The organism is Acidovorax sp. K2F, from assembly GCF_025246485.1.
Lineage (GTDB): Bacteria > Pseudomonadota > Gammaproteobacteria > Burkholderiales > Burkholderiaceae_C > Acidovorax > Acidovorax delafieldii.
In genome coordinates, this window is record NZ_JAOBSQ010000032.1 from 1 (window position 1) to 57,671 (window position 57,671).

The 57,671-nt window shown below is 64.0% G+C and carries 42 protein-coding genes, 1 tRNA gene and 1 pseudogene (1 of these 44 running past the window's edge); 20 read left to right on the forward strand and 24 right to left on the reverse strand.

Going from position 1 to position 57,671, the window contains the following annotated elements; translation table 11 throughout:
• Nucleotides 1-165 precede the first annotated feature (165 nt).
• From N4G42_RS10685 to N4G42_RS10705, 5 genes are all read left to right on the forward strand, one after another.
• A complete protein-coding gene (locus tag N4G42_RS10685) occupies nt 166-3,045 on the forward strand; it encodes a 2-oxoglutarate dehydrogenase E1 component (protein WP_056063390.1) in 2,880 nt (959 codons plus the stop codon).
• Between the two features lie 51 nt (nt 3,046-3,096).
• Nucleotides 3,097-4,362: a 2-oxoglutarate dehydrogenase complex dihydrolipoyllysine-residue succinyltransferase gene (gene odhB, locus N4G42_RS10690; protein WP_056063386.1), complete on the forward strand. Its 1,266-nt coding sequence runs from the start codon at nt 3,097-3,099 to the stop codon at nt 4,360-4,362.
• Between the two features lie 90 nt (nt 4,363-4,452).
• Nucleotides 4,453-5,880 (forward strand): dihydrolipoyl dehydrogenase, encoded by a 1,428-nt coding sequence (gene lpdA / locus N4G42_RS10695; protein ID WP_146870766.1) that lies wholly within the window; start codon nt 4,453-4,455, stop codon nt 5,878-5,880.
• Between the two features lie 81 nt (nt 5,881-5,961).
• The gene (zapE, locus tag N4G42_RS10700; protein ID WP_260667127.1) at nt 5,962-7,059 is read left to right on the forward strand and encodes a cell division protein ZapE; all 1,098 of its coding nucleotides are present in this window, start codon (nt 5,962-5,964) and stop codon (nt 7,057-7,059) included.
• Complete coding sequence (locus tag N4G42_RS10705; RefSeq protein ID WP_260667128.1) at nt 7,056-7,751, forward strand: hypothetical protein; 696 nt, start codon at nt 7,056-7,058, stop codon at nt 7,749-7,751. Before zapE ends, N4G42_RS10705 begins: the two co-directional genes overlap by 4 nt.
• A 133-nt stretch (nt 7,752-7,884) precedes the next feature.
• Here the strand turns inward: N4G42_RS10705 and N4G42_RS10710 are convergent, their stop codons facing one another.
• Nucleotides 7,885-8,691, reverse strand: coding sequence for a PP2C family protein-serine/threonine phosphatase (locus tag N4G42_RS10710; RefSeq protein WP_056063373.1), 807 nt, complete (start codon nt 8,689-8,691; stop codon nt 7,885-7,887).
• Nucleotides 8,692-8,798: 107 nt separating this feature from the next.
• Between N4G42_RS10710 and N4G42_RS10715 the strand changes: the two genes are divergently transcribed.
• Complete coding sequence (locus N4G42_RS10715; protein ID WP_108499247.1) at nt 8,799-9,002, forward strand: YdcH family protein; 204 nt, start codon at nt 8,799-8,801, stop codon at nt 9,000-9,002.
• On the forward strand, nt 9,002-11,074 hold the full coding sequence (locus tag N4G42_RS10720; protein WP_260667129.1) for an ATP-dependent DNA helicase: 2,073 nt from the start codon (nt 9,002-9,004) through the stop codon (nt 11,072-11,074). Before N4G42_RS10715 ends, N4G42_RS10720 begins: the two co-directional genes overlap by 1 nt.
• On the opposite strand, the gene N4G42_RS10725 is transcribed toward N4G42_RS10720, so the two are convergent.
• Complete coding sequence (locus N4G42_RS10725; protein ID WP_056744462.1) at nt 11,037-11,834, reverse strand: outer membrane protein assembly factor BamD; 798 nt, start codon at nt 11,832-11,834, stop codon at nt 11,037-11,039. The two genes, N4G42_RS10720 and N4G42_RS10725, sit on opposite strands and share 38 nt — an antisense overlap.
• A 208-nt stretch (nt 11,835-12,042) precedes the next feature.
• Between N4G42_RS10725 and dnaE the strand changes: the two genes are divergently transcribed.
• The 3 genes from dnaE (at nt 12,043) to clpA (ending at nt 18,448) form a co-directional block, all read left to right on the forward strand.
• Nucleotides 12,043-15,576 carry a DNA polymerase III subunit alpha gene (gene dnaE, locus N4G42_RS10730; RefSeq protein ID WP_260667130.1) on the forward strand — a complete coding sequence of 1,178 codons (3,534 nt, stop codon included), beginning with the start codon at nt 12,043-12,045 and terminating at the stop codon, nt 15,574-15,576.
• A gap of 97 nt (nt 15,577-15,673) precedes the next feature.
• Nucleotides 15,674-16,042, forward strand: coding sequence for an ATP-dependent Clp protease adapter ClpS (gene clpS, locus N4G42_RS10735; protein WP_015013909.1), 369 nt, complete (start codon nt 15,674-15,676; stop codon nt 16,040-16,042).
• A gap of 57 nt (nt 16,043-16,099) precedes the next feature.
• Entirely contained in the window at nt 16,100-18,448 is a 2,349-nt protein-coding gene (gene clpA, locus N4G42_RS10740) for an ATP-dependent Clp protease ATP-binding subunit ClpA (RefSeq protein WP_108499250.1), read from the forward strand.
• Nucleotides 18,449-18,559: 111 nt separating this feature from the next.
• On the opposite strand, the gene N4G42_RS10745 is transcribed toward clpA, so the two are convergent.
• Entirely contained in the window at nt 18,560-20,758 is a 2,199-nt protein-coding gene (locus tag N4G42_RS10745; protein WP_409557818.1) for an AsmA family protein, read from the reverse strand.
• Nucleotides 20,759-20,949: 191 nt separating this feature from the next.
• On the opposite strand from N4G42_RS10745, the gene N4G42_RS10750 reads away from it, so the two are divergent.
• A complete protein-coding gene (locus N4G42_RS10750; protein WP_260667132.1) occupies nt 20,950-21,858 on the forward strand; it encodes a pseudouridine synthase in 909 nt (302 codons plus the stop codon).
• 286 nt (nt 21,859-22,144) lie between these two features.
• Complete coding sequence (locus N4G42_RS10755; protein WP_313771906.1) at nt 22,145-24,085, forward strand: Cache 3/Cache 2 fusion domain-containing protein; 1,941 nt, start codon at nt 22,145-22,147, stop codon at nt 24,083-24,085.
• Between the two features lie 73 nt (nt 24,086-24,158).
• Here the strand turns inward: N4G42_RS10755 and N4G42_RS10760 are convergent.
• Nucleotides 24,159-24,232, reverse strand: a tRNA-Gly gene (locus N4G42_RS10760).
• 244 nt (nt 24,233-24,476) lie between these two features.
• Here N4G42_RS10760 and N4G42_RS10765 point away from each other — a divergent pair.
• Nucleotides 24,477-25,370 carry a sulfurtransferase gene (locus tag N4G42_RS10765; protein WP_260667277.1) on the forward strand — a complete coding sequence of 298 codons (894 nt, stop codon included), beginning with the start codon at nt 24,477-24,479 and terminating at the stop codon, nt 25,368-25,370.
• 125 nt (nt 25,371-25,495) lie between these two features.
• Nucleotides 25,496-26,702 (forward strand): annotated as a pseudogene (locus tag N4G42_RS10770) (YeeE/YedE family protein).
• 100 nt (nt 26,703-26,802) lie between these two features.
• On the opposite strand, the gene N4G42_RS10775 reads toward N4G42_RS10770, so the two are convergent.
• From N4G42_RS10775 to gabT, 6 genes are all read right to left on the reverse strand, one after another.
• Nucleotides 26,803-28,293: an NAD-dependent succinate-semialdehyde dehydrogenase gene (locus N4G42_RS10775; protein WP_313771907.1), complete on the reverse strand. Its 1,491-nt coding sequence runs from the start codon at nt 28,291-28,293 to the stop codon at nt 26,803-26,805.
• 194 nt (nt 28,294-28,487) lie between these two features.
• Entirely contained in the window at nt 28,488-29,306 is an 819-nt protein-coding gene (locus N4G42_RS10780) for an ABC transporter permease (protein WP_260667135.1), read from the reverse strand.
• A gap of 31 nt (nt 29,307-29,337) precedes the next feature.
• Nucleotides 29,338-30,582 (reverse strand): ABC transporter permease, encoded by a 1,245-nt coding sequence (locus N4G42_RS10785; protein WP_116750417.1) that lies wholly within the window; start codon nt 30,580-30,582, stop codon nt 29,338-29,340.
• A gap of 101 nt (nt 30,583-30,683) precedes the next feature.
• Nucleotides 30,684-31,718 (reverse strand): ABC transporter substrate-binding protein, encoded by a 1,035-nt coding sequence (locus N4G42_RS10790; protein ID WP_260667136.1) that lies wholly within the window; start codon nt 31,716-31,718, stop codon nt 30,684-30,686.
• Nucleotides 31,719-31,770: 52 nt separating this feature from the next.
• Complete coding sequence (locus N4G42_RS10795; RefSeq protein WP_260667137.1) at nt 31,771-32,880, reverse strand: ABC transporter ATP-binding protein; 1,110 nt, start codon at nt 32,878-32,880, stop codon at nt 31,771-31,773.
• 30 nt (nt 32,881-32,910) lie between these two features.
• Nucleotides 32,911-34,203, reverse strand: a complete 1,293-nt coding sequence (gene gabT, locus N4G42_RS10800) for a 4-aminobutyrate--2-oxoglutarate transaminase (RefSeq protein WP_056063208.1) — start codon at nt 34,201-34,203, stop codon at nt 32,911-32,913.
• A gap of 202 nt (nt 34,204-34,405) precedes the next feature.
• Between gabT and N4G42_RS10805 the strand changes: the two genes are divergently transcribed.
• Complete coding sequence (locus tag N4G42_RS10805; RefSeq protein ID WP_260667138.1) at nt 34,406-35,842, forward strand: PLP-dependent aminotransferase family protein; 1,437 nt, start codon at nt 34,406-34,408, stop codon at nt 35,840-35,842.
• Between the two features lie 275 nt (nt 35,843-36,117).
• On the opposite strand, the gene N4G42_RS10810 is transcribed toward N4G42_RS10805, so the two are convergent.
• From N4G42_RS10810 to N4G42_RS10850, 9 genes are all read right to left on the reverse strand, one after another.
• The gene (locus tag N4G42_RS10810) at nt 36,118-36,792 is read right to left on the reverse strand and encodes a GntR family transcriptional regulator (RefSeq protein WP_056744569.1); all 675 of its coding nucleotides are present in this window, start codon (nt 36,790-36,792) and stop codon (nt 36,118-36,120) included.
• A gap of 67 nt (nt 36,793-36,859) precedes the next feature.
• Nucleotides 36,860-37,885 carry a TRAP transporter substrate-binding protein gene (locus tag N4G42_RS10815; protein ID WP_260667139.1) on the reverse strand — a complete coding sequence of 342 codons (1,026 nt, stop codon included), beginning with the start codon at nt 37,883-37,885 and terminating at the stop codon, nt 36,860-36,862.
• Between the two features lie 57 nt (nt 37,886-37,942).
• On the reverse strand, nt 37,943-39,208 hold the full coding sequence (locus tag N4G42_RS10820) for a TRAP transporter large permease (RefSeq protein ID WP_260667140.1): 1,266 nt from the start codon (nt 39,206-39,208) through the stop codon (nt 37,943-37,945).
• Nucleotides 39,209-39,245: 37 nt separating this feature from the next.
• Nucleotides 39,246-39,881: a TRAP transporter small permease gene (locus tag N4G42_RS10825; RefSeq protein ID WP_260667141.1), complete on the reverse strand. Its 636-nt coding sequence runs from the start codon at nt 39,879-39,881 to the stop codon at nt 39,246-39,248.
• Nucleotides 39,882-40,030: 149 nt separating this feature from the next.
• The gene (locus N4G42_RS10830; RefSeq protein WP_260667142.1) at nt 40,031-41,398 is read right to left on the reverse strand and encodes an FAD/NAD(P)-binding oxidoreductase; all 1,368 of its coding nucleotides are present in this window, start codon (nt 41,396-41,398) and stop codon (nt 40,031-40,033) included.
• Entirely contained in the window at nt 41,395-41,655 is a 261-nt protein-coding gene (locus tag N4G42_RS10835; protein ID WP_260667278.1) for a (2Fe-2S)-binding protein, read from the reverse strand. Before N4G42_RS10835 ends, N4G42_RS10830 begins: the two co-directional genes overlap by 4 nt.
• A gap of 23 nt (nt 41,656-41,678) precedes the next feature.
• The gene (locus N4G42_RS10840; RefSeq protein WP_260667143.1) at nt 41,679-42,794 is read right to left on the reverse strand and encodes an NAD(P)/FAD-dependent oxidoreductase; all 1,116 of its coding nucleotides are present in this window, start codon (nt 42,792-42,794) and stop codon (nt 41,679-41,681) included.
• A gap of 25 nt (nt 42,795-42,819) precedes the next feature.
• Nucleotides 42,820-43,755: a 4-hydroxyproline epimerase gene (locus N4G42_RS10845; protein ID WP_260667144.1), complete on the reverse strand. Its 936-nt coding sequence runs from the start codon at nt 43,753-43,755 to the stop codon at nt 42,820-42,822.
• A 37-nt stretch (nt 43,756-43,792) separates the two neighbouring features.
• A complete protein-coding gene (locus tag N4G42_RS10850; RefSeq protein ID WP_260667145.1) occupies nt 43,793-44,710 on the reverse strand; it encodes a dihydrodipicolinate synthase family protein in 918 nt (305 codons plus the stop codon).
• A 255-nt stretch (nt 44,711-44,965) separates the two neighbouring features.
• Between N4G42_RS10850 and alaS the strand changes: the two genes are divergently transcribed.
• Together alaS and N4G42_RS10860 are read left to right on the forward strand one after the other, a co-directional pair.
• Nucleotides 44,966-47,593 carry an alanine--tRNA ligase gene (gene alaS, locus N4G42_RS10855; RefSeq protein ID WP_260667146.1) on the forward strand — a complete coding sequence of 876 codons (2,628 nt, stop codon included), beginning with the start codon at nt 44,966-44,968 and terminating at the stop codon, nt 47,591-47,593.
• Between the two features lie 100 nt (nt 47,594-47,693).
• Nucleotides 47,694-50,675: an HD domain-containing phosphohydrolase gene (locus N4G42_RS10860; protein ID WP_260667147.1), complete on the forward strand. Its 2,982-nt coding sequence runs from the start codon at nt 47,694-47,696 to the stop codon at nt 50,673-50,675.
• A 99-nt stretch (nt 50,676-50,774) separates the two neighbouring features.
• Here the strand turns inward: N4G42_RS10860 and N4G42_RS10865 are convergent, their stop codons facing one another.
• From N4G42_RS10865 to N4G42_RS10885, 5 genes are all read right to left on the reverse strand, one after another.
• The gene (locus tag N4G42_RS10865; protein WP_056063179.1) at nt 50,775-51,830 is read right to left on the reverse strand and encodes a GGDEF domain-containing protein; all 1,056 of its coding nucleotides are present in this window, start codon (nt 51,828-51,830) and stop codon (nt 50,775-50,777) included.
• Nucleotides 51,831-51,869: 39 nt separating this feature from the next.
• Complete coding sequence (gene trmB, locus N4G42_RS10870; RefSeq protein ID WP_260667148.1) at nt 51,870-52,643, reverse strand: tRNA (guanosine(46)-N7)-methyltransferase TrmB; 774 nt, start codon at nt 52,641-52,643, stop codon at nt 51,870-51,872.
• Complete coding sequence (gene gluQRS / locus N4G42_RS10875; RefSeq protein WP_260667149.1) at nt 52,640-53,653, reverse strand: tRNA glutamyl-Q(34) synthetase GluQRS; 1,014 nt, start codon at nt 53,651-53,653, stop codon at nt 52,640-52,642. The genes trmB and gluQRS overlap by 4 nt, the downstream gene beginning before the upstream one ends.
• Nucleotides 53,650-54,792, reverse strand: a complete 1,143-nt coding sequence (locus N4G42_RS10880) for an NAD(P)/FAD-dependent oxidoreductase (protein WP_260667150.1) — start codon at nt 54,790-54,792, stop codon at nt 53,650-53,652. Before N4G42_RS10880 ends, gluQRS begins: the two co-directional genes overlap by 4 nt.
• Nucleotides 54,793-54,889: 97 nt before the next feature.
• Entirely contained in the window at nt 54,890-55,828 is a 939-nt protein-coding gene (locus N4G42_RS10885) for a LysR family transcriptional regulator (protein WP_056744595.1), read from the reverse strand.
• Between the two features lie 104 nt (nt 55,829-55,932).
• Here N4G42_RS10885 and N4G42_RS10890 point away from each other — a divergent pair, with 104 nt between their 5' ends.
• From N4G42_RS10890 to N4G42_RS10900, 3 genes are all read left to right on the forward strand, one after another.
• Entirely contained in the window at nt 55,933-56,634 is a 702-nt protein-coding gene (locus N4G42_RS10890; protein WP_260667151.1) for a pirin family protein, read from the forward strand.
• A gap of 40 nt (nt 56,635-56,674) precedes the next feature.
• Complete coding sequence (locus N4G42_RS10895) at nt 56,675-57,088, forward strand: DoxX family protein (RefSeq protein ID WP_056744599.1); 414 nt, start codon at nt 56,675-56,677, stop codon at nt 57,086-57,088.
• A 143-nt stretch (nt 57,089-57,231) separates the two neighbouring features.
• Nucleotides 57,232-57,671 carry the 5' portion of a flavodoxin family protein gene (locus N4G42_RS10900; protein WP_099730381.1) on the forward strand. Its footprint extends 115 nt past the window's final position, so only the first 440 of its 555 coding nucleotides appear in the window; it begins with the start codon at nt 57,232-57,234; its stop codon lies off the right edge, out of view.

Below are 57,671 nucleotides of genomic sequence, written 5' to 3' on the forward strand. Positions count from 1 at the left end.
GTTTGGATCCACTTTTTGGGGGTGGACTTCGGTTCGGTGGCACAATGGCGCCCGTACCAAGGCCCTTCCCCAGCCACAGTCGCATCCGCCAACCGGTTCAGCCGTGTCGCGGAAGGTTTCTCAACCAGCTAATGCTTTCCCAAGGAAAGCGGAGGTCAGCGGAATATGAGCGATACGACATCCGTCTATCAAGCCTACCAAGGCAACACTTACCTCTTCGGCGGCAATGCGCCCTATGTCGAAGAGATGTACGAGAACTATCTCGCCAATCCCGGTAGCGTGCCAGATACGTGGCGCGAGTACTTTGACGCGCTGCAGCATGTCCCCGCCGTGGATGGCAGCAACGCCAAAGACGTTCCCCATCTGCCTGTCATCAATGCCTTTGCCGAGCGTGCCAAGCAAGGCGGCACCAAGGTTGTGGTTGCGACGGGCGCCGACTCTGAACTGGGCCGCAAGCGTACCGCCGTTCAGCAGCTGATCGCCGCTTACCGCAATGTGGGTCAGCGCTGGGCCGATCTGGATCCGCTCAAGCGCACAGAGCGTCCCGCAATTCCTGAACTGGAGCCTTCGTTCTACGGTTTCAGCGACGCTGATCAGGAAACGGTGTTCAACACCAGCAACACGTTCTTCGGCAAAGAGTCGATGACGTTGCGTGAACTCATCAACGCGCTGCGTGAGACCTACTGTGGCTCCATCGGCGCTGAATACATGTACGCCACCGACCAGAACCAGAAGCGCTGGTGGCAGGAGAAGCTGGAAAAGATCCGCAGCAAGCCCAGCTTTGGTGCTGACAAGAAAAAACAAATCCTTGACCGCCTGACGGCTGCTGAAGGGCTGGAGCGCTTCCTGCACACCAAGTACGTGGGGCAGAAGCGCTTTTCGTTGGAAGGCGGCGAAAGCTTTATTGCTGCGATGGATGAACTCATCCAATCTGCAGGCGCCAAGGGCGTACAAGAAATCGTGATCGGCATGGCCCACCGCGGCCGCCTGAACGTGCTGGTCAACTCGCTGGGCAAGATGCCCAAGGACCTGTTCGCTGAGTTCGATCACACCGCTCCCGAAGACCTGCCTGCGGGTGACGTGAAGTACCACCAGGGCTTCAGCTCGGATGTGACGACCCCCGGCGGTCCGGTTCACCTGTCGCTGGCATTCAACCCCTCGCACCTGGAAATCGTGAACCCCGTGGTCGAAGGCTCTGTGCGTGCTCGCATGGACCGCCGTGCCGATCCACACGGCAAGCAGGTTTTGCCAGTGCTGGTGCACGGTGACGCAGCCTTTGCAGGCCAAGGTGTCAATCAGGAAACTCTGGCGCTGGCCCAGACCCGTGGCTACTACACGGGTGGTACGGTGCACATCATCATCAACAACCAGATCGGCTTCACCACGTCTGATCCACGTGACACCCGCTCCACGCTGTACTGCACCGACATCGTCAAGATGATCGAGTCGCCCGTACTGCACGTGAACGGTGATGATCCGGAAGCCGTGGTCTTGGCCACTCAGCTCGCGCTTGAGTTCCGCATGGAGTTCAAGAAAGACGTGGTGGTGGACATCATCTGCTTCCGCAAGCTGGGTCACAATGAGCAGGACACCCCGGCTCTGACGCAGCCGCTGATGTACAAGAAGATCGGCGCACACCCCGGCACACGCAAGCTGTACGCCGATAAGCTGGCGGCGCAGGGTCTGGGCGAGTCACTGGGCGACGACATGGTCAAGGCCTACCGCGCTGCTATGGATGCGGGCAAGCACACGGTCGATCCCGTGCTGACCAACTTCAAGAGCAAGTACGCGGTGGACTGGAGCCCGTTCCTGGGCAAAAAGTGGACCGATGCTGGAGACACGGCGATTCCTCTGGCAGAGTGGAAGCGCCTGGCTGAGAAGATCACCACCATCCCCGAGAGCGTGACGCCGCATCAGCTGGTGAAGAAGGTGTATGACGACCGCGCGGCCATGGGCCGTGGTGACATCCCTGTGGACTGGGGCATGGGTGAGCACATGGCATTTGCCTCGCTGGTGGCCAGCGGCTATCCCGTGCGCCTGTCCGGTGAAGACTGCGGCCGCGGCACGTTCACGCACCGCCACGCCGTGATCCATGACCAAAAGCGCGAGAAGTGGGACATTGGTACCTACGTGCCGCTGCAGAACGTGGCCGACAACCAGGCCCCGTTTGTTGTGATCGACTCCATCCTGTCCGAAGAGGCCGTCCTGGGCTTCGAGTACGGCTATGCGTCGAACGACCCCAACACACTGGTGATCTGGGAAGCGCAGTTCGGCGACTTCGCCAATGGCGCCCAAGTGGTGATCGACCAGTTCATCGCCTCCGGCGAAGTGAAGTGGGGCCGGGTAAACGGCATCACCCTGATGCTGCCCCACGGCTACGAAGGCCAGGGCCCGGAGCACAGCTCTGCCCGCCTGGAGCGCTTCATGCAATTGGCTGCCGACGCCAACATGCAGATCGTGCAACCCACTACGGCCAGCCAGATCTTCCACGTGCTGCGTCGCCAGATGGTGCGTGATCTGCGCAAGCCGCTGATCATCATGACGCCCAAGTCGCTGCTGCGTAACAAGGATGCGACCTCGCCGCTGTCCGAGTTCACCAAGGGCAGCTTCCAGACGGTGATTCCCGAGCAGGATGAAGCCATCGTCAAGAAGGCGGCCAAGGTCAAGCGCGTGATCGCATGCTCTGGCAAGGTTTACTACGACCTCGTGAAGAAGCGCGCAGAGAAGGAAGCCGACGATGTGGTGATCCTGCGCGTGGAGCAGTTGTACCCCTTCCCGCACAAGGCGTTTGCCGCTGAACTGAAGAAGTACCCCAACGCCACCGACGTGGTGTGGTGCCAGGACGAGCCGCAAAACCAGGGTGCCTGGTTCTTCGTGCAGCACTACATCCACGAGAACATGCTCGAAGGCCAGAAGCTGGGCTACTCCGGCCGCGCTGCTTCGGCATCTCCAGCCGTGGGTTACTCGCACCTGCACCAGGAACAACAAAAGGCGCTGGTGGACGGCGCGTTTGCCAAGCTCAAGGGTTTTGTCCTGACCAAGTAAGGCCAGCTGCGACCCGACAACAGAACAAAACCCCATTCCGAAAGAATTGATATGGCTATCGTAGAAGTCAAAGTCCCCCAGCTGTCCGAATCCGTGGCTGAAGCCACCATGCTGACCTGGAAGAAAAAGGCCGGTGAGGCCGTGGCGGTGGACGAGATCCTGATCGAGATCGAAACCGACAAGGTCGTGCTCGAAGTGCCCGCACCGTCCGCTGGCGTGTTGGCTGAAATCATCCAGGGCGACGGCGCCACGGTGGTGGCCGACCAGCTCATCGCCAAGATCGACACCGAAGGCAAGGCTGGTGCCGCGGCTCCTGCTCCGGCAGCAGCAGCTCCTGTTGCCGCCGCAGCGCCTGTTGCCGCACCCGCTGCTGCCGGTGGCTCCAAGGGCGATGTGGCCATGCCTGCCGCCGCCAAGCTGCTCGCCGACAACAACCTGTCTGTGTCGGCCGTGGCCGGTTCGGGCAAGGATGGCCGTGTGACCAAGGGTGATGTGCTGGCCGCTGTGGCCGGTGGCGCCAAGGCTGCCGTGGCAGCCCCCAGCGTGATCCCCACCGGTGTGCCCTCCAAGACACTGCCCCAGGTGGCAGCGCCCGCTGGCAAGGAAGACCTGAGCGGCCGCCCCGAGCAGCGCGTGCCCATGAGCCGCCTGCGTGCTCGCGTGGCCGAGCGTCTGCTGCAGTCGCAATCGACCAACGCCATCCTGACCACGTTCAACGAAGTGAACATGGCTCCGGTGATGGACCTGCGCAAGAAGTTCCAGGACAGCTTCACCAAAGAGCACGGCACCAAGCTGGGCTTCATGTCCTTCTTCGTCAAGGCTGCTGTGCATGCCCTCAAGAAGTACCCTGTGCTGAATGCATCGGTGGACGGCAACGACATCGTCTACCACGGCTACTTCGACATCGGTATCGCCGTGGGCTCGCCCCGTGGTCTTGTGGTGCCCATCCTGCGCAATGCAGACCAGATGAGCTTCGCCGACATCGAGAAGAAGATTGCCGAGTTCGGCAAGAAGGCTGCGGAAGGCAAGCTGGGCATTGAAGAAATGACCGGTGGCACGTTCTCCATCTCCAATGGCGGCACGTTCGGTTCCATGCTGTCCACCCCCATCATCAACCCGCCCCAGTCGGCCATTCTGGGTGTGCACGCCACCAAGGACCGCGCCGTGGTCGAAAACGGCCAGATCGTGATCCGCCCGATGAACTACCTGGCCATGTCCTATGACCACCGCATCATCGACGGCCGCGAAGCCGTGCTGGGCTTGGTGGCGATGAAGGACGCGCTGGAAGACCCATCGCGCCTGCTGTTCGACATCTGATCCCCTGACTGTATCGACCCACCCGCGTGGCCCGGCCTCTGGTCCTGCCCGCCGGTGGGTCTTTCTCCAACTGACTGAACGAGATTTCCCATGAGCAAACAATTTGATGTGATCGTCATCGGTGGTGGCCCCGGCGGCTACATCGCCGCCATCCGCGCCGCCCAGCTGGGCTTCAATGTCGCCTGTATCGACGAGTGGAAGAACGAGAAGGGCGGCCCCGCACCTGGCGGCACTTGCACCAACGTGGGCTGCATTCCCTCCAAGGCCCTGCTTCAGTCGTCCGAGCATTTCGAGCATGCCAACAAGCACTTTGCCGAGCATGGCATCACCGCCACCGGCGTCAAGATGGACGTGGCCAAGATGATTGCCCGCAAGGACACCGTCGTGAAGCAGAACAACGACGGCATCCTGTACCTGTTCAAGAAGAACAAGGTCAGCTTCTTCCACGGCCGTGGCTCGTTCGTGAAGGCTGCCGAGGGCGGTTACGAGATCAAGGTGGCAGGTGCCGCTGAAGAGACGCTGACCGGTAAGCAGATCATCATCGCCACCGGCTCCAACGCCCGTGCGCTGCCCGGCACGCCGTTCGACGAAGAACTGGTGCTGTCCAACGACGGTGCGCTGCGCGTTGGCGCCGTGCCTAAGAAGCTCGGCCTCATCGGCTCGGGCGTGATCGGCCTGGAAATGGGCTCGGTCTGGCGCCGCCTGGGCGCTGAAGTCACCATCCTCGAAGGTCTGCCCACTTTCCTGGGCGCGGTGGATGAGCAGATCGCCAAGGAAGCCAAGAAGGCCTTCGACAAGCAGGGCCTGAAGATCGAGCTGGGCGTGAAGGTCGGCGAAATCAAGACCGGCAAAAAGGGTGTGAGCATTGCCTACACCAATGCCAAGGGCGAAGCACAGTCGTTGGACGTGGACAAGCTCATCGTCTCCATCGGCCGCGTGCCCAACACCATCGGCCTGAACACCGAAGCGGTGGGCCTGCAGCTCGACGAGCGCGGCGCCATCGTGGTGGATGCTGACTGCAAGACCAATCTGCCCGGCGTCTGGGCGGTGGGCGACGTGGTGCGCGGCCCCATGCTTGCCCACAAGGCCGAGGAAGAGGGCGTTGCCGTGGCCGAGCGCATTGCCGGCCAGCATGGTCATGTCAACTTCAACACCATCCCCTGGGTCATCTACACCAGCCCCGAGATCGCCTGGGTGGGCCGCACTGAGCAGCAGCTCAAGGCCGATGGGGTCAAGTACAAGGCGGGCAGCTTCCCGTTCCTGGCCAATGGCCGCGCACGTGCGCTGGGCGACACCACCGGCATGGTCAAGATGCTGGCGGATGCCGAGACCGACGAGATCCTGGGTGTGCACATCGTGGGCCCACAGGCCAGCGAGCTGATCTCCGAGGCCGTTGTGGCCATGGAGTTCAAGGCCAGCAGCGAAGACATCGCACGCATTTGCCATGCCCACCCCAGCTTGAGCGAGGCCACCAAGGAAGCAGCGCTGGCGGTGGACAAGCGCACGCTGAACTTCTGATATTGGGTCTCAATCGGCTGCAAGCGCATGATTAACATGCGCTTGCAGCTATCAATTTTGTAGTATCAGAGCAACCGCAAAGTGACCGTCAAACAGGCTTACCTGGCCGAGCTGGCCGCCAAAGGCTATCAAAGCGACCCCGCCCAGCTGCGAGCAGTGGAAGCCCTGCAGCGCTGTGCTGACGAGTGGGCCCAGTACAAGGCTCGGCGCTCCAACGCGATCAAGAAGCTGATCAACCGCCCGGAGATTCCCCGCGGTGTCTACATGTATGGCGGGGTGGGGCGCGGCAAGAGCTTTTTGATGGAGTGCTTTTTTGACGCTGTTCCCCTGAAGCGAAAGGTGCGCTTGCACTTTCACGAATTCATGCGTGAGGTGCATCGCGAACTGGCGGCCCTTCAGGGCACGGTCAATCCGCTGGATGTGTTGGGCGAGCGCATTGCCAAACGCTACAAGCTCATCTGTTTTGATGAGTTCCATGTGGCGGACATCACGGACGCGATGATCCTGCACCGATTGCTGGTGGCGTTGTTCAACAACGGCGTCGGCTTCGTGACCACTTCCAATTTCAAGCCTGACGACCTTTACCCCGGTGGCTTGCATCGGGACCGCATCTTGCCTGCCATTGCACTGCTCAACGAGCGGCTGGAGGTGGTCAATGTGGACAATGGAACCGATTACCGCCGGCGTACGCTGGAGCACGTAAAGCTGTATCACACGCCACTGGGCGCAGAGGCGGATGCCGAGATGAACCAGGCGTTCGATCAACTCGCTGAAGTGCACGATGAAGATCCCGTGCTGCATATCGAGGCGCGCGAAATTCGCGCCCGTCGCAAGGCTGGCGGGGTGGTGTGGTTTGACTTCAAGACACTGTGTGGTGGTCCTCGATCGCAAAACGACTACCTGGAAATTGCAACGCAGTTCCACACGGTGTTGCTGTCCGATGTTCCTTACATGCCTGTGAGCATGGCGTCGCCTGCGCGGCGCTTTACCTGGCTGGTGGATGTGCTGTACGACCGCCGGGTCAAACTCATCCTGTCGGCGGCTGTGCCGCCCGAGCAGTTGTATACCGAAGGGCCTTTGGCTCACGAGTTTCCGCGCACAGTGTCCCGGCTCAACGAGATGCAGTCCAAGGAGTTTCTGGCGCTGGAGCGCCGCATGGTGGATACGGGGTTGACATGAACAAGACCGGTGGTCGCTTTTTGGCGGTAGTGCTGGCGCTGGCTTGCTCAACACTGCCTGTGCTGGTCGCCCCGGCCTGGGCCGCGACGGGGGTAGAAGTAGATGCCGCATCCGCGTCGACCGCTGCACATCGCAAAGTGGAGCGTGACCGAATCAAAATGGAGCGCGAGGCACTGACGGCCCGGCGGCAGCAGGATGAGGCGGTGTGCTACCAACGCTTTGCTGTGGAGGATTGCTTGCGCGGTGTACGCGCCAAGGCTCGGGAGTCCCACGACCGATTGCGTGCGCAGGAAATTGAACTCAACGATGCCGAGCGCAGGGAGAAAGCGGCGGAGCGCCTGCGGGCCATTGAAGATAAGCAAATGGCCGTACCGCCAGCGAGCAAACGCGCTGACGCGCAGGTTCGCAAGCCATCCGCCGATCCGGATGTTGCCAAGGCACAGCGGGACCAGGACGCACACCAACGCGCGCAGCAACAAAATAGCCGTGCCCAGGTTCAGGCCAGTGAACAGGCGGCCCGCGCTGCGGGGACTGCTGAGCGCGCTGCCCAATCGCGTGCCAAACATGCCGAGGCGCTCCAAGCGGCGGAGGAGCGCCGCGCGCGGGTCGAAAAATCCCAAGCCGATGCCCTGGCTCAGGGCCGCAAGCCTGCAGCGCCCTTGCCAGCGCCTGCTGCTTCTGCGCCTCGCTGAGTTTGGAAGGGCGGCCGAGCCAAGCAATCAGTGGCCGAGTGGCTGAAGATAGGGTAGCGGCGACTACCTGCTGGTTGCTCGATGGGTTTGCGCTCACCCGTCGACGCTCCGATGGGTGGTGCGGACAATGCCCTCAGGGCCGACCCGTATCCAGCGGCGTCAGGCGAGCAATCTTTTTCTCTTCGGCCAGGGCTTCGATCTTGACGACCACCAGCGACAGGTTGTCGCCGCCTCCGCGTGCCCGGGAGCGGGCTTTTTCAATCAGGAACTCCGTCGCTTCGCGGGGCGACAGCGAATCGACCACCGATGCCAGTTCGGTGGGAGAAAAGTAGTGCCAAACCCCATCGCTGCAGGCCAGCAAGACATCGCCCGGCTGAAGTTGCGGAATGACGTGGGTAGTGATGGGCGGGTCACTCTCTGTGCCCAGGCAACCCACCAGAATGTTGGAATGAGGATGGTTGTTGGCCTCGGCTTCCGTCAGCTCACCCCGGTCCACCAGGGCTTGCACATAAGAGTGGTCGCTGGTGCGGAATGCCAGCCGTGAGCCTTGAAAGTGGTAGATGCGCGAGTCGCCCGCATGCACCCAATGGCAGTCGCCCCGGGGATTGATGAGAAACGCAGCGATGGTGCTGTGAGGTTCCTGCTCTGCCGATATGGCCGTCAACCGGATAACGATGTGGGCCTCTTCAACCATGTTCTTGAGCATTGCCACCGGGTCATCGGTGTCTGGCGAGTACCGCTCGAACAGTTGCCGTGCTGTCATCATGACCTGGTCTGATGCTTTGCGCCCCCCGCTGCGGCCGCCCATCCCGTCGGCAACCACACCCAGAACGCAGCCGTTGTGCCGCTCGTGGGAGATCAGGGCCACCTGGTCTTGCTGGTATTCGCGGTCACCCTTGTGGATGCCGGTGGAGGCGATGAGGCGAAACGCTTTGGTCATGCTGCAGATTGTGGGGGCGCCTACGCGAACGCCTGTCGTGGAAAGCGGGCCAAGCGCGTATTATCCGCCCGCCTGTGGCATTTTTGCCATGCCCATGGCCTCCTGCCTTGAAACCCAGCCTGCACTCTCCCCACCGTCAGTTGATCGAGCTGCGCATGGAACATGCCGATCTCGACGCACTCATCGACCGGTGTAAGCCCGAAGCGGCACCCGACGAACTCACCCTGCGCCGTCTCAAAAAGCGCCGACTCGTGTTGCGTGACGCGATGGAGCGGCTGGAGCGGCAACTTCAACCGCAAGAGCCCGCGTGATGTCACTGGAGGCCATGGTGCCCGAGGTGTTTGCCCCCGATGGTGTGCTAGCGAGGGCGGATGGGCATTTTCAACCGCGTGACGGTCAGACCCAGATGGCCATTGCGGTGGCCCAGACCATTACAGAGGGAGGGGCGCTGGTGGTGGAGGCAGGCACTGGAGTGGGCAAGACCTTTGCCTACCTGGTGCCGGCCTTGCTGAGTGGCGAGCGGGTGCTGTTGTCTACGGCCACCAAGGCCTTGCAAGACCAGTTGTTCGCCCGCGATCTGCCCCGCTTGGCGCACATCCTGGGGCTGCCCGTTCGCATGGCCCTGCTCAAGGGGCGCGCCAGTTACTTGTGCCTGCACCGCATGGAGCAGGCACGGCAGGATGCTCAGGCCTTGGACCGAGGCGTCGCCCGTGTGCTGGCCAAGGTGGAGGATTGGTCGCGCCAGACCGTATCCGGCGATCTGGCCGAGCTGACAGGGTTGGACGAGCGATCGCCCGTGATCCCCCTGGTCACCTCGACGCGTGAGAACTGCCTGGGGTCTTCCTGCCCGCGCTTTAGGGAATGCCATGTTCATCGGGCGCGGCGCGAGGCGTTGGCGGCTGACATCGTGGTCATCAATCACCATCTGTTCTTTGCGGATGTGGCGGTACGCGAGTCAGGCATGGCCGAGTTGCTGCCGACGGTGCGTGTGGTCGTTTTTGATGAGGCCCACCAGATCAATGAGACTGGCGTGCAGTTTTTGGGTACGCAGATTTCCACGGGGCAATGGTTGGACTTTGCCCGTGACCTCTTGATAGCCGGGCTGCAGCATGCGCGCGGTCTGGCTGACTGGACAGGCCTGGCGCAGCTTCTGGAGTTGTCTGCGCGGGACCTCCGTCTGGTCGTGGGCACCGCTGCTTTCCAGGGACTGAATGGCATTTCGGGAGGGGGCAGATTGCGCTGGACGGAGGAGGCTCCCGAAGGTGTCTCGGGCGCCGTATGGCAGTCCGCGCTGCGCGCACTGGCCTTGGCGTGTGCACAGGCGCTGGAGGCCCTGGACACCGTGAGCGAAATGTCCCCCGATCTGGAGCGCCTGTACGAACGGGGCAGTGCACTATTGGCCCGGCTGGCCAGGTTTTCAGGCCCGTGCCAGGCCGATGCGGTGCGTTGGCTCGATGTGGGCAACCAGTTGCGCCTGATCGAGTCCCCGTTGGACATTGCAGACGCCATGCGCACCCGGATTCTGGCGTCGCCCGCTGAAACCTCGGACGGCGAAGCTTGGCCCGAGGAGCCTGGCGCAAACGCCGGCAGGGCGTGGATTTTCACCTCTGCGACCCTCGGTGCGGACGAGGCGTTGACCTGGTTCACCGAACGAGCTGGGCTCACGGATGCTCGCATCCTTCGGGTGGCCAGCCCCTTCGACTATGCGCGACAGGCGGCTTTGTATGTGCCGCGCCAGTTGCCGTCGCCTGCAGATCCGTCCCACAGCCGTAGCGTGGCTGACTGGGTTGCACTGGCCGCCGAGCCGCTGGGCGGGCGCACGCTGGTGCTGACCACCACGCTCAAGGCCTTGCGCACCATTGGCGACGCACTCAAAGCACGTTGGCAGGCTTCAGGCACGTTGGATGTGCTGGTGCAGGGCGAGTGGCCCAAGCGGCGCCTGATGGAGCGTTTTCGCGAGGGGGCATCGCACGGGCGGCCGGGTTGCGTGCTGGTGGCTTCGGCTTCCTTCTGGGAGGGGTTTGATGTGCCAGGCGATGCTCTGCAACTGGTGGTTATCGACAAGCTGCCTTTTCCGCCCCCGGGAGATCCATTGGTGGAGGCTCGCACCCAACACATCGAAATGGCTGGTGGCAAAGCGTTCACTGCCTACGCTCTGCCAGAGGCGGCGGTGGCACTCAAGCAAGGTGCCGGGCGTTTGATCCGGCATGAAGCGGATCGGGGTATTTTGGTGGTGGGCGACACGCGCCTCATCACTATGGGCTATGGCAAGCGCTTGCTGGCAGCTTTGCCCCCCATGCGCGGGCTGGAATCGCCCGAAGAGTTTCAGTCTGCGCTGATGGCGCTTACCAAACCTTCCACCACGGATCCGACTTGCCTTTGACGCCGCCATTCAGATAGGCGCTTTGAGGGTAGGACTTGTCCATCACGCGGCGTGCATCGTCCCGCAGCTGGGTCATTCCGAGCGCGTCGTACGACTGGATCAGGATGTACAACGCCTCTTCCAGCGCGGGCACGCCCTGGTAGTCTGCCAATGCGACCTGCGCGCGACTGATGGCAGCCACATAGGCGCCACGCTGGAAGTAGTACCGCGCCACATGCACTTCATATTGGGCTAGCGAGTTGACGATGTAGGTCATGCGCTGGCGCGAGTCCTGCGCATAACGGGACTCAGGAAAGCGTGTGACCAGTTCGCTGAATGCTTCAAAGGAGTCTTTGGCCGCCTTTTGGTCACGCTCTGATAGATCCTGGCGCGAGATAAATGAGAACAGACCCAAGTTGTCGTTGAAGTTGACCAGGCCCTTCAGGTACAGCGCATAGTCCAATGCAGGGCTGGCAGGGTGCAGCTTCATGAAGCGGTCCAGCGTTGCGACGGCTTGCGCCTTTTCGCCCGCCTTGTAGTGGGCATAGGCTTTGTCGATCTGGGCCTGCTGTGCCAGTGGCGTGCCTGCCGCACGGCCTTCCAGTTTTTCCAGCAGAGGAACGGCCTTGTCATACGCCCCGCTGTTCATTTCGTCCTGGGCTTCCGAGTGGATGCGATTGGGACTCCAGCCTGCCGTTTTATCAACTGTGGTGCTGGAGCAGCCAACCAGCAAACCAGCCAGCAGCAGGGCGGAAACAAGGGGCAGTGGGGCACGCAGCATCGCAAGCAGCTTTCAGCAAAGAAGGAAAAAGGTGCACAAAGAAAGGCCCGAGGGTTCAGTCATGGGGGAGTGCGCTTGGCGTACTCGTCACGGAAGCCTTCGGCGCCATTTCGGGCACGAAAAGCATTGTACTGGTGGCGCCAGCAGCGCCAAGGCGCTGCCGACGCAAGTCCTGTTGGAGAGTCGCAGGGGTTTCTACAATGCCTGCATGTTTGTTCATTTGCGCCTGCACACCGAGTTCTCCGTCGTTGACGGTACCAATCGCATCGACGAGGTGGCCAAAGCGGCCGCCAAGGACGGCCAGCCCGCTCTGGCCATCACCGATCTCAATAACCTCTTCGGGGCGATCAAGTTCTACAAGGAAGCGCGAGGTAAAGGTGTCAAGCCCATCTTGGGTGCAGAAATCTTTCTTGAAGGCGAGGCGGGAGGTGTCCCATCGCGCCTTATCCTCCTGGTGCAGAGTCGCCAGGGGTATCTGAATCTGTCGGAGCTGCTGGCCCGGGCCTGGACGCGCAATATCGTCAAGAACCTGGCGCTGAGCACTTGGACGTGGCTGGAAGAGCTGTCAGAGGGATTGATTGCCCTGTCTGGCGCGCAGGCGGGTCCGGTAGGGCAAGCGCTGATGAAGGGGGATGAGTCAGGTGCCGCCGACGTTGCGTTGCGCTTGGCGGGCATTTTTCCGCACCGGTTTTACATCGAGCTGCAACGGGCCGGCCGAAACGACGATGAAGCCCATGTGGTGGCAGCCGCTCAGCTTGCTGCACGGTTGAACCTGCCGGTGGTGGCGACCCACCCCGTTCAGTTTGCCGAGCCCGATGATTACGAGGCCCACGAGGCGCGCATCTGTATCGCCGAGGGGGAAATCCTGGCAAACCCGCGTCGTGTCCGCAAGTTCACCCGCGACCAGTATTTCAAGTCCTCGGCGGAGATGGAGGCCTTGTTTGCCGACCTGCCATCGGCCATCGCCAATACGGTCGAGATTGCACAACGCTGCAACCTGACCCTGGTGCTGGGCAAGCCGCAGCTTCCGGATTTTCCGACGCCCAACGGCATGCCCATCGACGAGTATTTCCGCTACGCGTCGTTAGAAGGGCTGGAGGACCGCCTGAAACATCTTTTTCCTAACGAAGCTGAGAGGGACACGGAGCGCCCGCGCTATGTCGAGCGCCTGGAGTTCGAGCTGGGCACCATCCTCAAAATGGGGTTCCCGGGCTACTTCCTGATCGTGGGTGATTTCATCCAGTGGGCGAAGCAGAACGGCTGCCCAGTGGGGCCCGGCCGTGGCTCCGGCGCCGGTTCTCTGGTCGCTTATGCGCTAAAGATCACTGACCTGGACCCGCTGCAATACAACCTGCTATTCGAGCGATTCCTGAACCCGGAGCGCGTGTCGATGCCTGACTTCGACATCGACTTCTGCCAATCCAACCGCGACCGGGTGATTGACTACGTCAAGGACAAGTACGGCAAGAACGCCGTGAGCCAGATCGCTACCTTCGGCACGATGGCAGCCAAGGCGGCAATCCGCGACGTGGGCCGGGTCATGGACATGAGCTACACATTTTGTGATGGCATCTCCAAGCTGGTGCCCGGCAAGCCGGGCATGTCCTACACCCTGGCCTATCCGCCTGAGGTGAAAAAGGAAGGCGACAAGAACAACTATGCGCTGGAACTGGAGCCCATGCTCTACGAGCGCGTGCGCAAGGAAGAAGACGTCAAGACCGTCATCGAGATGGCACAAAAGCTTGAGGGCATGACGCGGAACATCGGCATGCATGCCGGTGGCGTTCTGATCGCGCCCGGCAAGCTCACCGATTTTTGTCCGCTGTACCAGCAGCCGGGCAGCGATTCCGCCGTGAGCCAGTATGACAAGGACGACGTGGAAGCCATCGGCTTGGTGAAGTTCGACTTCTTGGGGCTTGCCACGCTCACCATTCTGGAAATTGCGCGCGAGTTCATCATGAAGCGGCACAAGGGCCAGGAGAATTTCGCGTTCGAAAATATTCCCCTCGACGACGGGCCCACTTATCGGCTGTTCTCCGAGGGTAAGACCGAAGCAGTGTTCCAGTTTGAAAGCCGCGGCATGCAGGGCATGTTGAAAGAGGCGCGGCCCAGTCGGCTGGAAGACCTCATTGCCTTGAATGCGTTGTACCGGCCGGGGCCTATGGACCTGATTCCCAGCTTTGTGAACCGCAAACATGGCAAGGAAGAGGTCATCTACCCCCACCCGCTGGTAGAGCCGGTGCTGGCCGAGACCTACGGCATCATGGTGTACCAGGAGCAGGTGATGCAGACCGCCCAGGTGCTGGGCGGATATAGCTTGGGCGGCGCCGACATGCTTCGGCGTGCCATGGGGAAAAAGAAGGCTGAGGAAATGGCCGAACACCGAGCCATCTTCCGCAAGGGCGCAGCGGAGAAAGGCATCAGCCAGGAGAAGGCCGACGAGGTGTTCGACCTGATGGAGAAGTTCGCAGGCTATGGCTTCAACAAGTCACACGCGGCTGCTTACTCCCTGCTGGCGTACCACACTGGCTGGCTCAAGGTGCACTACACGGCCGAGTTCTTCTGCGCCAACATGACCGTGGAAATGGACGACACCGACAAGCTCAAGGTGCTGTTCGAGGATGCACACAAGATGGGGCTGTCGTTCGAGCCGCCGGACGTGAATCGGGGCTTTTATCGGTTTGAACCAGTCACCGACAAGATCATCCGTTACGGTCTGGGGGCGGTGAAAGGCACTGGACAGCAGGCGATCGAAGCTATCGTCGCGGCCCGTGAAGGGCGCGGTGAAGGCCCCCAGGGTTCGACCAAAGGGCCCTTCAAAAGTCTGTTTGACTTCTGCGTGCGAGTGGACAAGGCCCGCATGAACAAGCGCACGGTCGAGGCCCTGATCAAGGCGGGTGCCTTTGACTCGATCCATCTCAACCGGGCGGCCCTGGTGGCCTCTATTGATCGGGCCTTTGACTTTGCTGCCGCAACGCTGGCCAACGTCAACCAGGGCGGGTTGTTTGACATGATGGGTGACGATGCCCATGGCTCCAGCACCCAGGAGCCCGATCTGGTGGACGCAACGCCCTGGGGTATCAAGGAACGGCTTACGCTGGAAAAAACCGCCGTTGGGTTCTACCTGTCTGGCCATCTTTTTGACGAAGTGGCCACCGAGGTGCGCCGCTTTGTGCGCACCCAGATCGATGAGCTGCTTGACAGCCGCGAGCCCCAGATACTTGCCGGCATCATCAGCGACTTTCGGGTCATCAACGGGCAACGCGGGAGGCTGGGACTCTTCAAGCTGGACGACAAGTCTGCTGTGATTGAGGCTTCTGCCGATGAGGCGTTGCTCAATACCTACCGCAATCAGCTCAAGGAAGATGAGTTTGTAGTGATGATGGGCCGGCTGCAGCTGGACCACTTCAGTGGCGGTCTGCGCGTCAAGGTGCAGCAGGTGTGGGACCTGGCGGGCGCGCGCTGCCGGTTTGGCAAATACCTGCATGTGACCGTGGGTGATAAGGCGCCAGATGTGCCGCGCTTGGTGCGCGAGTTTCCGCCGTTGCGCGAAGAGGTCGCTGAAGGGGAGTTGGTGCACGGGTTGCGCGTGCGCATGGGCGTGCGCTGCCAGTCGGACGATGCTGCTGCAGTGGCAGAGTTGCAACTGGGCGAAAACGCGCGTTTCTACCCCAGCGATGCGGCGTTGGCGGCATGGACTGCCCAAGTGGGTGCCGGTGCCGCCAATGTGGTGTACGAGTGATTGAGTTCCCCGCAGAAGTTTCTGTAAGCCGTGGGTTGAAAAATACCTGGTCAACAACCAGCTTCTCCTGCAGCGGCACCCTGTTCGGGTCGCTAGAATGATTTTCATGGCAACAAAACCACCTTCACCCCCCACCGCGCCGCCCGTGACCCGGCCTGCGCGGGATGATGGCGGTTCGGTCGTGCTCGAGAGGCGCACCCAAAAGACCCAGCCGCCGCAGATGTACCAGGTGGTCATGCTGAACGACGACTACACGCCCATGGAGTTCGTCATCGTGGTTCTGCAGGAGTTTTTCAGTAAAGACCGCGAAACTGCCACCCAGATCATGTTGAAGATCCACCTCGATGGCAAAGGCGTCTGCGGCGTTTATTCGCGCGATGTGGCAGCCACCAAGGTAGAGCAAGTGCTTGACGCCGCCCTCAAGGCGGGCCACCCACTGCAATGTGTCAGTGAGCCTGTTGAATAACAGGTCTTTTGTCCCGATCTAAAGTTATCCCTTCCACGCAAGCACAAAGGAGTTCACATGATTGCCCAGGAACTGGAAGTCAGCTTGCACATGGCCTTTGTTGAGGCCCGTCAGCAGCGCCACGAGTTCATCACCGTGGAGCATCTGTTGCTTGCATTGCTCGATAACCCCAGCGCAGCGGAGGTGCTGCGCGCATGTTCGGCCAATATCGATGATCTGCGTTCATCGCTGGCGAATTTCATCAAAGACAACACCCCGCAGGTCGCAGGTACCGACGAGGTAGACACCCAGCCTACGCTGGGATTCCAGCGTGTGATCCAGCGCGCCATCATGCACGTGCAGTCCACGGGCAACGGCAAAAAAGAGGTGACGGGTGCCAATGTGCTCGTGGCAATTTTTGGCGAAAAGGATTCGCACGCCGTGTACTACCTGCACCAGCAAGGTGTCACGCGCCTGGATGTGGTGAATTTCATTGCCCACGGTATCAAGAAGGGCGAGCCTCCCGAGCCCGCTAAGGCCGAGAATCAGGCCGAGGGCGAAGAGGGCGGTGGTGGTGAGCGTAACGAAAAGGCGTCGCCGCTGGAGCAGTTCACTCAGAACCTGAACCAGGCCGCTAAGGATGGCAAGATCGATCCATTGATCGGCCGCCATTACGAGGTCGAGCGCACGATCCAGATTCTGTGCCGTCGCCGCAAAAACAATCCTCTGCTGGTGGGCGAGGCAGGGGTGGGCAAGACTGCGATTGCCGAGGGCCTGGCTTGGCGGATCACGCAAAACGATGTGCCCGAGATCCTGGCCGAGGCAACGGTGTACTCCCTGGACATGGGTGCTTTGCTTGCGGGCACCAAGTACCGTGGCGACTTCGAGCAGCGCCTCAAGGGCGTGCTCAAGTCGCTCAAGGACAAGCCCAACGCCATCCTTTTCATCGACGAGATCCACACCTTGATCGGTGCGGGTGCGGCCTCTGGAGGAACGCTCGATGCTTCCAACCTGCTGAAGCCGGCGCTGTCCAGTGGCCAGCTCAAGTGCATCGGTGCGACCACTTTCACGGAGTACCGGGGGATATTCGAGAAAGATGCTGCCTTGTCGCGCCGCTTCCAGAAAGTGGACGTGGTGGAGCCCAGCGTGGCCGAAACCATCGACATCCTGAAGGGGCTGAAGTCTCGTTTTGAAGAGCATCACAGCGTGAAGTACGCTGCAGCTGCCCTGCAGGCTGCGGCAGAACTGAGCGCCAAGTACATCAACGACCGCCACCTGCCCGACAAGGCAATCGACGTCATCGATGAAGCCGGTGCGGCCCAGCGCATCATGGTGCCGAGCAAGCGCAAGAAGACCATCGGCAAGGCCGAGATCGAAGAGATCGTGGCCAAGATCGCACGCATTCCGCCTGCCAACGTGTCCAATGACGACCGCGGCAAGTTGCAGACGCTGGAGCGCGACCTGAAAAGCGTGGTGTTCGGCCAGGACAAGGCATTGGAAGTGCTTGCCAGTGCCGTCAAGATGGCACGCTCGGGTCTGGGCAAGGGCGACAAGCCGATCGGCTCGTTCCTGTTCAGCGGTCCCACCGGCGTCGGCAAGACTGAAGCGGCCAAGCAGCTTGCCTACATCATGGGCATCGAGCTGATCCGTTTTGACATGTCCGAGTACATGGAGCGCCATGCCGTGAGCCGCCTGATTGGCGCGCCTCCAGGTTATGTCGGTTTCGACCAAGGTGGTCTGCTGACGGAAGCCATCACGAAGAAGCCGCACGCGGTGCTGCTGCTCGATGAGATCGAGAAAGCACATCCGGACATCTTCAACGTGCTGCTGCAGGTCATGGACCACGGCACGCTGACGGATAACAACGGCCGCAAGGCCGACTTCCGTAACGTGCTCATCATCATGACCACGAATGCTGGCGCCGAGACCATGAACAAGGCGACCATTGGCTTTACCAACCCGCGGCAGGCGGGCGATGAAATGGGTGATATCAAGCGCCTGTTCACGCCTGAGTTCCGCAACCGGCTGGATGCCATCGTCAACTTCAAGGCACTCGATGAACAGATCATCCTGCGCGTAGTGGACAAGTTCCTGCTGCAGCTGGAGACGCAGTTGGCCGAGAAGAAGGTGGAGGTCACCTTCACCGATGCCCTGCGCAAGCACCTGGCCAAGAAGGGTTTCGACCCGCTGATGGGCGCGCGCCCTATGCAGCGCCTGATCCAGGACACCATCCGCCGCGCCTTGGCTGACGAGTTGCTGTTTGGCCGCCTGACAGAAGGGGGACGCCTGACCGTGGATATCGAGATGAAGAAGGACGACAAGGGTGTGGAAACACCCGACGTGCTGCTGGATATCCAGCCTTTGCCGAAGAAGGAGCGTTCGGCGAAGTCCGAGCCTGCAGAGCCTGAAGAGGCGACGGCCGACTGACCTCGGGTTCCTCGCAGATCCACGAAAAGCCCACGGTTCACGCCGTGGGCTTTTTCATTGGCGATGGCCGCTGGGGCCCACACACCCGCAGAGGCGGTGTAGAAGTATTTTTTAGCGTGACGGCGTGGTGCGCGCGACCGGCGCGCCAGCGCGCCCTGCCTTGACCGGTTGTGTAGCTTGAGCAAGCAAGGGCGCACACTGCGCGTCGTCGTCAGCTCCGGGTACCGTTACAGGTAACAATGCCAAGGCTGCAGGCGCGGCCACCGCAGCGGCAATGGCTGCCCCGGCGCGCAACAGCAGGGGGCCTGGTTCTGCGCCCACATCGGGTTTGCCCAGCGTGCCGCGCACGTACAGCGGAGTGCGCAGCGAGAAGAACTTCCACTCCAGCGACGCTGGTTTCACGCTCAGGTTCAGGCGTTCCTCTGCCATGTCGATGGTGCCCGTGACATCCACCACCGCCTCGTTGGTGCTCAGCTTGGCGGTGCGGACCGTGGCAAGGCCTTCGCGCACCGCCAGATCTGCCACCGCGCAACGCAGTTGCACTTCTTTGTTGTCGCCAAACAGTTTGCCCACCACGATGCTGCCCACGTTGAGTGCAGCGCGGTCCAGTAGTTCGCGGCTCAGAGTGCCATCGCGCACATACAGGCGGGCCTCGCCGCTGCTGCTGCCAAGCCACTGCGCTACGGAATTCCCCTGGCCATTCAGCGCCATGGCGCCATCGAGTCGCCCCAGGCTTTTTTGGGTCAGTTCCACCTCGGGAAACAGCGCAGCGAGCCGCAGGTTTTGCACGCGGGTGTCCATGTGTACCGTCAGCGGTTGTTTGCGGCTGTCCAGCACCAGTTTGGATTCAATCTGGCCTTTGGCCACACCAAAATGCAAGGGTTCCAGGCGCAGCACGGCATCGTCCAATACGGCATGCACGCTAAGGTCCTCCAGCGGCAGGCTGTTGGGTCGGATCACACGCTGCCCCGCAAACTTGAGATCCATATCCATGGTGCTCCAGCGATCGGTGGCAAACGCAGCGTTGGGCAGTACCTTGCCATTGCGGCCAGGCTGGGCAGTCGCCGTGGTGGCTGTACCGAGCACAGGTCCCAGGTCCACCAGGCGCAACTGATTGGATGTGATAGCGCCTGAAAGTTTGCCGCGTGGCGCAGCCGACACGAAGCGCAGATTGCCGTGCAGATCGCTCTGGCCTACCGTACCAGTGAAGTCACGGTAGTCCCATACAGCACGGCCTGGTTGCAGACTGCCCTGCAATCGTCCCTGGGTCTGAAATGCGGGCGTATTGGGCAGGACAAGACCCGTGAGTGCATACAGGTCTGCCATGCTGGCGCCTTTGAGCATGACTTGGAAATCCATCCCTGACAGCGCACCCGGGTTTGCCAGAATGCCCCGAACGGCCGCTTCTACGCTGCCCGCCTTGGCTGTGAATTGCAGGGGGTAGTTCACCTCTTTGTCGCGCAGCGAGAGCACAGAGCCGGCCTGACCCTGACCCTCGATACGCGCCTTGCCCAGCGTGCCCTTGAGGTCGAAGCGCACGCCATAAATTGGGGTGCTAGAGGCACTCGCCGTGCCAGACGCAGGCGATGCAGCATTCCCCGATGCAACGACTGTCTGCCCTTCGCTGAGGGTGTCGACGCGGGCGGTCAGATCAAGGTCTTGCTTGGCGTCGTTATATGCCAAATGCCCCCCGCGAACCGCTAGCTGATGAATGCTGAACGCCCAGCGCGGCGTGGCGTCATCGGGATCCCTCTTGGGGAGCAGCGTCCAATTGTTGCTGCCGTCGCGCAGGCGGGCGAGGGAGATGTCCGGGCCAGATAGCTCCAGGGTATCAATGACCACTTGCCTCGCCAGTAGTGGCCAAAGCTTGAGCGATGCGCGCGCCATCTCGGCGCGTGCCGTGGTTTGGGGCGTTGCGGCTTTGCCAGGACGGGCAAATCCTGGAGGGTCTTGCAAAACCAGCTGGGTTCCCTGCAAAGTAATGCCAGGAACCCAGCGGTGCCACCCTTCTTCAAGGGGCTGTGGCCAGTGCCAGGATGCCGATAGATTGCCCTCCACCGCAAATTGTCGTCCGGCTGCCTCGCTGAGGGTTTGGTTGATCCAGGGTTTGGAGCGGTTCCAATCCCACTGGCTCAGCGTCACAGCGCCTATCAGCAGCAGTCCCACCATGACTCCCGCTACGCCACAGGCAATGCGGACCCTGCTATGGCCATGCCTCGGGCGAGGCGTTGAAGTCACTCCCGCTGGTGCCATTGCCGTCGCCGTTGCGCGTGCAGATGTGGTGTGCTGGTCCGTTTGGGGTGTAGTCATAGAGCAGCCATGCTAGCCCGCAGAACGCAAATTTGCGTCGATTGCGTCGGCCAACATGCCTTTTGGCGTGCTTGTCCTACAGCGCTGCTCTGCATGGGCTTTGTGCTCCACCTGTATGCGCGGGTGAAGCGCTATCCCCGGTCGGGACTGGCGTATCTCGACGCCGACCAACCCCCTAGAATTTGCACGCCATGCACAACCCTCGCCATCCCCATGTATTGCCCGTGCGCGATGGGGTGAGCCCCAGCTGCGTGGTACTGCCTGCGCGAGGGCAGGGCAGCATGCTGGATTTTTTGACAGAGCGACTGCCGGCCGTATCCCGTGAAGGGTGGTACGAGCGCATGGAGGCGGGTATCGTGGTGGATGAACGCGGGCAGGCCGTGTTGCCTGATCGGGCTTTTGAGGGAGGCCTGCGCCTTTACTACTATCGAAGCCTTCCCGCCGAGCCCGCCTTGCCGTTCAGTGAAGCGGTGGTGTACCAGGACGAGCATCTGGTGGTGGCAGACAAGCCGCACTTCATGCCGGTAACGCCTTCAGGCCGGTATCTGCATAACACCTTGCTGGTACGCCTCAAACGCCGGTTGGGGCTGCCCGAGCTTTCGCCATTGCACCGCATTGACCGTGATACGGCTGGGTTGGTGATGCTGTCAGTGCATCAGGCAACGCGCGGAGCGTATCAGGCGCTGTTCCGCGATCGACAGATCATCAAGCATTACGAGGCCGTTGCGCCGTGGCGCGCCGACCTGGCCTTCCCGCGTGACCACCGCAGCCGGTTGGAGGAGAGTCCGCAGTTCTTTCGTATGCAGGAGGTGTCGGGCGAGCCCAATAGCTACACCCATATCCAGGTGCTAGAGGTCACAGGCGACTGGGCTCGGTACCTGCTGTCGCCCGTCACTGGCAAGCGCCACCAGTTGCGCGTGCATATGGCGGCCCTGGGGCTGCCACTGCGCAACGACCCTTTTTATCCCGTCGTCAACGACCCGCCCGAAGGCGACTACTCGCGGCCTCTGCAGCTGTTGGCGCGGTCTCTGGAGTTTGTGGATCCCGTCACTGGGGTGCAAAGGGTTTTTGAAAGCAGACAGGCGCTGAGCCTGCCTTGAACACGCTGGGACCTCGACGCAGACTTGCATGACGACTTCTGTGTCTGCCGCAGCGAGCTATTGTTGCGGTGAGTTTTTGCAAGGGTTTTCCCTATGCCTAAAAAGGCCATTGCACTGGCGATGGTTTTGTTTTTGCGCGACTTCGGGTACTTTGGTTCTCCGTATGCACGTCGATGCATAAATTACCCAAACGCACCAGATGATTCCCTCAAGCTCCCGCCATTCCGTCGCCTTCAAGCTGTCCTTGACGGCTTTGCTCAGTCTGTTGGCGGTTTTGTTGGCCACGATGGGCATCGTCAGTACCCTGCTCTGGAAAGACTTCGGTCGCCTCGCGCGTGGTGATGCCATGCAATACGCCGCCCAGGTACGCACTTTGGTCCAGACCTTTGATGAAACGGCGCAAGAGCAGGCCAAGCGCGACTTCACCCTGTTCAAGGCGAATTTCCCAGGTCAATTCACCGTCGCAGAGTCGCCTGGGGCCGATGGAAAGCCCGAGGCGGTGCTGTCTTTCCAGGGGGCCTCCGTCAACGGCGACTTTGAAGTTGTGGACCGATTCTCCAAGGACAGCACGGGAGCAGTGGCCACGATTTTCGCGCGCACCGGCGACGATTTCATTCGTGTGACCACATCCCTCAAAAAGCAGGATGGTGAGCGTGCTTACAAGACCCTGCTGGACCGTAAGCACCCGGCCTATGCCCTCATGAATGAGGGCAAAACCTATATCGGCCGGGCCAGCCTGTTTGGCCGTGAGTACATGACCGTGTATGAGCCCATCCGCGACGGGACTCGCACCATCGGCATCCTGTTCATTGGCTCCGACATGGGTGCCATTCTGGGCAAGCTCGACACCGTGATGGCGGGACAAAAATTGTTTACCTCGGGTGCTGTGTATGCCGTCAATCTCTCATCAGGCCCCGCACGGGGCAGTGTTTTCGGGTTGCCCGGCGCTGGCAAGTCCCTGAAGTTGGATGACAAGGACGACAACGCCAAGGCTTGGCTGGCGTCGTTGGCTGCGGTCCAGTCCTCTGGCGATCTGGAGTCCGGTTGGTCGCCCCGTCGCAGCGGTGAGAGTGATACCGCCACCCGCTACGTGGCGGTTGAGCACTACAAACCCTGGAGCTGGGCCATCGTTGCCGAGGCACCTTTGACAGAAATGATGAGTGAGGCGCGCGGCGTGCTCACCTGGCTTTGGCTGGGTGTGGCGGTGGCACTCGCGTTGCTCACTGTGGTGCTGTTGGTGGCTACGCGCAGGCTGGTGGGTGCCCCCGTGCAGCAGCTAAGCACTGCCCTTGGCTATCTGGCGCTGGGGGATCTCACGCACGCGGTGTCCGTCCGGTCACGCGATGAAATCGGCTCTCTGGCCCAGGCCATGGAAGGCTTTCGCGTCCGGTTGGTGGAAAGTTTGGGCACGGTGCGTACCAGTGCCGACAGCGTATCTGCTGCCAGTACGGAGATTGCACAGGGCAACCAGGACCTGTCAGGCCGTACCGAAAGTCAAGCCAGTGCGTTGGAGCAGACGGCGGCCAGCATGGAGCAACTGGGCGCCACCATACGCCACAACGCCGACAGCGCAAGCCAAGCCAACCAACTGGCCGTGGGGGCTAGCCGGGTTGCCCAGCAGGGTGGTGAGGTGGTGTCCAAAGTGGTCCGCACGATGCAGGACATCAACAACAGCAGCCAGAGGATCGCCGACATCATTGGTGTGATCGACGGCATTGCCTTTCAGACCAACATCCTGGCGCTCAACGCGGCGGTCGAGGCGGCACGAGCGGGTGAACAAGGTCGCGGCTTCGCGGTGGTGGCCGCCGAGGTGCGCAACCTGGCCCAGCGCACGGCAGCCGAAGCCAAGGCCATCAAGGAGCTGATTGGCGCCAGCAGCGCCATGGTGCAACAGGGCTCGGTGCTGGCCGATCAGGCGGGCACCACGATGCAGGAAGTCGTCAGCTCTATCCAGCGCGTGGCCGACATGGTCTCTGAAATCAGCGCGGCCAGTAACGAGCAGACCGCCGGAGTTGGCCAGGTGGGTGAGGCTGTCACACAGCTCGACCAGACCACGCAGCAGAACGCGGCGCTGGTGGAGGAAATGGCTGCGGCTGCCAGCAGCCTGCGCACGCAGGCGCAGCAGATGGTTGAGGCCATTGCGCGGTTCAATCTGGGCCAGGACGCGACAACGGCGCGTATGCCTGTGTCCGCATCGGACCGTGCTGTGCCAAAGCTCGGCGGCTAGAGAGCACCGACAGAAAGACATCAGCCCATGAAAAAACCTGCCAGGCATTGCTGCCTGGCAGGTTTTATTGATTTGGAGCGGGTGAAGGGAATCGAACCCTCGTATGAAGCTTGGGAAGCTGCCGTTCTACCATTGAACTACACCCGCGACGCTCCGGATTATAGGCAGCATCCGCCAGCCGTCTGGCAAGCGCTTTGTGCAAGCGTGCAAAACGCATATCCATAGCCGAACATGTTGGTTGGGTGTGATCGCGTCGGGCTCTAAATTCCTTCCACCTGCTGCACTGCGCAGGCACTTCAAAGAAAAGGAAAGGATGCCAATGACAACCCAACGCACTCTCTCATCGCAATGGTCTGGGCGCCGCTGGATGCGCGCCTCCTTGGCATCCTGCATGGCGTTGTTCGGTGGAACTTTGCTCGCTGCCAACCCCATCCCCGCTGGCCCTCTGGTCACCACCGAATGGCTGGCGCAGAACCTGGACAACCAGCAGGTGCGCATTGTGGAGGTGAGCGTGAACCCCGGCCTGTACGAGCGCGGCCATGTGCCGGGTGCGGTCAACTTCTCGTGGCACCAGGACCTGAACGACCGGGTGCGCCGTGACATCGTGAGCAAGGAGGCGTTTGAGGCCCTGTTGTCCAAGGCGGGCGTGTCTCAAGACACCACGGTGGTGCTGTACGGCGACACCAACAACTGGTTTGCTGCCTGGGGCGCGTGGGTGTTTGACATCTATGGTGTCAAGAACGTGAAGCTGCTCGACGGCGGCCGCAAGAAGTGGGAGGCTGAGAACCAGCCGCTGAACAACCGCGTGCCCGAGTTTGCAACCACCAGCTACCGGGTGGCCAAGGTGAACACCGACCTGCGGGCCCGCCTGACTGATGCATTGGCTGCGGCAGAGGGCAGGAGCAATGCAAAGCTGGTGGACATCCGGTCGGCCGACGAATATGCGGGCAAGATTTTTGCCCCGGCCGGTGTGCCCGAGCTGAGCATCCGTGCTGGCCACATCCCCGGCGCGGCTAACGTGCCCTGGGGCCAGGCGGTCAAGGAGGATGGCACCTTCAAGTCCGCCGAGGACCTCAAAAAGCTCTACGCCAGCGCGGGCGTGGATGGCAGCAAGCCCATCATCACCTACTGCCGCATTGGCGAACGCTCCAGCCACACCTGGTTTGCGCTTTCCAAGATCCTGGGCTACAGCGTCAAGAACTATGACGGTTCGTGGACGGAATACGGCAATGCGGTGGGCGTGCCCATCACCAACCCGGCGGGCACCATCTGGGCCGCGAAGTGAATGGGCTGACCGACAGAACCTTTTGGGAAGAAGGTGCAATGCAAAACAAAGAGATCTTTTGAGTTTTGGTAGGGGGTCTCCTTTACAGCCCGCCTGGTGCGGGCTTTTTTTATGGGTGCGGTGCAATGACATACAAGATCAATTTCTCTGGCGCAGGAGCCCTGGCGTCGCTTGCAGCGCTGGTGGCATTGGGTTGGGCGGCCCAGGCGGTTCAGGGCTTGCCAGGCGGGCGCACGCTCGCTTTTGCTTTGGTCACGGGCGCGGTGCTGGGGCTCGTGCTGCAGCGCTCGCGCTTTTGCTTTTACTGCCACGCGCGCGACTGGTTTGAAGACCGCAATCCGCGCGGGCTGCTGGCCATTGTGCTGGCGCTGGCGGTGGGGGTGGTGGGCTACACCGTGGTGCTGGGTAGCTGGTTGCCAGTGCCCCAGCCGGGGTAAGCTGCCGCCCGACATGCACATCGGCCCCGTGAGCTGGGTGCTGGTAGCGGCTGGGCTGTCGTTTGGCATCGGCATGGTGGTGTCGGGCTCGTGCATCAGCGCGCACTGGTACCGGCTGGCCGAGGGGGGCACGGTATCGCCGTTCGCGCTGGCCGGGTCGGCACTGGGCTTCATCCTGGGTTTCAAGACCTGGAACCCCTTGTACAGCCTGAGTGTGGCCGATGCGCCCGTGGTCTGGCTGCCTGCCCACCTGGGGTATGGCGGCGCCTTGCTGGTGCAACTGGGCGGGTTGGCCCTGGTGGCTGCCTGGCTTTGGCGTGGCTTTGCGCAGGAGGCCGCGGCATCATCAGGGCCGGGTGCAGTCCCTGCCGTACCAGGACTGCGTGCCGTGTGGCGCAACCTGTGGACCGGGCGCTGGCACTACTGGGTAGGCGGGTTGGTCGTGGGGCTGATTGGCGCATTTGCCATCGTGCGCATGCGACCCCTTGGCGTGACAGCCACGCTGGGCAGCGCCGCACGCCAGTGGGCACAAGGGCAGGGCTGGATTCCCGACCGGCTCGATGGGCTCGATGGATTTGCGGGTTGCGCTACCGTGCCGCAGGCTACCTGGTTTACCCCCAATGCCGCGCTGTTGGTGGGTCTGGTGGCGGGAGCGTTCGTGGCAGCCACGGTCAGCCGCCAGTTTGTGCCGCGCTGGCCTACGTGGCGCGATGCTGTACGGGGCCTGTCGGGTGGCGTGTTTCTGGGCTGGGGGGCGATGACCGGGCTGGGCTGCACCGTTGGCACGCTGCTGTCCGGCGGCATGGCGGACGCGCTGTCGGGTTGGGTGTTTGGTGCCGCGGTGTTCTCCGCAGTGTGGGCCGGCCTGCGCGTGAAGGCGATGTTGCGTCGCTGACGAGACCCCAAATTTTGAAGCTTCTTTGGCTGCTAGCGCTTATAAATTAAGCGCTAGCAGCTATCAAAAGCATATCAACGGGAAGCCGTTCTGGCGCTGGTCACTTCTGAATGTCGCCCAGGCACAGGTATTTGATCTCCACATAGTCGTCCATGCCGTAGTGCGAGCCCTCGCGGCCCAGGCCCGACTGCTTGACGCCGCCAAAGGGTACGTGCTCTGTGGCCAGAATGCCCACATTGGCACCGACCATCCCGTATTCCAGCGCCTCGGTCACGCGGAAGATGCGACCCACGTCGCGGCTGTAGAAGTAGCTGGCCAGGCCGAACTCGGTGTTGTTGGCTGCGTCGATGGCTTCCTGCTCGGTCTTGAACTTGAACACGGGCGCAAACGGGCCAAAGGTTTCTTCGCGGGCACACAGCATGTCGGCCGATGCATTGGCCACCACCGTGGGCTCGAAGAACAGCCCGGAGCCCAGACTCTTGAGCCGCTGGCCGCCAGCCACCACCTGTCCGCCCTTGGCCAGCGCGTCGTCCACGTGGCGCTGCACCTTGGCCAGAGCCGCTTCCTCGATCAGCGGGCCCTGGTTCACACCGGCTTCAAAGCCATTGCCCACCTTGGCCGTCTTGACCTTGGCGGCGAACTTGGCCACGAACTCGTCGTACACGCCTTCCTGCACGTAAAAGCGGTTGGTGCATACGCAGGTCTGGCCCGCGTTGCGGTACTTGCTGGCAAAGGCGCCTTCCACGGCGCTGTCGATGTCGGCATCGTCGAACACGATGAAGGGCGCATTGCCGCCCAGCTCCAGCGACATCTTCTTGACCGTGGGGGCCGATTGCGCCATCAGGATGCGGCCTACTTCGGTGCTGCCTGTGAAGCTGATGTGGCGCACCACGTCGCTCGCACACAGCACCTTGCCGATGGCAATGGAGTTGTCGCTGTCGGCGGGCAGGATGTTGAACACACCGGCCGGAATGCCCGCGCGGATGGCCAGCTCGGCGGCGGCCAGGGCGGTGAGTGGTGTCAGCTCGGCCGGCTTGATGACCACGGGGCAGCCCGCAGCCAGCGCAGGCGCGACCTTGCGGGTGATCATGGCCAGCGGGAAGTTCCATGGCGTGATGGCCGCGCACACGCCGATGGGTTGCTTGAGCACCAGCAGGCGGCGGTTGTTGTCAAACTGGGGCAGGGTCTCGCCGTTGATGCGCTTGGCCTCTTCGGCAAACCATTCCACAAAGCTCGCGCCGTAGGCGACCTCGCCCTTGGCTTCTGGCAGGGGCTTGCCCTGTTCGGCGGTCATGATGCGGCCCAGGTCGTCCTGGTGGGCCATGAGCAGGTCAAACCACTTGCGCAGGATGATGCTGCGCTCTTTGGCGGTCTTGGTCTTCCAAGGGCCCCAGGCGGCGTTGGCGGCGGCAATGGCGGCCTCGGCATCCTGCGGGCCCAGATTGGCCACGTCGGCCAGCTTCCGTCCCGTGGCTGGGTCGTTCACGTCAAAGCGGCTGCTGCCCGCCACCCACTGGCCGTTGATGAGGCCGTCAGTCTTGAGCAGCGTGGGGTCGTTCAGCAGTGTGAGGGGAGATGTCTTCATGTCCATGGGAATACTTCCGGGAGAGGTGACGAAACAGAGGGCGAGCAGAAAAGAGAAGGGGAGCAGAGCGGGTAGCCAACGACCCGCGTACATCTAGCCAAAGGCTAGCATGGGCGGGGCTGCGCAATGCGTCGCCAAAGTGGCACCGGCAACAGGGGCATGGGTGGGGATGCGTGCGCTGGTGAACACGGCCTGCGCCATCATGCGCGTCGGCCCCGCAGCCACTCCAGCGCCAGCAAGAGGCTGGTGGTGAAGAGGATGAGCAGTGTGGCCACGGCGGCAATGGTGGGCGAAATGTTCTCGCGGATGCCGTTGAACATCTGGCGCGGCAGCGTGGACTGGTCGGCCCCGGCCAGGAAAAGGGTGACCACCACTTCATCAAAGGAGGTGGCAAACGCAAACAGCGCGCCGGAGATCACGCCCGGCGCAATCACCGGCAGCGTCACGCGGAAGAAAGTGTTGAGCGGTGTCTCACCCAGGCTCAGCGAGGCGCGCACCAGGTTGTGGTTGAAGCCCGCCAGCGTGGCCAGCACGGTGGTCAGCACAAAGGGTGCGCCCAGGGCTGCGTGCACGATGATGAGGCCGAAGTAGCTGTCTGCCAGGCCCAGCGGTGCGAAGTACAGGTAGGTGGCCACGCCCACCACGATGATGGGCACCACCATGGGGGCAATCAGGATGCCCATGAGCAGTCCCTTGAACCGGAAGTCCGCCCGCGACAGGCCCACGGCGGCCAGGGTGCCTAGCACAGTGGCAATCAGCGTGGCTGCGGGCGCCACGATGAAGCTGTTGCGCGTGGCACGGGCCCATTCGGCCGACTCGAACAGGTTGCGGTACCACTTGAGCGACCAGCCGTGGATGGGGTAGGCGAGGAACGAGCTTTCGGAGAATGACAGCGGCACCATCACCAGGATGGGGGCCAGCAGGAACACCAGCACGGACACGCACAGTGCGCGCACCGCCCACCAGCCGAGCTTGTCGGCCAACGTGGCGTATAGGGGGAATTGGGGCAGGCGAAACATGGTCAGCGACTTTCAGCTTTGGAGGGAGTGATCAGCCCAGACTCAATTCGGCTTTGCCAATGCGGCGGTACACGCCGTACAGCAGCAGCGTGGCAGCCAGCAGCAGGGCACCCAGCGCGCAGGCCATGCCCCAGTTCACTTCCACATTGGTGTAGCGGGCGATGTAGTAGCTCAGCATCTGGTCATCGGCTCCGCCCAGCAGTGCGGGCGTGACGTAGTAGCCAATGGCCAGGATGAACACCAGCAGGGCACCCGCGCCAATGCCGGGGTAGGTTTGCGGCACATACACCCGAAAAAACGCGGCAATCGGCGAGCTGCCCAGCGACACCGCCGCACGCAGGTAGGTGGGCGGCACGCTCTTCATCACGCTGTACAGCGGCAGGATCATGAACGGCAGCAGGATGTGCACCATGGCAATCACCACGCCCGTGCGGTTGAACAGCAGCGCCAGTGGCTGTTCGATCAGGCCCAGGCCCATGAGGCCCCGGTTGACCAGGCCTTCGGATTGCAGCAGCACGATCCAGGCGGCCACACGCACCAGGATCGAGGTCCAGAAAGGCACCAGCACCAGGATCATCAGCACGTTGGCCGAACGCGCAGGCAATGAGGCCAGCCACCAGGCCAGCGGGTAGCCCACCAGCAGGCACACCAGTGTGACCACCAGGCTGATGTGGAACGTGCGCAGCAGGATGCCGCCGAAGGCGCGCTGCTCCTCGGGCATGCGCTCGACCTGGCCCAGTGCGTCGCGCTGCAGGTCCACCGATGCAAGCAGGTAGTCGGGCGTCCAGCGGGCGCCGTTCTTGGCTATGGCGCGCCAGAAGGGTGCCTCGCCCCAGCGGGGGTCGGCGCCCAGCAGGCGCTCCCTGATGGCGTCGGCAGAACCTTCAAAAGGCAGGTCGCGGTAGGCCCCCATCACCATGGAGCGTGCGCCGGGCACCTCGGAGTTGAGTCGGCGCGCCAGGGCGCCAGCGTCCGAACGGTCGGGCAGGCGGGCGAGATCGCCCACCAGCGCGGCGTAGGCCGCTGCCGGTGGTGCGTCGCGCCGGTCCCAGCCGTCCAGGGCTCGCATGGTGCCGGGCAGCGCGTTGGCCACTTCGGGGTTCTCCACCGCACGCTGCAGCAGCGCGGCAATGGGCACCAGCAGCGTGAGCAGCAGAAACACCAGCAAGGGCAGCGTGAGGCTGAACGCCCGCCATTTGCGCCGCACTTCGGCGCGGGCCAGGGCTTTGCGCAGCGCGCCGGGGGCGTGGCTGTCCTGTGCGCGGTGCGGGGCCATATCAGGGGCGTTCATGGCGATCACGCCGGAGTGGGCTTGCATGGTGGTGGGCTCTGTCTGCTGCTGGTGTGGGCTCATGGCTCAGGCGGGCGGGCGCAGGCTTACTGCGTGGCCCAGGCGGCAAAGCGCTTTTCCAGCGCCTCGCCCTGGTCTGCCCAGAAGCCCACGCTGAACTGCAGGGCCTCCTTGGAGTTGGTGGCCGAGGTGGGCAGGTCGTCCAGCACCTTCTTGTCGAGCGACGCCAGGGCCTTGGTGTTGGCCGGGCCATAGGCAATGTTCTGTGCATAGGCTGCTTGCTGTGGGGTCTGCATCGTGAAGGCGATGAACTTCACAGCAGCATCCTTGTTGGGTGTGCCCTTGGGGATGGCCCAGTAGTCCAGGTCGTAGATGCCGCCGGGCCAGTAGATCTTGAGGTTGCGGCCTTCGCGGTTGGCGGCGTCGATGCGGCCGTTGAACACCGTGGTCAGGGTCACATCGCCTGCGACCAGGAACTGTGGCGCCTGGGCACCGGCCTCCCACCACTGGATGTTGGGCTTGAGTTCGGTCAGCTTCTTGAACGCGCGGTCGGCGCCGTCCTTGGTGGCCAGCACCTTGTACACGTCGGCGGGCTTCACGCCATCGGCCAGCAGCGCAAATTCGAGGTTGTAGCGCGCGCCCTTGCGCATGCCGCGCTTGCCCGGGATCTTCTTGGTGTCCCAGAAGTCAGCCCAGCTGGTGGGTGGGGTCTTGAGCTTGTCGCCGTTGTAGGCCATGACGGTGGACCACACGAAGATGCCCACAGCGCACTCGTTCACCGCAGCGGGCAGCAGGTCGGCCTTGGGCACGATCTTGCTGTAGTCCAGCTTTTCGTACAGGCCTTCATCGCAGCCGCGCGCGGCGTCGGGCGATTCCACCTCGACCACGTCCCAGGTCACCTTCTTGGCCTCGACCATGGCCTTGACCTTGGCCTGCTCGCCGTTGTACTCCACGGCCACGATCTTGTTGCCGGCCTTTTCGTAGGGCTCGTAGAAGGCCTTCTTTTGTGCATTGGCGTTGGCACCGCCGAAGTTGACGACGGTGAGTTGCTGCTGCGCCAGGCTGGGCAGGGCCAGGCAGGCAGACAGGGCAGCGCAGGCGATCAGGCTCTTGTTTTTCATGGTGCGGTTTCCTAGGGGTTGAGGGAAGGGGACGGGGAACAAAAAATGCGGTTCAGTGAACGGTGGGCGGGGCGTAGATGCGCACGGACTCCGTGGGGAACTCCAGCAGCACCGCATCGCCAGGTTCGGGGTGCGGGTTGGCGTCTGCGCGGGTCAGCGGCAGCTTGACGGTGGCCTGCGCCTGGCCGGCGCCGATGTCGCACATCAGGCGCAGGTGGTCGCCGTAATAGATGGCACGGGCCACCGTGGCGCGCAGGGCGGGGGCCTGGGGCGCGGCGCTGGCAGCATGCAGCGCAATGCGCTCGGGGCGGATGCAGGCCTCGGCCAGGGCGCCGGGTGCCAGGTGGTTCACGTTGAGGCCGGGCAGGCGCTGGCCGTCAGGCAACTGCAGTGCCCACGCCGTACCACTGCCTTGCAGCGTACCGGTGATGACCGTGCTGTCGCCCACAAAACCCGCCACAAAGCGGTTGGACGGGGTCTCGTACAGTGACTCCACATCGGCCAACTGCTGAATGACACCTTCGTTGAACACCGCCACGCGGTCGCTCATGGTCAGGGCTTCGCCCTGGTCATGGGTCACGTACACAAAGGTCACACCCAGCTGGCGGTGCAGCTCTTTCAGCTCGATCTGCATGTGTTCGCGCAGCTGTTTGTCCAGTGCGCCCAGGGGCTCGTCCATCAGCACCAGCTGGGGGTTGAACACCAGGGCGCGGGCCAGCGCCACGCGCTGCTGCTGGCCGCCCGACAGGCGTGCGGGCAGGCGGTCGGCCATGCCCGACAGGCGGACCATGTCCAGCGCCTTCTTCACGCGTTCGGCCTGCTCGGCCTTGGGCACCTTGCGCACGGTGAGCGGGTAGGCCACGTTCTGCCCCACGGTGAGGTGCGGGAACAGCGCGTAGTTCTGGAACACCATGCCAAAGTTGCGCTTGTGTGGCGGCGTGCGCGTGATCTGCTTGCCATCGAGCAGGATGTCGCCCGCCGTGGGCGACTCGAAGCCGGCCAGCATCATCAGCGTGGTGGTCTTGCCAGAGCCCGAAGGTCCCAGCAGGCTCAGGAACTCGCCGCGCTGGATGTCCAGGTCCAGCGCACGCACCACAAGCTGTTCGCCGTCGTAGGTTTTTTGCACGCCGCTGAAGCGGACCAGGGGTTCTGCGTGGTTCATGGTGGTGGGGGCAATCAAGGGAGAAGGGATTCAGCCCACAGCCGCGAAGCTGTCGGCCAGGATGGCCAGGCCTTCGTGCAGCAGTTCGTCCGATGCAGTCAGGGGCACCAGGATGCGGATCACGTTGCCGTAAGTGCCGCAGGACAGCAGGATGAGCCCGCGCCGCGCGGCTTCGGCCACGACCTTTTTGGTCAGTGCGGCGTCGGGGCGGTGTACATCGCCGTTTTCAAACAGCTCGATCGCCACCATGGCACCCAGGCCGCGCACGTCGCCGATGGCGGGTACTTTGGCGGCCATTGCTTTCAGGGCACTGACCAGCAGCGCGCCCATGTCCTGGCTGCGGGCCAGCAGGTTTTCCTGCTCGAACGCATCGATCACCGCCAGGGCTGCCGCGCAGGCCACCGGGCTGCCCGCATAGGTGCCGCCCAGGCCGCCAGCTGCAGGCGCGTCGATGACGTCAGCGCGGCCCACCACGCCCGACAGGGGGAAACCGCCCGCCAGCGACTTGGCGGTAGTGATGAGGTCGGGGGCCACCGGCCATTGTTCGCAGGCGAACCACGTGCCCGTGCGGCCCGCGCCGGTCTGCACTTCGTCGGCAATCAGCAGGATGCCGTACCGGTCTGCGAGGGCCTTGAGGCCGGTGATGAACTCGGGCGGGGCCACATAGAAGCCGCCTTCGCCCTGCACGGGCTCGACGATGAAGGCGGCCACGCGCTCGGGCTCGATGTCGTTCTTGAAGATCAGCTCCACCGAATGCAGGGCCTGCTCCACGCTCACGCCATGCAGTGCGTTGGGGAACAGCGCGTGGTAAGTCTCACCCGGGAACGGACCAAAACCCACCTTGTACGGAACGACCTTGCCGGTGAGGCCCAGCGTGAGGTTGGTGCGGCCGTGGTAGCCGCCCGTGAAGGCGATCACGCCAGGGCGCTTGGTGTAGGCGCGGGCGATCTTGATGGCGTTTTCCACAGCCTCGGCGCCGGTGGTGAGCAGCAGGCTCTTTTTGGCAAACGCGCCGGGGGCCAGCGTGTTCAGGCGCTCGCACACTTCCACGTACGGTTCGTACGCCACTACCTGAAAGCAGGTGTGGGTGTACAGGTCCAGCTGGGCCTTGACGGCGGCGATCACGCCAGCGTGCAGGTGGCCGGTGTTGAGCACCGCGATGCCACCGGCAAAGTCGATGAAGCGGCGGCCCTCCACATCCCACAGCTCGGCGTTGCGTGCCTTGTGGATGAAGAGTTCATGGGCCTGGCCCACGCCCCGGGCCACGGCGGCGTGGCGGCGGGTGAGGAGGGCGGCGTTGGTGAAATGGCGGTCTTGCTGCATGGTGTGGGCGGTGGCTGTGAAGGACAAAAAAGGGAATGAAAACCAGGAATGGGGCGAATTCTGGAATCCACGCCACGGCCCGTCCATGTACAGCGCAGCGCTGTTTGGCGCGCACTGTGCAGGTCTAGAATCCTGTACAGGCAATCCCTGATTTGGTGTGCGCCAACCCAGTGCACAATTCGCCCCCTTTTTTGCTCCCCTGATGCTCACTCTCAGCCCCGACCTCCAGACACCTCTGGTCAGCCAGATCGTCGATGGTCTGCGGGGGCTCATCGCCGGGCAGGTGCTCAAACCCGGCAGCAAACTCCCGTCCATCCGCGCTTTTGCCGCTGCGCACGGCGTGAGCGTGTTCACCGTGGTCGAGGCCTACGACCGCCTGGTGGCGCAGGGCTGGCTGGTGTCGCGGGCCAATGCGGGCTTTTTTGTGAAGCGGCGGGGCGACGAGGGCGCTGCGCCCGGCACTGGTGCGCCCGAGCGGGCCGTGCCCCGTTTTGATGCGCGCTGGTACCTCAAACAAATTTTTGAAAACCGCAACCTGCCCATGAAACCGGGCTGCGGCTGGCTGCCGCACGACTGGCTGTTTGGCGATGCGGTCAAACGCAGCATGCGCCAGCTGTCGTCCGACGGGCCCGAACTGGACGGCTATGGCCTGCCCCACGGCCACATGGCGCTGCGCATGGTGGTGGCCGAGTCGCTGGCCGAACACCATCTGGCGGTGGACGCCGACCAGGTGCTACTCACGCAGGGCTCCAGCCAGGCGCTGGATCTGGTGGCGCGTCGCCTCGTCAAGCCTGGCGATGTGGTGCTGGTGGACGACCCCGGCTACCCCAACTTGCTGTTCATGCTGCGCTTTGCGGGAGCACAAGTGGTGGGTGTGCCGCGCACCGCCACCGGCTACGACCTACCGGCGCTAGAGGCCCTGCTGGCCGAGCGCCAGCCCACGGTGTTCTTCACGCAGCCGCGCCTGCAAAGCCCCACCTGCTCGGTGGCATCGGTGGCGCACCTGCACCGGCTGCTGCAATTGGCCGAGCAGCACAACTTCATGCTGGTGGAGAACGACATCTACGCCGACATGGACCCCGGTGTGCGTCCCTCGCTGGCCAGCCTGGACCAGCTCAACCGTGTGATCTACCTGGGCAGTTTCTCCAAGACGATTTCGCCCAACCTGCGCACCGGCTTTCTGGCGGCGCGGCGCGATCTGCTCGATGAGCTGGTGCAGCTCAAGATGATCTCGGGCCTGACCTCGTCAGAGATCACCGAGCGCATCACCTTTGGCGTGGTGACCGACGGGCGCTGGCGCAAGCACCTCAAGTCGCTGCGCGAGCGGCTGGCCGAGGCGCACCGCACGGTGGGGCGGCGCTTTCTGAACCTGGGGTTCGAGCTGTTTCACGAGCCCGAGGCGGGCATGTACCTGTGGGCCCGGCACCCCGACCTGCCTGACAGTGCCGAGCTGTCGAAAGAGGCCACCGGTGCGGGCATCATGCTCGGGCCGGGTCAGCTGTTTCTGGTGGAGCCCCGGCCTACGGGCTGGCTGCGGTTTAACGTGGCGTTCAGCCAGGACGAGCGGATGTGGCGCTTTCTGGAGCAGCGCATCGAGATGGGCCAGCAGGTGGCGGAACAGGGCAGTTCCCTGGCCTGAGCACGCGGTTTGAAGCATTTTTGGGCGGATGCGCTAGTGCAATATGCCTGGATTGCTATCAAATAGATAGTGATTGACACAACTGTCCGTGGCCCGGGGGGCTGGTCCATAGGGACCCTCTGCACGAATCACCGCGTCGTGTGCATCAGCGGGCTCGGGCGGTCTGCAGCGTTGCAAATACTCGCAATAGCTACGGCTATTGCTGCGTTTTGCGCCTTGCAGCCCCTCCCGCTCCGCTGCGCTCACTTGGCCAGCGAGATTCGTGCAGAGGGTCCTTAGCGGTCGATGATGCGCCGCGCAAAGCGCTCCAGGTACTCCATCAGCTGCTCCGCGCCCGCCACAGCCTGGGCCTCGTCGCCACTGGCAATGCCCTGCGCCAGTTGCATGTGCGCGCGGGCACCCTCTGACACCTCGCCTTCGTGCTGGTAGGCGTACCAGAAGCGGCGGCACTGCACGATGAGCGGTTGCACGCATTTGACGGCCGAGTGGTTCTGGCTGGCCTGGTGGGTGACGAGGTCCAGCTCATGGTCGGCCAGCATGTAGTCGTCGAGGTGGCCGCGCGCTGCGGCCTGCACCATGTTTTCCGCACACCGCACGATGGCCTGGCGCTGCGGCGCGGTGGCGCGGCGTGCGGCGTTGGAGGCCAGCAGGCGCTCCAGCACGCGGCGGGTCTGGATCACGTCCAGGTGGTCGGCCAGGTCGATGTGCGACACCAGCAGCCCGCGCCGGGGCTGCTGCACTATGAGCCCGATGGACACCATGCGCAGCAGCGCCTCGCGCACCGGAGTGCGGCCCAGGCCCGTGCTCTCGGCGATCTCGGCCTCCACCACGGGGCTGCCGGGCTGCAGCTGCAGCGTGGAGATCATGGTCTCGATGGCGTCGTAGGCCACGTCCGCCGCGCGCCGCTTGGGCGCGGGGTCTTGCTGGGGGGAGGGGCGGCGGAGTGTCATCGGGCGTGAAGGACGTTGCGGGAGGCCGCATCTTATGGGATGCGGCCCGGGTGACCCTTGCGGACTGTCAGAGGCTTGCGCCCGCCTTGCGCAGCTCGGCAATCTGCGGCGCCTTGGGCAGCCACAGCTTGTCGAACTCCTGGATGATGCCGTCGGGGTTGAACGACGATGCCGTCTTGAAGGCGATGGATGTGCCCTTGAACTTCTCGATCAGCCCGGCCTCGGTGGTCACGATGTCGTTGATCTGCGCATCCAGCGACTGGGCCACCAGCTTGCGGATGATGTCCTTGTCCTTGGCATCCAGCCCTTGCCAGATGCGGCCGGAGACCAGCGGCGCGAACGGCATGAACAGGGCGTTCATCTGCAGCAGGGCCTTGGCCACCTTGTCGAAGCGCTGGTTCCACGAGAACTCGATGTCCGCCTCCAGCCCGTCGACCTGGCCGTTGCTCATGGCGTCGAACACCTGGGGCGTGGGGATGGGCGTGGGCGCGGCGCCGAGCATTTGATAGAAGTCGCGGTACACGGGCGTGGGGTTGATGCGCAGCTTCATGCCCTTGATGTCGGTGGGCACGTTGATGTCCTTGGTGGAGAACACGGCGCGCATGCCGGTAATGCCCCAGCCCAGGCCAATGGTGCCGGTTTCGCGCGGCAGCACTTCGAGCAGCTTGGTGGCGGAGGGGTGTTTGACGAGTTTGGCCACGGCAGGCGTGGAGCGCACCAGGTAGGGCGCATTGATGGCTGCAATGCTGGACACGCGCGAGCCCAGCTCGGCCGCCTGGATCCAGCCCATGTCGAGCGCGCCGGACTGCAGCTGCTGCATCATCGCCGCCTCGTTGCCCAGCTGGCCCGAGTGGAAGACCGTGACGCTCAGGCGGCCATCGGTTTCCTTCTTCAGCGCCTCGCCAAACTGCACGGCAGCGCGGTTCCATGAGTGGCCTGCGGGCGTGATCAGGCCCAGGCGAAACTCCTTGGTGTCGGCGGCACGCACCAGGGCCGGAAAGCCCAGCCCCGTGACGGTGGCAGCGGCCACGGCGTGGCGCTCGATGAAATGGCGGCGGGTGACAGCGGGGGTGCGGGCGGGCTGAGTCGTCATGGTGAACTCCGTGTGAAAGAACTTTGGGAGGGGACGGGGGATTTGCTGGGCGGCGGTCTACTTGAGCAAACCGAGCGACAGGCTGGGGAACAGCGACAACATCACCAGCGCCACGCAGCTGATGATGAAAAACGGCAGCGTGACGATGAACATCTTTCCGGGCTTAGCCCCGGTGACGGCTGACGCGACAAAAAAGCTCAGGCCCACGGGTGGGGTCATCAGCCCCAGCACCAGGTTGACGACGATCACCACACCAAAATGGCGTGGGTCGATGTGATAGACCTCGGCGGCAATCGGCAGCAGGATGGGGGCGGTCATGATGAGACCGGGGATGCCGTCGATCACCGTGCCGATGACCAGCAGGATGACGTTGGTGAGCAGCAGGAAGGTGACCGGGTCGTGCGCCACGGTCTGCACCCAGGCGGCGACCATCTGAGGCACCTTGCCGTAGATCAGCAACCACGAGAACACGGCCGCTGCCGCCACCAGAAACAGCACGATGGCGGAGTAAATGGCCGAGCGCAGCAGAATGGCGGGCATGGCGCTGAACCGGAACTCCTTGGTCACATAGCGACCCACCAGCGCCGATACCAGCGCGCCCACGGCGGCCGATTCGGTGGGGTTGGCCAGGCCACTCAGGATGGAGCCCACGATGATGATGGGGATCAGCAGCGTGGGGCTGGCCTGCACCACGGTGCGCGCGCGCTGGGCCAGCGTGCGCTTTTCGCTGCGCGGGTAGTTGTAGACAAAGCCCATGAGCGCGATCACGACAAAGAACAGCACGGTGAGCAGCACGCCGGGCAGGATGCCTGCAATCAGCATGTCGCCCACGGCCACCTGGGCCAGCACGCTGTAGACCACAAACATCACCGAGGGCGGGATGATGGGCCCCAGCATGCCGCCGTACACCGTGAGGCCGGCCGCAAAGGTCTTGTCGTAGCCCTGCTTTTCCATCTCGGGCACCATGACTTGCGACATGATGGCCACCTGCGCGGTGGCCGAGCCGATGATGGATGACACCAGCATGTTGGCCAGGATGTTCACGTAGGCCAGCCCCCCTTTGACGGAGCCGATGAAGGCCATGGACAGGTCCACCAGCCGCCGCGTGATGCCGCCGCTGTTCATGATCTCGCCGATCAGGATGAACAGCGGGATGGCGATGAGGCCATAGCTGTCCACCCCGCCGAACATCTGCATGGGGAACGACTGGAACAGCACCGGGCTGCCGATGCTGAGGATGTACACCGCGCCCGACAGGCACAGGCATACGCCGATGGGCACACCCACCATCAAGGCGGCGAGGAAGAACAGGGTGGTGATCATGGTCGGGCTCTGGTGGGTTTTGCGGGCGCAGGGGCGTTCAGTTCACGGCGTCGGCGTTGACTACGTCGAAGCCCGCGTGCTGCACACGCTCTGCGGCGCCCATGTCTTCGAGCAGGTTGGCCAGTGCATGCACGCTGAAGGTGGCCGAGAAGATCGGCAGGATCAGCTGCAGCACCCAGGTGGGCCAGTTCAGCGTCTGGGTGCGTTCGGTGTAGATGAAGTTGAAGCTCTCGGCCGCAAACTCCTTGGCGTCAAAGCCGTAGCGCGCAATGCCGATGGGGTCCATCCACACCCAGCACATCACCAGCATGGCCAGGCCAAACAGCAGCACGCCGGACGTGGCCACCACCTTGAATGCCTTGGCGCCCCGCGCGCCGAGGTGGTCGGTGAGCATGGTCACCGCAAAGTCCATGCGCAGCCGCGTCATGACCGAGGCGCCCACAAAGGTCAGCCAGACCACCGTGTAGACCGCCGCCTCGTCCACCCAGTAGATGGGCATGCCGGTGTAACGCGTGACCACGTTGAGCAGGATCAGCAGCACCAGCAACGTCATGAGGGCGGTGAGCAGATGCCGCTCCATGCGCAGAACCTGCGTGGACAACGCCAGCACCCAGCGGACGGGAGCGTGCGGCGCCGGAGAGTGCGGGGCGGGTGGACTGTTGGGGGTGGGCATGATGGGGTTCCTGGGGAGGAGGGCGCGGCAATGAAAGAAAAGCCTTGTGCTTTTTAATATTTAACAAATATATTTAAAAGCAAGATGGATGCCTGCTGGGTGCGGGTAAGCCCTGAAAGGAGAGACTGGGGAAAACGGCTGCGCGCCTGTCAGCCTGAGGGAGCTGCGGGCTCGCGCTGAGCGCTGGTGGTGGGCGCGGGCGTACAGGCGGCCAGCGTGCCAATGCGTGTGGGCGCCAGCAGATGCCGTGGGGCGGCAGGCGTCCAGCCAAAAAGGTGCTGTGCGGCAGCGCCGCAAATGCGGCCCTGGCACGCGCCCATGCCGCAGCGGGTGTGGAGCTTGGCATCGATCCAGCCGTTGCGATCGGCCAGTGCAGCGTAGGGCACGTCTTCGCAGCGGCACACCAGGGTGCCGGGCTGCGCCAGAGTTTTGAGTGCTTCGCTCAGTGGAAAAGAAGCCTGCAACGCCTGCGCAAAGCGCTCCCAGCGTGCCAGCTGGGGGCGCAGCGCCTGGGCCTGTTGCACCTGTCCCGCCGCAGCATGGCCTGCCATCGCGCCCTGAACCAGTGCACGTTCGCTGCCGCCAAAGCCGGTGGCTTCACCTGCAGCGAACACACCGGGCACGCTGGTGCGCATGTGGGCATCGACAGCCAGGCCCTGGCCACCGCTCAGCGGCCCGCCCAGTGCGCAGCCCAGCATCTGCCCCAGGTGGGTGTTGGGCACCAGCCCGAACCCGCAGGCCACGCGGTCGCAGGCCATGGTTTCTTCGGCGTGTTGGCCTTTGCGCAGCCTCACTGTTTGCACTTGCGTGGTGCCTTGGACTTCCAGCACATGGCTGCTGGCGCGCAACTGCGTGTGAAGCAGCGTGAGGGCTTGCAACGCCTTGGCAGGCCAGCGCGGCAGTTGCGCTGCAAAGCCAGCGAGCGCGCTCCACGGCGCCTGCTCCGCCATGCGCACTACGGTGGCACCCGCTTTGTTGGCGGTGGCGGCAGCGGCCAGCAGCAGAGGGCCTGTGCCTGCAATGACGATGCGCTGGCCACGCACGTCGAGCCCTGCCTTGATGAGGGCCTGCAAGGCGCCTGCACCCGTCACACCGGGCAACGTCCAGCCCGGGAAGGGCAGCAACAGCTCGCGGGCCCCGGTGCACAGCACGATGCGGTGGCTGTGCTGCGTCCAGCCCCGGTCTGCGTCTTCCAGCAGCAGGGCCGGGGCCTTGTCGCCGGGTTGGGAATCACCCAGGCCCGCCACGCGGGTGCCAGGCAGCAGGCGGATGTTGGTGTGCCGGGCCAGCGCCGCGCGGTGCTGTTGCGCCAGGGCGGGCAAGACCACCTGGGGGCCATCGCGCCAGATTTGCCCACCGGGCTGCGGGTTGTCGTCCACGATGGTGATCGCTGCCCCGCTGGGCGCGGCAGCGAGGGCAGCCGCCAAACCTGCAGGGCCTGCGCCGATGATGAGGATGTCGCAGCGCTCGTGCGCCGAGTGTTGCTCGGTCATGGGTGGGGTCACGGGCTGGTTCATGGCGTGGCGCTCCCGCGTGCTGTGCCGACATCGGTATGAATCGACATGCCCTCGGTGCAGACCGTCTGGCACGCCAGGCGGGTGCGGCCGTGGATGCGGACCCTGCATTCGTGGCACACCCCCATGCCACACAGCGGTGCCCGCGCCGCGCCGGTGACCGAGGTGCGTGTGGTGCCGGGTGTTTGCTGCGCCAGCGCGGCGGCGACGCTGGTCCCTGCGGGCACCTGGAGGGGCGTGCCATTCACCACGATGTGCACCAGGGCGGGTGTTCTGGATGGGGTCATGGTGTGCGCAGGCCCGCAAAGCGGGCAGGTGCATAGGGCGTGGGGTCGATCGCCGGGGTGCCCCCTGCGATCTGGGCCGCCAGCAACTGTGCGGTGGCCGGGGCGGTGGTCACCCCCAGTCCTTCATGTCCCACGGCCAGCCACAGGTGCGGGTGTTCGGGGTGCGCGCCAATCAGAGGCAGGCTGTCTGGCGTGGCGGCGCGAAAGCCGGTCCAGGTGCGGATGGCGTTGAGGTTGGCCAGGCCTGGCAGGTAGTCGAGTGCCCGTTGCAGCATGCGCGCCATCACGGCGTTGTTGACGGCGGGGTCGGTGGTGTCGAACTCGCGTGACGAGCCGATCAGCAACTGCCCTGTGGGCCGGGGCTGCACGTTGAAGGCTACCGAGGTACCGTCGCTGTGGTGCGCGCTGGTGATGTAGCCCAGCTCCACCAACTGGTGGTGCACGGTGCCCGGGTAGCGGTCGGTGATGACGAGGTGGCCCTTCTTGGGGCGCAGCGGCAGGCCGGGGCACAGCTGCGGGGCGTGGATGCCGCTGGCCAGCACGATGGCGCCTGCGCTGCGCTGGCTTCCGTCGCGCAGGGTGACGGTGTGGCCGTCGATCTGCATCGCTTCAGCCTGCTCCAACACAAGGTGTCCGTTGGCTGCGGCCTGGTCCAGCAGCCACTGGGCTGCGCGCGGGGCGTAGACCACGCTGTCCCCCTGCACCTTGAGCGCACCCGCCAGACCGGGGCGCAGTGAGGGTTCTGCGCGGGACAGGGCGGCCGCGTCGAGCATGTCGCAGGCGATTCCGTGTGCTTGCAGGGTGCTGCGTTTGTCATGGGCCGCCTGCAGCTCTGCATCGTTGGCGGCCAGCCAGAGCGTGCCGCAGGGCGTGAAAGCACAGCCCGCATCCATGTGGGGTGCCCAGGTGTGCCAGAGGTCCAGTGACGTCTGGCTCAGCGCCAGTTCGGCAGGGTTGTCATCCATCACCACCAGATGGCCCATGCCCGCCGCCGTGGCACCGCCGAGGCGCGCATCGATGACGCGGACCGACAGCCCGGCCGACACCAGCGCATGGGCGCAGGCGGCGCCCACGATGCCAGCGCCAATCACAAGGACATCGGTGTGTTGCATGGGGCGCGGGTGCAGCAGGGTCGGGTTAAAGCCGGATGCCCCAGCCAAAGGGGTCCTTGTCTTCAATCAGCAAAGTAGCGTCGGCGCAAATGTGCGCGCGGCCCCGCAAGGTGGGGATGACCGTGCCATCGTCCTGCAGCGTGTAGCTGGCCTCGAACTGGCTGCCAATGATGCTGGCCTGGCGCCAGAGTGCGCCCGGTGCGAGCTTGCCGTCAGCCGCCAGGCAGGCCACCTTGGCGCTGGTACCCGTGCCGCAGGGCGAGCGGTCATAGGCCTTGCCGGGACACAGCACATAGTTACGGCTGTCGGCCTGGTCGTCGTCGGCAAACAGCTCGATGTGGTCAATCTCGCCGCCGTTGTCGCCCCGAATGCCCTGGTCTTTGAGGGCTTGCTGCACGGCGCAGCTATAGGCCATCAACGCCTCCAGGTTGTCACTGGCTACACGCTGGCCGTGGTCGGAGATCAGGAAGAACCAGTTGCCGCCCCAGGCCACATCGCCCACCACGCGGCCATAGCCGGGCACGTCCACCGCCAGCTGATGATGCAGCCGGTAGGCCGGCACGTTGCGCACGCTGACAGAGCCATCCGTGTGCAGGGTGGTGGTGACGGTGCCCACCGGGGTTTCGATGCGGTGCTCTCCAGGGGTGATGTGGCCCAGGTAGGCGAGCGATGCGATCAGCCCGATGGTGCCGTGGCCACACATGCCCAGGTAGCCGCTGTTGTTGAAGAAGATCACGCCCGCTGCATTGGCCGGGTCTTGCGGCGCGCAGAGCAGCGCCCCCACCACCACGTCGCTGCCACGCGGCTCCAGCACAGTGGCGGCCCGCCAGGCATCGTGGCGCTCGGCAAGCAGCGCACGCCGTTCGGCCATGGTGCCGGTGCCCAGGTCCGGGAAACCGTCGATGACAAGCCGGGTCGGCTCGCCGCCCGTGTGGGAGTCGATCACGTGGATGCGTTGCATGGTGCTGTGGTGGTGGTGGAGTAGGGCGCTCAGTGTCTCAGGCGACAGACTGGTATTTTGTAGGGCGCGTGGCCAGGGCCTTGCGCACCACACTCTCGACAAATGCGCGTTCGTCGCCCACCAGAGGCAGGCGGGGGCGGCGCATGTGTTCGGTGCCCACACCCACCAGCGCATCGATGAGCTTGAGGTTCTGCACGAGCTTGTTGGACACATCCAGGTGCAGCATGGGCGTCATCCACTGGTAGAGCGGTAGCGCCTCGGCAAATTTGCCAGCCTTCATCAGGTCATACAGCGCCACGGTTTCGCGCGGGAAGGCGCAGCCCACGCCGGCCAGCAGGCCGTCGCAGCCCAGGGCCAGGCCTTCGTAAGCCAGGTCGTCTACGCCCAGGAAGAGCTGGTAGCGGTCGCCCACGGTGTTGCGCAGGTCGGTGATGCGGCGGATGTCGCCGGTGCTTTCCTTGATGGCGGCGATCCACTCGCAGTCGGCCAGCTCCACCATGTGCTCGGGCTTCAGGTCCACGCGGTAGGCCACAGGGTTGTTGTAGACCATCAGGGGGCGCTGGGCGGCGCCCGCCATGGCGCGCACATTGGCCATGGCCTCGCGGGCGTCGGCCACGTAGATCACCGAGGGCATGACCATGTAGCCCGCCACACCGAGCTTGTTGCCGCCGTCGATGTAGCGCAGTGCCTCGCGGGTGCTGGTTTCGGACACGTTGGCGAGCACTGGTACGCGGCCGTCGGCGGCTTTGAGGGCGATCTTGGCAACCTGGAGCTTTTCTTCCAGCGTGAGGGTGCTGGCCTCGCCCAGAGAACCGCAGGTGACCAGCCCGTGGATGCCGTTGCGGATCTGGAAGTCGATGTGGCGTGCTGTGCCCTCGGCGTCGATGGACTCATCGGCGTGGAACTTGGTGGTGATGGCAGGGAAGATGCCTTGCCAGCGGGGTTGTGGGTTCACGAGGGACTCCTTGGGTCGGTGGGCGGGTTGAAGTTGTTAATATATTAACAAGATATTTAAAGCGCGCAAGCGGATTTTTCCGCACCCGTTGGCGCATGGAGTGGAGGCGTCTGTCCCCGCCCTGTCGCCCTCCCGCCACGGACCGCCAGACTGCAAACCTATAATGAAAGGTTGGTCCCCATAGGGGCAGCGACAGGCAGCGCGCAGGCGCGGGTCCTGCGGCCTGCCTGCTGCGTGCAACCACTCCACAACACCATGAGCACTCCCACTTTTTCTGTCGCTGACATCCGCAAGTCCTTCCTGGACTTCTTCGTCTCCAAGGGCCACACCGTGGTGCCGTCGAGCCCTCTGGTGCCCGGCAACGACCCCACGCTGATGTTCACCAACTCGGGCATGGTGCAGTTCAAGGACGTGTTCCTGGGCACCGACAAGCGCTCGTACAACCGGGCGGTGTCGGTTCAGGCCTGCCTGCGTGCGGGTGGCAAGCACAACGACCTGGAAAACGTGGGCTACACCGCGCGCCACCACACCTTCTTTGAAATGCTGGGCAACTGGTCGTTTGGCGACTACTTCAAGCGCGAATCGCTCAAGTGGGCCTGGGAGCTGCTGACCGAGGTCTACAAGCTGCCGCCAGAGCGCCTGCTGGCCACGGTCTACCAGGAAGACGACGAGGCCTACGACATCTGGACCAAGGAAATCGGCTTGCCGCCCGAGCGCGTGATCCGCATCGGCGACAACAAGGGCGGCCGCTACAAGTCCGACAACTTCTGGATGATGGCCGACACCGGCCCCTGCGGCCCCTGCAGCGAAATCTTCTATGACCACGGCCCGCACATTGCAGGCGGCCCTCCCGGCAGCCCCGATGAAGACGGCGACCGCTTCATCGAGATCTGGAACAACGTGTTCATGCAGTTCAACATGGACGAAACCGGGGCCGTCACACCTTTGCCCGCACCTTGCGTGGACACCGGCATGGGCCTGGAGCGCCTGGCAGCCATCCTGCAGCACGTGCACAGCAACTACGAGATCGACCTGTTCGACGCGCTCATCAAGGCCGCTGGCCGCGAGACCGGCGTGACGGACCTCAACAACAAGAGCCTGCGCGTGATCGCTGACCACATCCGCGCCACCGCGTTTTTGGTGAGCGATGGTGTGATCCCCAGCAATGAAGGCCGTGGCTACGTGCAGCGCCGCATCGTGCGCCGTGCCATCCGCCACGGGTACAAGCTGGGCAAGAAGACCCCGTTCTTCCACAAGCTGGTGGCCGACCTGGTACGCCTGATGGGTGACGCCTACCCATCCCTGCGCGAGCAGGAGCAGCGCATCACCGAGGTGCTCAAGGTGGAAGAAGAGCGCTTCTTCGAGACGCTGGCCAACGGCATGGAAATCCTGGACGCTACCCTGGACGGCGGCGCCAAGGTGCTGCCTGGCGACGTCGCGTTCAAGTTGCACGATACCTATGGCTTCCCGCTTGACCTGACCAATGACGTCTGCCGCGAACGCGACGTGGAAGTGGACGAGGCTGGCTTCAAGACCGCCATGGAAAAGCAGAAGGCCCAGGCCCGCGCGGCTGGCAAGTTCAAGATGGACAAGGCGCTGGAGTACAGCGGTGCCGCCAACCAGTTCACGGGCTACGAACACCTCGCAGAGACTGCAAAAATCGTAGCAATCTATGTAGACGGTACTAGCGCTGCAGCACTGAAAGCCGGCCAAAACGGCGTGGTGGTGCTGGACACCACCCCGTTCTACGCCGAAAGCGGCGGCCAGGTGGGTGACGAAGGTGTCATCACCAGCGGCTCGGCCCGTTTTGCGGTCGGCGATACGCTCAAGATCAAGGCCGATGTGTTTGGCCACCACGGCACGCTCGAAGAGGGCACGCTGAACGTGGGCGACACGGTGCAGGCCCAGGTGAACACCGCCGTGCGCGCTGCCACCATGCGCAACCACTCGGTCACGCACATCATGCACAAGGCCCTGCGCGAAGTGCTGGGCAGCCATGTGCAGCAAAAGGGCAGCCTGGTCAATGCCGACCGCACGCGCTTCGACTTCACACACAACGGCGCCGTGACGGCGGCTGAAATCCGCGAGATCGAACGCCGTGTGAACGAAGAAATCCTGGCCAACCAACCCACGCAAGCGCGCGTGATGGACATCGAGTCGGCCCAGAAGACCGGCGCCATGATGCTGTTTGGCGAGAAGTACGGCGAAACCGTGCGCGTGCTCGACATCGGCACCAGCCGCGAACTGTGCGGCGGCACGCACGTGCAGCGCACGGGGGACATCGGCCTGTTCAAGGTGGTGGGCGAGGGTGGCGTGGCTGCGGGCATCCGCCGCATTGAGGCCGTGACCGGCGCCAACGCACTGGTGTACTTGCAGAACCTGGAAGACACCGTGAACCAGGCCGCCAGCACGCTCAAGGCGCCGGTGGCCGAGCTCAACGGCCGCATCAGCCAGGCGCTGGACAACGCCCGCGCGCTCGAAAAGGAAGTGGCTGCCTTGAAGGGCAAGCTGGCCTCGAGCCAGGGCGACGAACTGGTGAACCAGGCTGTGGATGTGAAGGGCCTCAAGGTTCTGGCTGCCGCGCTGCCGGGTGCTGACGCCAAGACCCTGCGCGACACCATGGACAAGCTCAAGGACAAGCTCAAGACCGCTGCCATCGTGCTGGCCGCCGTGGATGGCGACAAGGTGCAGATCGCTGCGGGCGTCACCGCCGACAGCGTGGGCAAGCTCAAGGCGGGCGAACTGGTCAACTTTGTGGCCCAGCAAGTGGGTGGCAAAGGCGGCGGCAAGCCCGACATGGCCATGGCTGGCGGCACGGACGCGTCCAAGCTGCCCGCAGCACTGGCTTTGGTGACAGGCTGGGTCACGCAGCAACTGGGCTGAGGTACTGGTCACCACGGCGGCACCAGCCGCTGTGGTGTGGCAGCCATGGCTGCCAAAAAGAGGGTGACGGAACGCCAGCTTTCACCCTAAAGTGCAGCGCATGGACACCCTGCGCGACAGCCCCCAAGACCCGCCGCCGTCCGCTGTGCTTCGCGGTACGGGCGCTGCTTCGGTGGGCCAAGGCGGCCACCTGCCATGGTGGCGCCGCATCACCATCCCCTTTGAGGTCCTGATCGCCACCGTGGTGGTCACCGCCATGCTGTTGTTGACAGCGTTGCTGGTGTACCAGGTCAGCACCAGCGCGCGCCAGGCCATCATTGCGGCGTCGGACGAGAGTGCGCAGCGCATCAGCCAGCTCATTGCCGAACGGGTGCATCGCATCGTGGACCCGGCCGATGCCACCATTCGCCTGCTGGCGTTCGACCCGGTGGCCTCTGCGTCCACCCTGCCAGCGCGGCTGCGGCGCCTGCCTGTACTGGCGCGGCTGCTGGAGCAGAACCCGCTGCTGTCGGCGGTGTTCATCGGTTACCCGGACGGACAGTTTTTGCTGGTGCGGCCGGTGCGAAACGAGGCCTTGCGGGTGCGGCTGGATGCACCGCCCAAAACGGCGTACCTGGTGCAGTCCATGGCGCGCGAGCGTGGCCTGGCGGGCATGGTGGGGCGCTGGAGTTATTACGACGCGGACCTGCGGCTGATCGACTCGGCCGTGCGCCCGGAATACCGCTACGACCCCCGCACCCGCCCCTGGTACGCCGAGGCGCTGCAGCAGAACACCCAGATCCTCACGGCACCCTATGTGTTCTTCACCACGCAGGAGGTGGGCATCACGCTGAGCCAGCCCAGCGAGGACGGGCGTGCGGTGATTGGCCTGGACGTGGCCCTGACCGACCTGGGGCATGAGATCAGTGGCCTGCGCCTGATGCCCCGTACCGAGATCGCGGTGGTGGACAAGGACCGCCGCGTGCTGGCCTATCCCGACATGTCACGCGTGCTGCTGCGTGATGGCAACACGCCGGGCCTTCGGCTGCGTGCCCTGGACGATCTGGGTGTACCCAGCCTGCATGCGCTGCAGGCGCTGGGCCTGAAAGATGGCGAGTCACGCCGCCTGCAGGCCGACGGCGAGGAATGGCTGGGCCGCTCGCTGCCGCTGGCATCGATGCGCTGGCAGGGGCTGCAGATCCTGATGGCGATTCCTACCAAAGAGCTGCTGGCCGACGTGAACAACAACCTGCGCCAGCAGGTATGGCTGTCGGTGTCGCTCATCGGTCTGATGCTGCCGTTGGGCTGGCTGGCTGGCCGGCGCGTGGGGCGCAGTCTGTTTGGGCTGGCATTGCAGGCCAGGGCGCTGGCGCGGTTTGATTTCCGGCGGCCCGAACGGCGGGTGTCGCCGGTGCGCGAGGTGCGCGACCTGGGGCAGGTGATGGACCGCATGTCCGACACCATCCAGGAGTTCTTGCACATCACCCACCACATCAGCGCCGAGTCGCGCACCGACCTGATGCTGTCGAGCGTACTGTACGAGCTGGTGCGCGCCACCAGTTGCACCGGCGGTGCGGTATACCTCGTGGACCCGCAACGCACCGGCTTGCTGCGCGCGGCCCGCCATTGCGAAGACCCGGAGCAGCAGTCGCGCTACCCCGAGCACCTGGCCATGGTGCATTTCATCAACCATACCGAGCCCCAACCTGGCGACCAGCACGAAGACGACGACGACACCGAGCCCGCGCGCGTGCTGCGGGTGCAGCTGCGTACCCGTGACGGGCAGCCCCTGGGCCTGCTGGTGCTGCGCTACATCGCGGACCAGACGCAGGACGACGCGCATTTCCGCGCGTTTGTCGAGAAGTTGTCGGGCACGCTGTCGGTGGCCATCGAGACGCGCAGCCTGATCGAAGGCCAGAAGAAGCTGCTCGATGCTGTCATCCGCCTGCTGGCCGACGCGATCGACGCCAAGAGCCCCTACACCGGTGGCCATTGCGAGCGCGTGCCGGAGCTGGCCGAGGCGCTGATGGACCGCATGTGTGCGGCCAAGGACGGTCCGTTTGCCCAGGTGGCCATGACCGATGCCGAGCGCTACGAATTCCGCCTGGGGGCCTGGTTGCATGACTGCGGTAAGGTCACCAGCCCCGAGCACATCATCGACAAGGCCACCAAGCTGGAGACGCTCTACAACCGCATTCACGAGGTGCGCATGCGCTTTGAGGTGTTGTGGCGGGACGCTGAGCTGGACTACTGGAAGCAGCATGTGTCCGGCGTGGACCCGGTGCGCCTGCAGCGCGAGCTGCTGCAGCGGCGCGAACAACTGCAGGAAGACTTTGCCTTTGTAGCCCGCTGCAACGTGGGGGGCGAATTCATGGCCGAGGCGGACATTGCCCGCCTCAAGACCGTCGGCCGCCAGATATGGCAACGGCATTTTGACGACCGCCTGGGCCTGTCGGCCGCCGAGATGCTGCGACTTTCCAGCGTGCCGGTGCGCCCCTTGCCCGCCAACGAGCCGCTGCTGGCCGACCGGCCCGAGCACATCGTGCCCTGGGGCACACGCACGCCGCCGGTGGAGGCGGGCAACCCCGCCAATCGCTGGGGCTTTGACATGGTGTTGCCGCCCTACGAGGCGCACCTGGGCGAACTGCACAACCTGTCCATCCAGCGGGGTACGCTCACTGCCGAAGACCGCTTCAAGATCAACGACCACATCGTGCAGACCATCATCATGCTCAGCGGTCTGCCGTTTCCGCCGCACCTGGCGCGCGTGCCGGCGATTGCCGGGTCCCACCATGAAAAGCTGGACGGCACCGGCTACCCCCGGCGTCTGAAGGCGCCAGAGCTGACGCTGGCCGACCGGGTGATGACACTGGCCGATATCTTTGAGGCGCTGACTGCGGCCGACCGGCCCTACAAGCCACCCAAGACCTTGTCCGAGTCGCTCAAGATCATGACCCACATGGTGCGCGAGCGGCACATCGATGCCGAGGTGTTCCGCTTCTTCCTGACCAGCGGCGTGTGGCGCGACTACGCCGAGCGCTTTCTGACACCTGCGCAGCGCGACGAGGTCAATGTGGAGGCCATTCTGGCGTCGCTGGGCTGAGAGGGGAAAGACGCCCTACGGTGGACGATGGGACGCAACGTTCTTGCGCGGGCCAGCCTTGTCGCAGCGGACAGCGGACCATATGCCCATGGGGCCCGGTCAGAACAGCTCGACGTCGTCGTTGGCGACCTTGGTCGCCAGTTGACCGCTGGCCACCAGATCGTCGTAGAAGCAGACCTGGTTGCGGCCGTGTTCCTTGGCGTAGTAAAGCGCCTGGTCGGCCTGGCCCAGAATCTCTACGGGCGAGCCGCGCGTGGTGCTCACAAAACCCAGGCTCACCGTGACCTGGCCCACCTGCGGGAAGTGGTACTCCTGCACGGCCAGCCGGAAGCGGTTGAACACCTTGTGGGCGGTGCTCAGTGTGGTGGAGCGCAGCAGCACCACAAACTCTTCGCCGCCAAAGCGGAAGATGCGGTCATGGCTGCGGAAAGAGCTGCGCAGGATGTTGGCGATCAGGATCAGCACCTCGTCGCCATACAGGTGGCCGAACCGGTCGTTGACCTGCTTGAAGTGATCGATGTCCACCACCGCCAGCCATTGCTGCACAGGCTCGTTGTCGCTGGCCACTGCGGTTTCCTCGGCCGCAAAGGACTCGGTAACGGCGCCCGTCCGGCTGGCCAGCCCGCTCATGGTGTAGCGGGAGAATTGCTCGTCAAACGTCTTGCGGTTGAACAGGCCGGTGAGCGCATCACGCTCGCTGTAGTCGAGCAGGCTCTGGTAGTTCTGGTACACCTGAAACACGCCCATGAGCACGTCGAGCTTGTGGGCCGAGAACGGGCGCGACTGCGTGATCTCCAGGCAGGTGCTGACCTTGTCATGCATCCACACCGGCAGCCACAGCACATGGCGGCCCCGGCGGGGCGAGGCCAGGGCGCTTTCGCCATGGCTGTCCACGCAGTCCCGCAGCGCGGGGTATTGGTCCAGCGGCTCGCGGCGGGGGTCGGCGGCGGCTTCGGAGTCGGTGGACACGAGCTGGCCGCTGTCCACCCAGGTGCGGGGGCGCACATGGGGCACACCACCGTCCGTGAACAGCTCCAGGGCCCGCACCTCGATGATGCTGCTGAGCTTTTGCAGCGTGGACAGCACCGATACCTCCAGCCGCAAGTGGTCGCGGTGGCCAGTCATCTCCACCAGGTTTTGCAGGATGGGTTTCATAGGCGGTGTGGTGCGGGCCGATCGGGGCATGTCGTGGGGTCAGTTACGGCGCACAAACACCACGTCCCACACCCCATGGCCCAGTCGCAGGCCGCGGTTTTCGAATTTGGTCAGCGGGCGGTAGTCGGGTTGCGGTGCAAAGCCGTCTGCGGTGTTTTGCAGGAGGGGTTCGGCGCTCAGCACCTGCAGCATTTGCTCGGCGTAGGGCTGCCAGTCGGTGGCGCAATGCAGGTAGCCGCCGGGCTTGAGGCGTGCAGCCAGCTTGGCCACCAGCGGGGGCTGGATCAGGCGGCGCTTGTTGTGCTTTTTCTTGTGCCAGGGGTCGGGGAAGAAGATGTGCACACCGTCAAGAACGCCGGGCGGCAGCATGTGGTCGATCACCTCCACAGCGTCGTGCTGCAGGATGCGGATGTTGGTCAGCTCTTGCTCGCCGATGCGCTTGAGCAGGGCACCCACGCCGGGCTCATGCACCTCGCAGCACAGGAAGTTGTCATCAGGCCGCACGCGGGCGATATGGGCCGTGGCCTCGCCCATGCCAAAGCCGATCTCCAGCACCAGCGGTGCGCTGCGGCCGAAGGCGGCGGTGGCGTCCAGCGGGGCGGGGGTGTAGGGCAGCACAAAACGCGGGCCGAAGTCCTCAAAGGCCTTGGCCTGGCCCGTGGTGGTGCGGCCGGCGCGGCGCACAAAGCTCTTGATGGTTTTGGGGTGGGTCACACCGGCGGGGGCAGAGCCCTGCACGGCGGGCGCTGTAGGGACGGCGGCTGCGGCAGGCGCAGCACTGGCGGGGGCGGAAGCTGTGGTCAATTCGGTCACGGTGGGCCATTGTAGTTTCGTCGCCACGCCGCCACCCACTGTGCCAGTGCGTCGGGTATGCAAATGTTGTGCAGATTTGCCACAGCGGGCAGGCCCAGTGCCAGCGCGGCTTGCGACAGGGCCACCACTGGGTTCTGCAGTTCCAGCGCCTGCGCGCCGTTTTGTTTGGAGAGTTTTTCGCCGTTGTCCCCGCACACCAGGGGGGTGTGCAGGTAGCGCGGTGTTGGCACCCCCAGGGCCTGCTGCAGCAGGATCTGGCGGGGCGTGTTGTCGGCCAGGTCCTCGCCCCGGACCACATCGGTGATGCCCTGGTCAGCGTCGTCCACCACCACGGCCAGCTGATAGGCCCACAGTCCGTCTGCGCGGCGCAGCACAAAGTCGCCCACGGCGGTCGCAACCTGTTGCTGCTGGCGGCCCAGGCGGCGGTCGTGCCACTGCAGCAGCCCATCTGCTATTGAATATGTAGCACCCCAGGCATGATCCACTAGCGCTATCGGCTGTTTTTGCTTGAAGTCTGTCACATTGAAGCGCCAGGAGCGCCCTGTGCGGCCATGCAGCCCATGGCGGCAGGTCCCGGGATAGGGCAGTGCGGCATGGCGTTCACGCGCATGGCCCTGCGCGGCATGGGCGTCTTCGACGTCCTTGCGTGAACAGGCGCAGGGATAGGCATCGCCCTGCGCCACCAGCTGGTCCAGGGCATGCTGGTACAGCCCGCTGCGCGCAGACTGCCACTGGGGCGGGGCATCGGGGTGCAGACCACAGGCGGCGAGCTGCTGCAGGATGAAGGTGTCAGCCCCCGGCACGCAGCGGGGCTGGTCCACATCTTCCATGCGCACCAGCCATCGGCCGTTGTGTGCGCGTGCGTCCAGCCAGCTGGCTAGCGCTGCCACCAGAGAGCCCGCATGCAGCGGGCCCGTGGGAGAGGGGGCAAACCGCCCCACATAGCGCCCTTCAACGCGTACTGCGGGGCTGTCCTTGTCGTGCGGCGTTGCGCCCGCGCCCCCCGTCATGCCACGGCAAGTGCCAGTTCCAGGCCCGACACAAAGGCATCTTCCAGCCGGTGCCCCAGGCACCAGTCTCCGCACGCACCCAGGCCGGCCTTGGCGTCCCACAGGTGGCTATTGCCCAGCGGGTGGGTGGTCTGCGCATAGCGCCAGCGGCGGGTGTCGGCATGCGCGGGCTCGGCCCGGATGCCGGTGACCTCGGCAAATGCCTTGAGCAGCTTGGCCTGCACGCGGGCTTCGTCGTCTTCGAGGTGTTCTGCCGACCAGGCGGGGCTGGCCTGCACCGTCCAGCGCTCCACCACATTGCGCCCCGGCTTGGACGACTCGCGCGCCAGCCAGGCAATGCGGTGGTGGGTGCTGCGCGCGGCGTTCCATTGCGGGCCCAGTGTGGTCAGGCCTGGGCGCACGGCCTGGGGGTAGGCCAGCATCAGGGTCCAGCAGGGGGCAATGGCCACCTTGGACATGGCGTCGGCCAGTGGGGAGTCGAGTCCGGAGCCGGAAATCAGGGCCTGCGCAGGCACGGAGGGCTGGGCCAGCAGCACGGCATCGAAGCCTGCGTACACATGTTGCTCGCCGCCCGCGCCTTCGGTGCGCAATTGCCAGCCTGGTGCGTTCACGGCGTCGGGTTCGATGCGGGTGACGCGGGTGTGGGTGATGAGCTGGCCTGCTTGAACCAGGGGGTCGGCCCAGGTGGTGACCAGCGACTGCATGCCCGGGCTGGCCACCCAATGGGCCTCGCGGTGGGGCAGGCCCACGGCGGCGACGCGGCCTGCAGCGTCCAGCACCTGGACCGAGTTGGCGCTCCAGCGCTTGCAGATGCCGGGCACGGTGTCGATGGCGCGGGCAAAACGCGGGTCGCGCACGGTGAAATATTGGGCGCCGGCATCAAAGTTGCCAAAGGGGCTGTCGATGGTGGCGGTGCGGCCACCGGCCTGGTGGGATTTTTCGAACACTGTCACCCGGTGGCCGGCCTGGACCAGGGTGCGGGCGCAGGCAATGCCCGCCATGCCTGCGCCGATGATGGCGAAGTGGCGCTGCGGTTTGCCGGAGGGGGTGACTGGGGTGGCGGGCGCTGCGGAGGCCGCAGGGATAGGGGCGCTGGTGCGTCGGAGCCGTTTGGCGGGGAGAGGATCAGGTTTGCTCATGGGAGGCCTTTCGGTGACGGTCGGCAAAAGAAATGCGATGCAGAACCAACAGGAACCACTCTACACGCGGTGCCGGCCTGTGCGCACTTGATCAGGGTCACAAATGATGGTGGTTTTCCAGCAGAGCGCGGCGTGTGGCGGGACTTTGCAGCTGGTTCAGCCACCACTGCAGCGCGCGGCCGGGTGCGGTGAAGCCGGGACCACCCCAGGCGTAGTGCACGCGCACGTTGCGTTCGGGCCGGGCCACGCGGCGCGCCACCAGGCGCCCGGCTTCTAGGTAGGGGCGCACCATGGGTTCGGGCAGAAAGCCTCCGCCCAGACCGCGCAACTGCACGCGCACCTTGGCCTGCATGGTGTCCACCGTCAGCACGTCCTGCCCACCCAGCAGGCCCATGGTGGCGCCGCCCCGGGTGGCCGAATCGGCCACTGCCACGGCGCGGTGCTCCAGCAGCGTGGCGTCGGAGATGGGCTCGGGCGCGGTGGCCAGCGGGTGATGGGGCGCTACCACGTAGATGAAAAGTACGTCACCCAGCAGCCCTTGCTGCAGGCCGGCCACGTTGTTGCTGGCCACCGAGACGCCAATGGCCAGGTCTGCGCGGCCGGAGGTCAGCGCCTCCAGCGTGCCGGTCATGATGCCGTCGCGCAGCTTCAGCCGCGTCGGGGGCTTCATGGCGTAGAACGCGTCCACCAGCTCCAGCAGGGTGTGGGGCGAAATGATGCCGTCCACCGACAGCGTGAGCTGTGGCTCCCAACCCGTGGCCACGCGGCGCACGCGGTGGGCTACCGCGTCGATGTCTTGCAGCAGGCGCGCGCCTTCGCGCAGCAGCTCCACCCCGGCCTCAGTGGGGCGGGCCTGACGTGCGCTGCGGTCGAACAGCAGCACGTCCAGTGCGTCTTCGATCTGGCGCACGCGGTAGGTGAGGGCGCTGGGCACCAGGCCCAGTTGCCGTGCGGCGGCGGCAAAGCTGCCAGCCTCGGCAATCACCTGCAGCATGGTCAGCGCATCGGGGGTGAGGACATCGCGGGCGTTTTGCATGGTGGTGCCATGTTAATTCAGATTATTTGAACAGTGCCATCAATCCGTCTGTGCCCGCAGAGGTGGCTGCGGTCCTACAGTCGAGTCTTGAAAGGAGCACTCACATGCTGACTGTTCGTAAATCGCAAGACCGGGGCCACGCTGACCATGGCTGGCTCAATTCCTTCCACAGCTTCTCGTTTGCCGGGTACTACGACCCTGCCCACATGGGCTTTGGCAACCTGCGGGTCATCAACGAAGACCGCATTGCGCCGGGCACCGGGTTTGGCACCCATGGCCACCGCGACATGGAAATCATCAGCTACGTGCTGTCGGGCGAACTGGCCCACAAGGACAGCATGGGCAACGTCAAGGGCATCCCGCCCGGTGACGTGCAGCGCATGAGCGCAGGCACCGGCGTGCAGCACAGCGAGTTCAACCACGCTGTCGGCCAGACCACGCATTTTCTGCAGATCTGGATCGAGCCGAACGTGCGCGGCATCCCGCCCAGCTACGAGCAAAAGACCTTTGCCGAGTCGGAAAAGCGCGGCGCCCTGCGCCTGGTGGCATCGCCCGACGGCGCCCAGGGCTCGGTGAAGATCCATGCTGACGCAGCCTTGTATGCGGGCTTGCTGGATGGTGACGAGTCCGCCACCCTGGCGCTGAACCCCGCCCGCAAGACCTATGTGCACCTGGTGCGTGGCGCGCTGAGCGCCAACGGCCAGGCCCTGTCGGGCGGCGACGCGCTGCTGATGGAAAAGGAAACCACCTTGTCGTTGACCGATGGCCACGACGCCGAGGTGCTGGTGTTTGACCTGGCCGCCTGATCTTTACTTCGTAACCACTTTCACTCAGGAGTTCTTCACCATGTTCACATCCCTGCAAAACCCTCTGGCCCTGGCATCGCGCCTGCTGCTGGCCGCCCTGTTCCTGCCTGCGGGCATCAGCAAACTGACCGGCTTTGCCGGCACCGTGGGCTACATCACTTCGGTGGGCCTGCCCATGCCCACGGTGGCGGCAGCGGTTGCGGCGGCGGTCGAAGTGCTGGGCAGCCTGGCGCTGATCTTTGGCGTGGGCACCCGGTTTGCCGCACTGGCGTTGGCCTTCTTCACGCTGGTGGCCAGCTTCTTCTTTCATGCCTACTGGAACCTGCCCGCAGACAAGCAAATGATGCAGCAGCTCATGTTCTTCAAGAACGTGGGTGTGACCGGCGGCCTGCTGGCCCTGGCTGCGTTTGGCGCCGGCGCCTGGAGCCTGGACGCACGCCGCTCGGACCGCTGATCCGGTTGGCATGGAAAGGGCCTGCAACCCGCAGGGGTGCAGGTTCTGGCATTCAATCTCGTCGTTGGTTGTCGTTCTGTTGGTAGTTCTTTTGGTTCTTTCCCCTGGTCTCGTTCCCTCATCGTTTCAACAGGAGTTATCTCATGGCACACATCGCAGTTGTTTACCACTCGGGTTATGGTCACACGCAGCGCCTGGCGCAGTCTGTGGCGGAAGGTGCCGGCGCCCAGCTGGTCGCCATTGATGCAGAGGGCAACCTGCCCGAAGGCGGCTGGGAAACGCTGGCCGCTGCCAGCGCCATCATCTTTGGCTCGCCGACCTACATGGCGGGCCCCAGCTGGCAGTTCAAGAAGTTTGCCGACGCCTCGTCCAAGCCCTGGTTCAGCCAGGCCTGGAAGGACAAGCTGTTTGCAGGCTTCACCAACAGCGCCAGCACCAATGGCGACAAGCAGATCACGCTGGACTACATGTTCCACCTGGCCATGCAGCACGGCGGCATCTGGGTGGGCAACGGCATGATGCCCGCCAACTCCAAGGCGGCCACCCGCAACGATGTGAACTGGATCGGCTCGTTCAGTGGCGC

Bases quoted from the DNA above. Each gene is read 5' to 3' on its own strand.
- N4G42_RS10685 (WP_056063390.1), top strand. From the start codon at position 166: ATGAGCGATACGACATCCGTCTATCAAGCCTACCAAGGCAACACTTAC.
- odhB (WP_056063386.1), top strand. From the start codon at position 3,097: ATGGCTATCGTAGAAGTCAAAGTCCCCCAGCTGTCCGAATCCGTGGCT.
- lpdA (WP_146870766.1), top strand. From the start codon at position 4,453: ATGAGCAAACAATTTGATGTGATCGTCATCGGTGGTGGCCCCGGCGGC.
- N4G42_RS10705 (WP_260667128.1), top strand. From the start codon at position 7,056: ATGAACAAGACCGGTGGTCGCTTTTTGGCGGTAGTGCTGGCGCTGGCT.
- N4G42_RS10710 (WP_056063373.1), bottom strand. From the start codon at position 8,691: ATGACCAAAGCGTTTCGCCTCATCGCCTCCACCGGCATCCACAAGGGT.
- N4G42_RS10720 (WP_260667129.1), top strand. From the start codon at position 9,002: ATGTCACTGGAGGCCATGGTGCCCGAGGTGTTTGCCCCCGATGGTGTG.
- N4G42_RS10725 (WP_056744462.1), bottom strand. From the start codon at position 11,834: ATGCTGCGTGCCCCACTGCCCCTTGTTTCCGCCCTGCTGCTGGCTGGT.
- dnaE (WP_260667130.1), top strand. From the start codon at position 12,043: ATGTTTGTTCATTTGCGCCTGCACACCGAGTTCTCCGTCGTTGACGGT.
- clpS (WP_015013909.1), top strand. From the start codon at position 15,674: ATGATTTTCATGGCAACAAAACCACCTTCACCCCCCACCGCGCCGCCC.
- clpA (WP_108499250.1), top strand. From the start codon at position 16,100: ATGATTGCCCAGGAACTGGAAGTCAGCTTGCACATGGCCTTTGTTGAG.
- N4G42_RS10745 (WP_409557818.1), bottom strand. From the start codon at position 20,758: ATGACTACACCCCAAACGGACCAGCACACCACATCTGCACGCGCAACG.
- N4G42_RS10750 (WP_260667132.1), top strand. From the start codon at position 20,950: ATGCACAACCCTCGCCATCCCCATGTATTGCCCGTGCGCGATGGGGTG.
- N4G42_RS10755 (WP_313771906.1), top strand. From the start codon at position 22,145: ATGGGCATCGTCAGTACCCTGCTCTGGAAAGACTTCGGTCGCCTCGCG.
- N4G42_RS10765 (WP_260667277.1), top strand. From the start codon at position 24,477: ATGGCGTTGTTCGGTGGAACTTTGCTCGCTGCCAACCCCATCCCCGCT.
- N4G42_RS10775 (WP_313771907.1), bottom strand. From the start codon at position 28,293: ATGGACATGAAGACATCTCCCCTCACACTGCTGAACGACCCCACGCTG.
- N4G42_RS10780 (WP_260667135.1), bottom strand. From the start codon at position 29,306: ATGTTTCGCCTGCCCCAATTCCCCCTATACGCCACGTTGGCCGACAAG.
- N4G42_RS10785 (WP_116750417.1), bottom strand. From the start codon at position 30,582: ATGGCCCCGCACCGCGCACAGGACAGCCACGCCCCCGGCGCGCTGCGC.
- N4G42_RS10790 (WP_260667136.1), bottom strand. From the start codon at position 31,718: ATGAAAAACAAGAGCCTGATCGCCTGCGCTGCCCTGTCTGCCTGCCTG.
- N4G42_RS10795 (WP_260667137.1), bottom strand. From the start codon at position 32,880: ATGAACCACGCAGAACCCCTGGTCCGCTTCAGCGGCGTGCAAAAAACC.
- gabT (WP_056063208.1), bottom strand. From the start codon at position 34,203: ATGCAGCAAGACCGCCATTTCACCAACGCCGCCCTCCTCACCCGCCGC.
- N4G42_RS10805 (WP_260667138.1), top strand. From the start codon at position 34,406: ATGCTCACTCTCAGCCCCGACCTCCAGACACCTCTGGTCAGCCAGATC.
- N4G42_RS10810 (WP_056744569.1), bottom strand. From the start codon at position 36,792: ATGACACTCCGCCGCCCCTCCCCCCAGCAAGACCCCGCGCCCAAGCGG.
- N4G42_RS10815 (WP_260667139.1), bottom strand. From the start codon at position 37,885: ATGACGACTCAGCCCGCCCGCACCCCCGCTGTCACCCGCCGCCATTTC.
- N4G42_RS10820 (WP_260667140.1), bottom strand. From the start codon at position 39,208: ATGATCACCACCCTGTTCTTCCTCGCCGCCTTGATGGTGGGTGTGCCC.
- N4G42_RS10825 (WP_260667141.1), bottom strand. From the start codon at position 39,881: ATGCCCACCCCCAACAGTCCACCCGCCCCGCACTCTCCGGCGCCGCAC.
- N4G42_RS10830 (WP_260667142.1), bottom strand. From the start codon at position 41,398: ATGAACCAGCCCGTGACCCCACCCATGACCGAGCAACACTCGGCGCAC.
- N4G42_RS10840 (WP_260667143.1), bottom strand. From the start codon at position 42,794: ATGCAACACACCGATGTCCTTGTGATTGGCGCTGGCATCGTGGGCGCC.
- N4G42_RS10845 (WP_260667144.1), bottom strand. From the start codon at position 43,755: ATGCAACGCATCCACGTGATCGACTCCCACACGGGCGGCGAGCCGACC.
- alaS (WP_260667146.1), top strand. From the start codon at position 44,966: ATGAGCACTCCCACTTTTTCTGTCGCTGACATCCGCAAGTCCTTCCTG.
- N4G42_RS10860 (WP_260667147.1), top strand. From the start codon at position 47,694: ATGGACACCCTGCGCGACAGCCCCCAAGACCCGCCGCCGTCCGCTGTG.
- N4G42_RS10865 (WP_056063179.1), bottom strand. From the start codon at position 51,830: ATGAAACCCATCCTGCAAAACCTGGTGGAGATGACTGGCCACCGCGAC.
- gluQRS (WP_260667149.1), bottom strand. From the start codon at position 53,653: ATGACGGGGGGCGCGGGCGCAACGCCGCACGACAAGGACAGCCCCGCA.
- N4G42_RS10880 (WP_260667150.1), bottom strand. From the start codon at position 54,792: ATGAGCAAACCTGATCCTCTCCCCGCCAAACGGCTCCGACGCACCAGC.
- N4G42_RS10885 (WP_056744595.1), bottom strand. From the start codon at position 55,828: ATGCAAAACGCCCGCGATGTCCTCACCCCCGATGCGCTGACCATGCTG.
- N4G42_RS10890 (WP_260667151.1), top strand. From the start codon at position 55,933: ATGCTGACTGTTCGTAAATCGCAAGACCGGGGCCACGCTGACCATGGC.
- N4G42_RS10895 (WP_056744599.1), top strand. From the start codon at position 56,675: ATGTTCACATCCCTGCAAAACCCTCTGGCCCTGGCATCGCGCCTGCTG.